The organism is uncultured Algibacter sp., from assembly GCF_947487575.1.
Lineage (GTDB): Bacteria > Bacteroidota > Bacteroidia > Flavobacteriales > Flavobacteriaceae > Algibacter_B.
Map to the genome: position 1 here is coordinate 1 of NZ_CANKXG010000011.1, position 57671 is coordinate 57671.

A 57671-nucleotide genomic window follows, 5' to 3' on the forward strand; every position below is an offset into this window, starting at 1 on the left:
CTTTACGTACCCAGTGTTTTCCGATGTTTTCATTACACTAATGTTTTAGTGTATCGCTATTTCAGGACGGGACAAATTTTACATATAAAAAAACCACGCTGCTTAGCGTGGTTTTTTATTCATGGAAATTAATTAATAATGGATATCTATATAAAACTATTTATGTCTGTTTTAAAACTGGTGTAAATATATATCTATTAGGTAGCTGCTCAAAGTCGCTTTTAAGCCTTTTAGACTATAAGACGAAATACTCGTTTAAAAACTTCTTCAATTGCATCTTAACGATTTTGGTGTTTTTAATCGATAAATTTAGTCTACAATAACAAACTCAACTCGTCTGTTTGCTTGTAAATCTTCATTGGAACAATTGGTTTTGCAATCTATTAATGGTTTCGTTTCTCCATAACCTTTTGAAGCTAGGCGATCTTTTGAAATTCCATTTTTAATTAAATACTTTACAGCAGAAGCGGCACGTTTATTTGATAGATTTAAGTTATAAGAGTTTCTACCTTTGTTATCAGTGTGCGCGTTAATAGCTAATTTCATTTCAGGATGCTCTTTTAAAACTTTCATTATTTTATTTAAGGAAATAAAAGATTCTTCTTTGACATTGTATCTATTAAAATCAAAATAGATGTTTTCTAAAACAATGCGCATTTCATTTTCAACTTCAGCAATTATTGGTTCAGTTGTAATTAACTCAATGTCTTTTTTGTAAGTAGTCTCACTTCCTCTGTTAGTGAAAAATTCAACAGAAGCATCTTTAAATCCGTCTTTAAAAGTTGAAATACTATATGTTTCAAAAGGTATTACAGAAAAACTATAAGTTCCATCTTCCTTAGTTACAGTTCTAGAAATTTCAATTTCATCTTCATCTTTTAAAACAACTACAGTGTTCGGAAGTTTAATTTGCGTTTCTAAATCTAGCACTTTACCTTTAATATGTTGCAGAATTTCATCGTTTGTAGCGGTATAAATATCGTATCCACCTTTACCGTTAGGTCTGTTGGAGGATATATAGCCTTTGTTTTTAGCAGCTAAAAAATAGGCAAGTTCATCATAAACAGTGTTTATCGTATTGCCCATATTTCTAGGCTTCTTATATTCTTTTTTAGAATTTTTAATTACAAAAAGGTCAAACCCTCCAATGTTATCATGTCCTTTTGATGCAAAGTAAAAATATTTATCATCTAAAGAAAGTGATGGGTATTTCTCGTCATAAGAGGTGTTTATGGTTTTTCCTAAATTTTTTGGACTGCCTAAAGTTCCATCCGATTTAATATCGGAAACATATAAATCATAACCTCCAAACGAATCATCAAAATTTGCAGAAAAATATAATTTGTCTCCAGCATGATTTACAAAAGGAGTTTCTATTGAAACGTTATTTTTGTTAATATCCAAAAGTTCATTGTTAATCCAATTACCATGAGAGTCAGCTTCTAATACTGCTTTGTAGAGTTTAAATTCAAGAGAATTTTCTTTACTGCTTCTAGTATAATACACAGTTGTTTCGTTAGGAGAAAATGCTAACTGATCTTCACTAGCATTTGTGTTTAATATTCTACTAAATAAATAAGGCGAACTTAAAGCTCCATTTTTATCGATATCTAAACAAAATAATTCTTTATAGGCTTCTCTTGTATTAGGGTCTATTTTTGCTAAACCTCCTAATTTTTTTGAGGAGACCATAATTAGTTTATCTCTAAAAAACCCAGAGCCAATTTCAGAAAATGGTGTATTAACGCCAGCATCTAAAAGTTCAAAAGTATATCCGTTGGCACCAATAGTTGTTGTTTTTTTGGATGAAACCGTATGTAAATTAAACGAAGAGTTATTTACTGCTAATAAATTTGAAGGGCCTTGACTTATTATAACATTAGAAATAAGAAAAACTAAAAAACATAATTTTGTTTTCATTGCTGAGAGGAGTTGGATTAATTTGTATAAATATAACCTCGATGCAAAGTGTATTAAAAATTTCTTAGACCAAGTAGCGGTTAAATTTGTTAATCTGTTGTTTTATAGTTGTTTCTGACAAAAAAATCAAGAATTCAGTTTTAACAAATCATCTAGGTAGTTACGTGTATTTGAAAGTCGTGGTACTTTATGTTGACCTCCTAATTTATCATTTTGCTTAAGCCAATCATGAAACAGTTGGGTGCGAGCAATATTAATTTTTGGTTTATTAAGCGTTATATTATTGTAGCGTTTCGCTTCGTAATCTGAATTTAGTGCTTTTAATGCGTTGTCAAACAATTCATTAAAGTAATTTATGTCCTTTGGGGGTGTTTTAAACTCAATTAACCACTCATGGGCTCCTTTTTCTTTGCCTTGCATAAATATTGGAGCAGCAGTGAAGTCAACAATTTCAGCTTTAGTGCGTTTACATACTTTTTTAAGAGCATCTTCAGCATTTTCAATAATTAATTCTTCTCCAAATACATTAATATGGTGTTTGGTTCTCCCCGAAATTTTTATTCTATAAGGGTTTAAAGATGTAAACCTAACGGTGTCACCAATTTTATATCGCCATAATCCAGCATTTGTAGTAATAATAACGGCATAGTTCTGATTCAATCTCACCTCACTAAGTGGAATAGCCTTTTCTGCTGAAGTGGCATATATATCCATAGGAATAAATTCGTAAAAAATCCCATAATCCAGCATTAGTAGTAACTCTGATGAATTATTTTGGTCTTGAATTGCAAAGAAACCTTCTGATGCATTATAGGATTCATAATATTTAAAACCTTTTTTTGGAAGTATTTTTTTATACTGGTCTTTGTAAGGTGTAAAACTTACCCCGCCATGAAAGTACGCTTCCAAATTTGGCCAAACGTCATGTAAATTTTGTTTCCCAGTAGTTTCTAAAACATTATTTAACAAGACTAGCATCCAAGAGGGTACACCTGCTAAACTAGTTACGTTTTCGTTAATAGTTTCATCAACAATAGCCTGCATTTTATGTTCCCAATCACTCATTAATGAGACTTTGCTACTAGGTGTGCTACTGAACTCTGCCCAAAATGGCATATTGTCAATTAAAATAGCAGATAAATCGCCGAAAACTGTCCCGTTTTCTCTATATAATTCTTTACTTCCGCCAAGGCGCAAACTCTTACCGTTAAATAATTGAGAGCCTTCATTATTGTTTAAATACATACACAATAAATCTTTACTTGCAGCATAATGACAGTCTTCAAGTGACTCTTCGCTAACAGGAATAAATTTACTTTTTGCACTTGTTGTTCCACTAGATTTGGCAAACCATTTTATGGGAGTTGGCCAAAAAATATTACTTTCTCCTCGTCTAGAACGCTCAATAGTATCTTGCCAACCTTCATAATTTTTTATAGGAATGCGTTCGGCAAAGGTTTTGTAATCTTTTACAGAAGCGAAATCATATTGTTTGCCAAGCTCAGTATTTTTAGCAAAATCTATTAAGCTTAGAAGTAGCTCGTTTTGCACTTCATTAGGGTATTTTAAAAACAATTCTATTTGATGAAATCGCTTCTTTAGAAACCATGATGCAATAGAATTTACTAAGGGAATTGACATATTTATTCTATCTTTATTTTTTAAAAATAATACTTTTTTTTATGACCTACCAAGGTGTTTTAACAAAAATGGTAACAGAATTTGAAAGTCCTATTCAATACTATCTAGTTTTTGAAAATGATTTTTTAAATATGAATCAATTATTAAATAAAAATGTAACTATTCAATTTGTAAAATATCAATGTTTAAACTGCGGATTAGACAAGCCAATATATAGACAAGGTTTTGATAAACAGTGTTTTTATGATACGGCACGGGCTGGAGATTGGATTATGCGCCCAGAGTTAAGTACTGCTCATTTAAACATTGAAGACCGAGATTTAGAATATGAAAAAAAAGCGCAACTCCAACCACACATTGTGTATTTGGCTAATTCTAGTAATGTAAAAGTGGGAGTGACTAGAAAAAGTCAAGTACCAACACGTTGGATAGACCAAGGTGCTCATGAAGCTATTGAAATTGTTGAGGTTCCAAATAGATATTTAGCAGGTATTACAGAGGTTGCTTTAAAAGGCCATGTAGCTGATAAAACCAATTGGCGCAAAATGTTGAAAAATGATATTGAAGATGAGAGTTTAGTAGAATGGAGAGAACGTCTTAAAACCTATATTCCAGAAGAAGCATCAGAGTATTTTATTGAAAATAATACAGAAACCAATTTAGAATTTCCAGTAAATAAATATCCTGAAAAGCCAAAGAGCCTTAATATTAAAAAGGAGCAATCTTACACGGGTAAATTAGTTGGCGTAAAAGGGCAGTATCTTATTTTTGAAGATGAAACCGTTTTTAATGTTCGTGCTAATGAAGGTTTGGTTGTAAATATTTCAATAAACTAGAGAATGTAAAGTTTTACAGCTTGAGCAAAACTTATTACAATTAACAAAACACCAGTTGCTTTATTAACTACTAAAGAAATATTTTGTACTTTGTTTTTTATAATAACACTTAGTTTACTATAAAAATAAAGTGTTAGTACTTTACCTAAATAAACGCCTAAGAAAAATAAAAATAATACCGAAGCTGAAGATTTTAAAGACAGCATAATATCATTGTTATTTAATACTCCAAAAGCAATAACCCAATAAATCAAAACGGGAGGATTTACAATACCTAATAAAAACCCAGTAGCATATTTTGATTGGGTTAATTTTCCTTTTTTTGACTTAGTCTCAGATTGTTTCTTAAAAAGCAGATAAGAACCAGCTAAAAAAAGAATAGCTACAATTACCAGTTGTACCCATAAATTGTCATTAAAAAAATCTTTAATTACTTGATTACAATCTAAAGCATAATAGGATAGCATAACTTCAGCAATACCTGCTGTTATTGCAATTTTAAAAGCCTGTTTCGCATTTTGTTTTAATGTGGTGTTGATAACCGCGATGTTTGAAGCTCCTAGAGGTAAGGCGCTTAGTATAGCTGCAAATACTCCAATTAAAAGATAAATTATAATCATAACCCTTTTGTTGCAAAAGCGTTCGATTACTTACAAATAAAATCCCATTTACATTAAAATGTAAATGGGATAGTTATATGAATTAACAAGAAAGGTTTATATGTCTTCTTGGTCTCTTAAATTTTGAATATAAGCAGCTTTTTGAACTTCACGACGTCTTTTAACAGATGGTTTAGTGAAAAATTGACCTTCTCTTAAATTTTGCATTACTTTAATATTTCTATGCTTTCTTTTGTAGCGTTTTAAAGCTCTCTCGATGTTTTCACCATCTTTAACTATAATCTTTAACATATATATTGTATTATTTCGTTTTACTATTTTCCTTAAAAAGGGATGCAAAGTTCTAATTTTTTATTAGGAAAACCTAATTAATTGTGTCTTGTTTCTTCTTTTTATTTCCTAATAGTCCGCCAAGTATATTTTTTACAGCATTTTTAGTTGTATTTGTATTGCTGGAATCCTTGCTATCATTACTTTCAAGTATGTCTTCTAAGACATTTTTAACGGTGTTAGCTTGTTCCTGTTTTACAGAATCGTTTTTGGTTTTGTTACTTCCAAGAACATCACCAATTAAGTCTTTTACTTTGTTTGTACCTTGATTAAGCAGTTTTTGTTTTTCAATTTCAATAAGTTGTTTTGTTAAGTTGGAAATACCACTTGTTAAATCGGTTTTTACGGTTGGATTTGTATAGTTTCCACCAATATTTGCAGTTACTGGAATGCTGATATTACTGGCTTCACTATCATTTATTTTACCTATAAGTCTGTTAACCTCGCTACCTAAATATTTTGCTGGTACATTAAAAACAGCACTATAATCTAAAGTTTTATCGAAGCCATGAGCGCCAGAAACAGTTATGGAAATATCTTCATATTTTAAATCGAAAGGTTTTACGCTTACTTTTCCGTTAGCAAAGGCTAATTGTGTTTTTACATCTTTTAAATCGAGTTTATCAAAATCTATAAAACTTAAAGCGCCTTTAAGTTTGTTGAATAATTCACCTTTATTTGTATTTACTTTTGTGGTTAATAATTCTGCTAAAGCATTACCAGAAACGGTGCTTAAATCTGGAGAGAATTCTTTATCTAATTCCCCTGAAAGGTTAATGTTTGTATTTAGTTTTCCATCAAATAGTTTGGCTATAGGAGCTAAATTTTGGAGTAGTTCTAAATCTTTAAACGACTTAGAGATGTTGAATCCATCTGCGCCTAAATTTAAATTAAAAGTTGGAGTATTTTCCTTAGTTGAAACATCTCCAGAAATTGCTAGAGCACCATCAAAAATGTTGGATTTCATGTTTTGAAGTGTAACTTGTTGGTCTTTTATAATGAGTTTACCTGTTACTTCTTTTAAATTTAAATTGTCATAAATTACTGTTTTAGCATCAGCATTAATAGTACAATCTAAAAAAGCAGGAATTTTTAAAGATTCCGAATCGCTAGTAGTTTTCTTTTCTGAGGAGGCTTCATCTTCAGTCATAAAATCACTCACTTTAAACAAATTGGAATCCACATTAAAGTTTCCTTTTAAGGTGTTATCGCTTAATAGAAATCCTAATAAATTATTAATGGTTCCTGTGGCTTCAAAGTCACTGTCGCCTGTTTTGGCTTTAAAATTATTGAGTGAAACGGTTCCTGGATTAAAGGTGATGTTGGCACTGGAAATATGAATGGGATTCACAATATCTTCTGAAGAGAACACAAAATCTGTAATGCTCGCTGAACCATTATTTTTAATGCGATTGTAAGCATTGGTTTCAATAGCGTTCATATCAAAAGCAGTATTTAATTTTCCTTTTAAAATACCAGTAAGTGCATTATCTAATTCTATAGGATAAGCCTTTGTTATGTTTGCTAAATTTAAAGCACCATCAATATTAGCATTTACTAACATGTTTTTTGTGATGTCTTTTAAGGTTGCGGACGATTTAAAAACATCATCATCAATTTTAAAATTTAATGTTTTTATATTAATATAAGTGTCATCTACTTTTCCTGTAGTATTTTTTATTTCGGTATTAATAACGATGTTGCTAACACGTTTTGGTAAATCTGGATACTTAAATGATGCATTGTTTGAAGTAATGCTAATATCTAAATTAGGAATAGTTTCATCAGAACTTAATCCTTTTATAACCCCGTGTACTTTAAAATCGCCTGTGGTTTGAACATTTTCAATATTTTTAGAATATGCTTTTGGAATAACTGCTAAGAAATTTTTAAAATCAGATTCTGGATTTTTAAACGAAATGTTAATGTCTTGTCCATTTTCAAGTTGTTGCACATAGCCTTGAAATTCTAGTGGTAAATCATTAATAAAGCCTTTGTTTTTTTTGAAAGTGTATTTACTGTTGTTTAAATCCAAGCCAATTAAAGCATCTAATTTTATTGGATTATTACTTAAATAACTGGTGCTATCTAATGTAAAGCTTACGTTTCCTTTGCTTTTTGTGTTTAATTCTGAGGCTTCAGCAGAAAAAGTTCCATGACCTTCATGATTTAATTCTGTGACATGAATTATCATTTTTGAAACATCATCAATATGGGTTAAGGCACTATTATTTATTTGGTAGTCATTAATACTAAATGCAAAACCATTTGGTTTCTTTTCCGCGGAAGCGTCATTAGTGTATTCTTTTGTTATATCGTAATTTTTATTTCCAAATTTATCGGTTTTTAAAGTTAAAAGCGCTTCATCTACATGTATTGAATTTATAACAATGGGAGTTTCCTCTGTTGTTTTAAATAATTCTTTAACAGACATGGTAAACGAAATGTCTTTAACTGTTGCAAAAGTTTCGTCTTTAAATGGCTCAAAATTGGTAACTACTAAATCGTTTACATTTACATGTGCTTGCGGAAAGCTTGTTAATAGGCTTAAAGAGACATCGCTAAATTCAACTTGCGCATTTAGGTTTTGGTTAATAAATCGTTTTACCAGATCCTTAATTTTCCCTTGGAAAGCAAATGGTATTGCTATTAAAAGAGCAATTATTATAAGTAAAGTAATTCCAATAATTTTTAAAGCTTTTTTCATAAGGATATTTTGGTATTCCTGCGAAAACAGAAATGGTATTTGACGAAACTAACTAAAATAATATACGCAGAAAAAGTGTTAATGGTTGAAAAAGAAATCTTATCATTTTGTTAAGATTTGTAAACTTATAATAAATTAATCTCTTCATTAATTTTTAAACTGAAGCGTTTTCTAAATAAATACACGCCCAAATATAAAAAAGGTGTATCGCAAGCAGCTACTGCTATCTTAAATAAAAAACCACTTATTAGAAGTCCCTGAAAACTACTCCAAGGTAAAACCTCAAAAAAACAGAGCAAGAATACTACTGAAAAAGTATCAACAAATTGGGATAACCAAGTTGAGAAATTATTTCGAAGCCATAAATGTTTTCCTTTAGTTAGTTGTTTCCAAAAATGATAAATACGAATATCTATAAATTGTGCAAATAAATAAGCAAACATACTAGCTCCAACTGCTAAAATTGTGCGCCCGAAAACATTAGAAAACACATCATCTTTTATTGGTGAACTTGATAGAGCGGGAACTGCATTAGCTATTAAAATAATTAATACAGAAAAAAGCGATGCGAAAATTCCAACTACCACGACATCATTTGCGCGTTTTTTACCGTAAATTTCACTAATTAAATCTGTGATTAAAAACGTAATGGGATAAGGCAGAATGCCAACAGAAATTTCAAAAAGTTTGCTGCCAAAAATTTCAATATCAAAAGGATGCCAATAAAAGAATTTCTGAAAAATAAGATTTGAAACTACCAATGATGTAATGAATAAGCCTCCTAAAAGGATGTAAATGCGTTGGGCAGCAAGTTTGTTTTTTATGGTCATTTACAATTGTGGATAAATAGCTTCTGTAAATATAAAGGAAACCATTTACTTTTTATTATTTTGCTTCTCGATGTTAAAACCAAAAACATATCATATTGCCCTGGGTAGCAATAAAGACGATAAGTTTAGAAACTTGCAGGCTGCTGTCAATGCCATTTATGTGCGTGTTGGTAATGTGAAACTGATTTCTAAAGTTTATAAATCGCCAGCATTTGGTTTTGAAAGTGATGATTTTTTTAATTGTTGTTTGGTTTTAGAGAGTTATTTAAAACCTCAAAAGGTTTTAGATATATTATTGGAAATTGAAACCTCCTTAGGAAGAATCAGAACAACGCAGAATACTTATGAAGCCCGAACAATAGATTTGGATATTGTTTTTGCTGAAGATGACATTATAAATACAAAAACACTACAAGTACCGCATCCAGAAATGAGCAAACGTAAGTTTGTTTTGTTGCCGCTTAACGATATTGCATCAAAAGTGAAGCATCCAAAATCAGATAAAGAAGTATCTGTTTTGTTAGATGAATGCAATGATGAATCGGTTTTAGAGCCTATTAAAATTTGGCTAAAAAACCCGAGCAAGCAGTATAATTTTTCAAAATATAATTACATTGCTATTGAAGGTAACATTGGTGCAGGAAAAACGAGTTTGGCTGCAAAAATGGCGTACGATTTTAATGCCAAATTGATTTTAGAACGCTTTGCAGATAATCCGTTTTTACCAAAGTTTTATGAAGATGCTAACAGGTATGCATTTACATTAGAAATGTCTTTTCTGGCAGACCGCTACCAACAATTTTCTGATGATTTATCGCAACTCGATTTGTTTAAAGATTTTATTGTGAGTGATTACGACGTATTTAAATCGCTTATTTTTTCTAAAATCACATTGAATGACGACGAGTTTAGTTTGTACCGAAAGTTATTCTACTTAATGTATAAAGATATTGCGAAGCCTGAGTTATATGTTTATTTATACCAAAATACTGAGCGTTTGCAACAAAATATAAAAAAACGCGGACGCGATTATGAGCAAAATATCGCTGACGATTATCTAGAAAAAATTAATACGGGCTATTTAGACTTCTTAAAAACTCAAAAAGATTTTAAAGTAAAAATTATTGATGTTTCTGATAGGGATTTCGTAGAGAATCGTAAGGATTATTTATGGGTTTTGAGTGAGATTTGCGGGTGTTGATTTGTTGTTGCACTAATATCTTGGCATTTAAGTCGTTTTAATGCTAATACTACAATATACTTATTTGAAACCATTAATTCAGGATGGTACAGGATAGAGTAGCTTGTTTAGTTTTTTAGTTTTACACAAAAATACATTATATGTTATGAAAAAATCAAAATTCACCTACAAACTATTATCAATTACTTCTTTAATCGCCTTTGTAGCCTTATTTTCTTGTACAAAAGATGGGCTTGGGTTCTCTGAAGACGTTATCGTATTTGAATACGCCCCAGACTCAGACCCTAATCCGAATCCAGACCCTGTAGCTATAGTTGAGGATGAAGACACAGGTAGTGATTTATCATGTACTGCCGAAGGAGCAAATGCTACTAGGACATCAAGTGATTTGCCAAACGCTGTTAATGTTGGAACTATTGATGACCGAAGCTGTTACGCAAATTACAAAGAAGTTGAAATTGATGGACTTACTTGGGGAATATACAATATAACAGCTGGCTCCAATAATCAGGATGCAGCAAATACCTTACAACCTCGAATAGAACGCTCATTACCTATAGCGGACTCTAATGTAGGATCATCTGTAAAATTTACAGGAGACTTTAGAATTCTTGAAGTAGCTGATGCAGGCTCTTTTGGTCAAGATGGTACATATATAGCACAAGCTAAAGGGCAACACACCGGTGGTGGAGGTTCTCCTGACCCCGCTATTTGTTTATATAGAGCACATCCTATTTACGGTACAGGTAGCAATGCAGACAAGCAAGTAGCTTTCGATATTTATGCTGAGCGTATATTAGAACGTGGCGGGTCAGGAAGCGGGAGAGAAGTAGTTCTACTAAAAAGAGTTAATAAAAATGAAATAACTTCTTTTGTGTTAGAGGTAGGTTTTAAAGTAGATCCAAGCGATTCTTCAAAAAAAATACACTATTGTAATGCCATAATTGGTGGTGAAGCATTTAATTGGAATATTCCTTCACCCGAAAGAGGGACGCAATCGAAAATTAGATATGGTGCATACCGAGTTAGAGGTGGGAGAGCACAGATTAGATGGGCAAATACTTCGCATGATAGAGTTTAAAACTAATTTAATTTGAACTTGAATGAATTAGAGAAGCTTATACTCTGTATATGTAAAACAAACAAGGCTACCTGATAAGGCAGCCTTGTTTGTTTAGGGGACATACACACACAAGCGAATATTTAGGGTAATTGATATAATATGGTGATAATTTGACTTTTAGTGGGTCTCTCCAAATAATATGTCGCTAGGTGTTTCACATAATTAATTTTTAAATTAAACGGAGGTTTTAATAAATCAACTCCACTATTCTGTTTTAACCTAATACCTTGCCCAGAAATAATATCTTTATTCGGAATAAAATCACCTAAAGGGATATGTTCAGTTAGGGTAATATATTTGTAATCGTGAAGTTTTTTAAGGATGCTTTTAATTTCTGCGTTTGATAAATGTTGTAATACTTGTCTAAGAATAATGCAATCTGCAGGAGGTAATTCATCTTTTATAATATCTAGGCAATAAAATTCTAAATTATCACTTTTAAAAAGAGTCTTATTTCTATTAATAAGTGTGTCAACAATATCTATAGCGATATATTTTTTGGTATATGGAGTAAGATGCTTTCCGATATTAAAATCGCCACAGCCTAAATCGCAAACTACTAAAGGTTGTTTAAAAGAATCTAAAAATGAAATAGTTTTTTCTAGATATGGGTTTATAATTTCAAGATGATGAGAGCCATCACCAGAATAAAAATCAAAATCTTTTCCACCCCAAAGTTTCATGTCATAAATTTGATTCATTACAGCTTTGATTGGCCAAGATTGCTTTTTTTTAGTCATTTTTGAGTTTACTAAAAATATCCCAAACTACTACGCCACAACTCACAGATATATTTAAAGAGTGCTTAGTGCCAAACTGCGGTATCTCAATAATCATGTCACTTGTCGAAACCACATTTTGGTCAATACCTTTTACTTCGTTGCCAAAAACTAGAGCATATTTTGTGTTCGATTCAATCTCAAAATCGTTTAGCATTGTAGCGTTTTCAGTTTGTTCAATCGCGCAAATTTGTATGTTATCTGCTTTTAGTTTTTTAACTAAATCTATAGTATTTTCAGTATATTCCCAGTCAACGGTATCTGTACTTCCTAAGGCTGTTTTATGAATATCTTTATGTGGCGGTGTTGCTGTTATTCCACAGAGGTAAATTTTTTCAATCAAAAATGCATCACTAGTTCTAAAAATAGATCCAATATTATTTAAGCTACGAATATTATCGAGAACTATTATAATTGGAGTCTTTTTTGCTTCTTTAAATCCTTCAATGCTTAATCTATCTAATTCGCTATTTTTAAGTTTGCGCATGGCTTTATTGTTGAAATCTCGTTCTAATTGTAGATAACTTCTAAAAAATCAAGCTAAAAAAACATGAAATTAATAGTACATTGCATGCTACAATTTTGTCAAAAGTAACACATATAAATCACTTCTCCATTGGCTGAAAAAGTAAAAAAAGTAACGCCGTTAATGAAACAATATAATGCCATTAAGGTTAAATACCCTGATGCGTTGTTATTATTTCGTGTAGGTGATTTTTACGAAACCTTTGGGAGTGATGCTGTTAAAACTGCTGGTATTTTGGGTATTATTTTAACAAAGCGGGGTGCAGGTAGTGAAAGTGAAACTGAGTTGGCTGGATTTCCACACCATTCATTAAATACTTATTTGCCAAAATTGGTAAAGGCAGGTGAGCGTGTTGCTATTTGCGACCAATTGGAAGATCCAAAACAAACTAAAACCATTGTGAAACGAGGTGTTACTGAGTTGGTAACTCCAGGTGTGGCTTTAAATGATGAGGTTTTAATGTCAAAATCGAATAACTTTTTATGTTCGGTTTATTTTGATAAAAAATATATTGGGGTATCGTTTTTAGATATTTCTACAGGGGAGTTTTTAACGTCTCAAGGAAATGCAGAGTATATTGATAAATTGCTTCAAAACTTTGGACCAAGTGAAGTATTGGTTTCTAAACAGAAGCGCGCACTTTTTAATGATACTTTTGGCGACGATTTTCATACGTTTTTTTTAGAAGATTGGGTGTATCAAACCGATTATGCTTATGAAACTTTAACGAAACATTTTGATACAAAAACATTAAAAGGTTTTGGTATTGAAGATTTATATGAAGGTATTATTGCTTCAGGTTCCATTCTGCATTATTTAGGCGAAACGCAGCATCATAAATTACAGCATATCGCATCTATTTCTAGAATCGCAGAAGATGATTATGTGTGGATGGATAAGTTTACCATCAGAAATTTAGAACTTTATAATTCTACAAATAACAATGCTGTTACACTTTTAAATGTGATTGACAAAACCATTTCGCCAATGGGTGGGCGGTTGTTAAAGCGTTGGCTAGCATTGCCTTTAAAAAACGTTGAAAAAATAAAACAGCGTCATGAAGTGGTTAGTTTCTTAACCAAAGAAAACACCATACTTAAAAAGATTCAAAATCATATTAAACATATTGGCGATTTAGAGCGTTTAATTTCTAAAACAGCCACAGGAAAGGTTAATCCACGCGAAGTTATTCAGCTTAAAAACTCATTGGAAGCCATTGTTCCTATAAAGTCTTTAGCTTCGAATTGTGATAACGAATCACTTAAAATCATTGGAGATACACTTCAAAGTTGTAATGTGCTTCGTGAAAAAATAAAGGAAACTCTAAATGAAGAAGCACCTGTAAATGTTTTAAAGGGGAGTAGTATTGCCGCTGGTTTTTCTTCAGAATTGGATGAATTAAGAGGTTTGTCAAAATCAGGAAAAGATTACCTCGATAATATGTTAGAGCGTGAAAGTGAGCGTACAGGGATTACTTCACTAAAAATAGCGTCCAATAATGTTTTTGGGTATTATATTGAAGTTAGAAACACGCACAAAGATAAAGTTCCTGAAGAGTGGATTAGAAAGCAAACTCTAGTAAATGCTGAACGTTATATTACTGAAGAACTTAAAGAATACGAGGCTAAAATTTTAGGAGCCGAAGAACGTATTCTAGCCATAGAGCAACAATTATTTTCAGAATTAGTAAGCTGGTTAAATCAATATATAAAACCAGTACAGCAAAATGCTTATTTAGTTGGGCAATTAGATTGCCTGTGCGGGTTTGCACAATTAGCAAAGGATAATAAATATATATATCCAACAATCGATGATTCTTTTGATTTAGAAATTAAAGATGGGCGTCATCCAGTTATTGAAAAGCAATTACCTATTGGCGAAGCGTATATTGCTAATGATGTTTTTTTAGATAGAACAGGTCAGCAAATTATTATGATTACTGGGCCAAATATGTCTGGTAAGTCTGCTATATTACGTCAAACAGCCTTAATTGTATTGTTGGCACAAATAGGAAGTTTTGTACCTGCTAAAGAAGCTAGAATTGGACTGGTTGATAAAATTTTCACAAGAGTAGGTGCAAGCGATAATATCTCGATGGGAGAATCTACCTTTATGGTGGAAATGAATGAAACAGCTTCTATTTTGAATAATATATCTGATAGAAGTTTAGTATTACTTGATGAGATAGGGCGAGGAACTAGTACCTATGATGGCATATCTATAGCATGGGCGATAAGTGAATATTTACACGAACATCCAGCAAAACCAAAAACATTATTTGCAACCCATTACCATGAGTTGAATGAGATGAGTGAAACGTTTGGACGCATAAAAAACTTTAATGTTTCTGTAAAAGAACTCAAAAACAATGTGTTGTTCTTAAGAAAACTAGTAGAAGGCGGAAGTGCACACAGTTTTGGTATTCATGTGGCTAAAATGGCGGGAATGCCACAACAAGTTTTACATCGAGCAAATAAAATTTTAAAGAAATTAGAGCAATCGCATTCTAGTGAAGAGCTTACGGATAAAGTAAAAACTTTAAATGATGATTTACAATTGAGTTTTTTCAATCTTGATGATCCGCTTCTTGAAAATATCAAAGATGAAATATTACATATTGATATTGATACACTTACGCCAGTAGAAGCGCTTATGAAATTGAATGAAATTAAGCGTATGTTGGTTAAGAAAAAGCAAGCGTAAAATTATTTTTATTTATTTTAATAAAAGGCTTTGCAATTCCTAGAAATATTTTAAATTTGCATCCGCAATCGAAGGGTTGTACGTTCATTAAAAACTGCGAAAGTAGCTCAGGGGTAGAGCATCACCTTGCCAAGGTGGGGGTCGCGGGTTCAAATCCCGTCTTTCGCTCTGAGACTTTCTTAAAATATACCAATTGATATGTTTACATATCTAATTTGCTGAAGTGGTGGAATTGGTAGACACGTTGGACTTAAAATCCAATGTCCATTAGGACGTACGGGTTCAAGTCCCGTCTTCAGTACAGATGAAAAGCCGAAACGAAAGTTTCGGCTTTTTTGGTTTAAGAAAATTTTTATTTGTTTGAAAAGTTCATATGCGACTCCACACTTTCAATTTTGTTATCACTAAATAATTTTAATGGAGTTTGTTTTCTCAGTATCTGATGTTTCAATTTTCTTTTTTTCTGTTAGCTATTTTATTTGATGTGAAACCTTATTTCTCTTAGCAATAGACTTATTTGTATTAGTAATAGACCTATTTGTTTTAGTAATAGAATGAAATCTTTTTTAGTTTTATAGAAATTATAAATGTTTTTTTATTTACAATTTTCACAAAACTTATTTGATAACAGAAAATCTACCAATCGATGGAAAGTGTATAGATAGAATTATATAATAGAGAAAAAGTGCTAAAACATTCTGAAGCATTTTATGATAATTTAGAAGAACACAAAAAGAAAATAGCATCAGAAAATGACGTTTCGGTTTAGAAAAGGATTTTAAAATTTTAATATAGTTGCTCACGTTGCAAGTAGTCATAATAAGTTAAACAAAACAAAACTATGTTTCAAAAACTAATACTAATTTTAAGTGCCATTATAATCTGTACAAGCTGCAATTCAAAGGAAAATAAAGTGAAAACAAATAAAAATTTGAAAGCTGAAATTGAATATAAAATAGCATCAGATTTAGGTGAAGGTGCCATTTGGAACTATCAAACCCAAGAATTATATTGGATTGATATTGAAAAGAAAACTCTAAATATCTATAATCCAGAAAAGAAAGCGAATCGTATTATAAACATGTCTTCTAGAATTGGTACCGTGGTACCAATAGATACAAATGAAGTATTGTCTGCCCTTGAAGATGGTGTTTACAAAACGAACTTAAAAACAGGTCGTTCAAAGTTGTTTGTAGACATGAGCGATGAACTTAAAGATAGTAGACTAAACGATGGAAAGTGTGACCCTAGCGGACGTTTTTGGGTAGGCTCCATGCACTTAAAGCAAAAAGAAGGGCACGCAAAACTTTTCAATATAAATAACAAAAGTGAACTACAAATGAAAATTGATAGCGTTACAATTTCTAATGGTATTGTTTGGACTTCTGATAAAACAAAAATGTATTATATCGATACACCAACATCTGAAATTAAAGGCTATGAATATGATAATAAAACTGGACAAATTTCTAATGGTAAAGTGGTAGTGAAAATACCTGAAGCTTTAGGGTTTCCTGATGGGATGACTATTGATGAAAACAATATGCTTTGGGTAGCGATGTGGAATGGTAATGCAGTTATTCAATTTAACCCTAACACAGGAAACGTAATTCAAAAAGTTGAAGTACCAGCGCATAACATTACATCTTGTGCTTTTGGCGGTAAAGATTTAAATATGCTGTATATTACTTCGGCAAGAGTAGACATGACCGAAGAAGAATTGGAAAAATATCCGCTTTCTGGTTCAGTATTTAAAGTTAATTTAGGAGTTAAAGGCGTTAAAAGCTCATTTTATAAAGCACATTAGAAAAATTTAGAATCATGAAATATTACTATACATTAATTGTCATTTTATGCTTTTTTAGTTGTTCAAAAAAAGAACAAACTCAAAATACAGCATCAGGAAACAATGCTCAAAAATATGAGGAAGTCATTAATGAATTACTTTCAAAAATGACTCTTGAAGAAAAAATTGGACAAACTAATTTAAGAGGGACATCAAGTAGGGCTAAAACTTTGTCGGATGAATTAAAACAAGATGTGAGAGATGGTAAAGTTGGAGCATTATTAAATGTAATGCGTACAGAATTTGTTGATGAATTACAAAAGGTTGCAGTTGAAGAAAGCCCTAATAAAATTCCATTAATTTTTGCCAGAGATGTGATTCATGGTTTTAAAACCATGTTCCCTATTCCACTAGGAATGGCTGCGTCTTGGGATGCAGATGTTGCAAAAACATCATCTAGAATTGCAGCTATTGAGTCAAGCCAAGTAGGTGTTCGATGGACGTTTGCGCCCATGCTAGATATAGCAAAAGATAGCCGATGGGGAAGAATTGCTGAATCCCCAGGTGAAGATCCGTATTTAGCATCCATTTTAGGAAAAGCCTATGTAGAAGGTTTTCAAGGTGATTCATTAAATAATGCAACAAGTATAGCGGCTTGCGCCAAACATTATATTGGTTATGGAGCTGCAATAGGTGGGAGAGATTACAATACTACTGTCATACCAAACTCGTTATTACGTAATGTGTATTTGCCGCCTTTTGAGGCAGCTTTAAGAGCTGGTTCTGCAACGGTAATGACCGCTTTTAATGAAATAAATGGCGTGCCTGCAACTGGAAATAAATACTTGTTGAAAGATGTTTTAAGAGATGAATTGCATTTTGATGGCCTTGTGGTTAGTGATTGGGATTCTGTAATAGAAATGATTGCTCATGGGTTTGCAACAGATGAGAAACACGCAGGTGAGTTGGCTGCCAATGCAGGTTTAGACATGGAAATGACTAGTAAAGCTTATGAGCATCATTTAAAAAATTTAATAAATGAAGGCAAGGTTTCAGAAGCACAGTTAAATGAATTTGTAAGAAACATTTTAAGAGTAAAATTTCGATTAGGACTTTTTGAAACTCCATACATTGATAAATCTAATGAAGTTAATTTTTATACAAAGGAACATTTATCTGAAGCAAAAAAAGCAGCTATTAAAAGTACAGTCTTGTTAAAAAACACGAAGGTTTTACCGATTTCAAAGCAAACAAAAATAGCCTTAATTGGTCCTATGGCTCATGCACCTTTGGATCAAATGGGAACATGGGCGTTTGATGGCGAAAAGGAACATACAGTAACACCTTTTGAGGCTTTTAAAACGGCACAAGTCAATTTTAAATATGTATCTGGTTTAACGCATAGTAGAGATCAATCCAACACGCAGTTTAAAAAAGCAATAACAACTGCTAAAGAAGCAGAGGTTGTTGTGTTTATAGCAGGTGAAGAAGCTATTTTATCTGGGGAAGCCCACAGTAGATCTAATATAGATTTACCCGGAGCTCAAGAAGATTTAATAAAAGCACTGGCTAAAACTGGGAAACCTATTGTTTTGGTAATTATGGCAGGTCGCCCAATAACCATCACTAATATTATAGATGATGTAGATGCGGTTTTAATGTCTTGGCACCCCGGAACAATGGGAGGCGAAGCGCTACACGACATCCTTTTTGGTATAATTGAACCTCAAGGAAGGTTACCAGTTTCATGGCCAAAAACTGCTGGACAATTACCTTATTTTTATAATCATAAAAATACAGGAAGACCAGCAAATAAAGAAGATTATGTGGCTATGTATGATATTCCTATTGGTGCGTGGCAAAGTTCGTTAGGTAATGATTCTCACTATTTAGATATTGGATATACACCGCATTTTCCGTTTGGTTTTGGTTTAGGCTACACCACGTTTAGTTATGATGCTATTAAGGTTTCAAAAGACACTATTAATTTTAACGAAGATATTATTGTAAAAGCCACTGTTTCTAATACAGGAAAACGGGTAGGTAAAGAAGTGGTTCAATTATATATTCGTGATGTTGTTGGTAGTATTACTAGACCTGTAAAAGAGTTGAAGCGATTTGAGCATGTAGTATTAGAGGCTGGAGAAACCAAAGATGTAACCTTTACATTATCATCAAAAGATTTTATATTTACAAATAACGCGTCTGTTAGAGCAGCAGAAGCAGGAGATTTTGATGTTTGGGTAGGGCCGCATGCTGCATCAGGATTAAAAAAATCATTTTATCTCCAGAAAAAATAGCTATGGTTATAGTTGTAATGGGGGTAAGTGGTTCTGGAAAAACAACCATAAGCAAAAAATTATCTGAAAGAATAGAAGTCCCTTATTTTGATGCGGATGATTTTCATCCAGAATCAAATATCGATAAAATGGCAAGCGGTAAGGCTTTAAATGATGAAGATAGAAGGCCTTGGCTAGAAGAATTAGCTGAAAATATAAGTGTGTGGGCAAATGAAAAAGGTGCTGTTTTGGCATGTTCAGCATTAAAAGAAAGTTATAGAGTATTGCTGTCATTAAAATATAAATCTATTATTTGGGTATATTTATCTGGCCATAAAGCCTTGATTAAAGATAGAATTGAAAAGCGACAAGGGCATTTTATGTCTTCAGATTTATTAAATGCACAGTTTAGAGATTTGGAAATACCAAACAAAGCTGTTGTAATAAATATATCTAAATCGCCTGAAGATATTATAAACACTATTATTTCAAAATTAAAAGATGAGTAAATCATTTATAGGCGTTATTGGGTTAGGCGTTATGGGCAGCAGTTTAAGCTTAAATATTGCCGAAAAAGGCTTTCCATTGTCTGTGTTTAATAGGGCTATTCCAGGAGAAGCTTATATCCTCAAAAATTTTATGATGAATTTGGATGAAGGTATGCAGGTTGAAGGCTTTTCAGATTTCAAGAATTTTATAGATTCTTTAGAGCGCCCAAGAAAAATTTTAATAATGATAAAAGCTGGCGAAGCAATAGATTACGTTATAGAAGAATTATTACCGCTTTTATCTGAAAATGATATTTTAATAGATGGAGGTAATTCACATTATTTAGATACCAATAGAAGAACTACCTATTTGAATAAAAAAGGTATAAGCTTTGTGGGTTGTGGTGTTTCTGGTGGCGAAGAAGGTGCAAGAAAAGGCCCTTCAATAATGCCTGGGTGTTCAAAAAAAGCTTACGCAAATATAGCTCCAATTTTGGAGGCTATAGCAGCAAAAGATACTCGGGGTAAAAGTTGTTGTACACATATTAGTGAAGCTGGTTCAGGACATTTTGTAAAAATGGTTCATAATGGTATTGAATATGCCGAAATGCAACTATTGGCTGAGGCTTATACGTTATTAAAGGTTACTAAAACGAATGCCGCTATTGCTAAAATATTTAAAGCATGGCATAAAACAGATCTCTCAAGTTATCTATTGGAAATAACTATTGCTATTCTTCAAAAGGAAAAAGATGGTATTTATGTTTTGGATACTATTTTGGATAAAGCAGGAAATAAAGGCACAGGTTCATGGTCTACAAAAGCGTCTTTTGATTTAGGTACAGTAAATACAATGATGTCGTCTGCGGTTTTTGCGAGATACATTTCTGCTTTTAAAAGTAAAAGACATGAACTTTCTATAAGCGTAGCGCCAAATGTAAACCAAGCTGAAGCTATTGATATTTCTGTTTTGGAAAAAGCTTATCGATTTGCAAGACTTATTAATCATCATCAAGGTTTTGAATTGATGCAACAAGCTTCAAAAGCATATCATTGGGATTTAAACCTATCGGAAATTGCTCGTATTTGGACTAATGGATGTATTATTCGTTCTGAATTTATGGAGAAATCAATTACTGTTTTTAAGAAATATGAAAGTTATTTAGAAGATGAAAATAGTTTGAATCTATTAAAATCCGCTGAAGCTGCAATCAAGCAAAGTATTTCTGATAGTTTATCAAGTCGTATTGCTTTCGATACGTTTTGGTCTGCCTATAATTATTGGGTTTCCATGACCACTAAAAATTTGCCAGCCAATTTAATACAGGCGCAACGCGATTATTTTGGAGCACACACCTATCAAAAAATAAATGCCCCTGAAAATCAATTTTTTCACACTAAATGGTATTAATGATGATAGATTTTTCACTTTTAGGAGCTGTTTTATTAAGTGTTGTTTTTCTTATTGTACTTATTTTAAGGTTTAAAATTCAAGCCTTTTTAGCATTATTAATGGCTAGTATTTTGGTAGGTGTTTTATCTGGCATGGATCCGCTAGCTATTGTGAAAACTGTTCAAAAAGGTATGGGTAATACGCTGGGTTTTGTTGCAGTTGTTGTAGGTTTAGGTGGTGTTTTTGGTGCAATTTTAGAACATTCTGGTGGAGCAGAATCTCTAGCAAATAAATTATTAGCTAAATTTGGAGTAAAACATTCATCTTGGGCATTAGTACTAACTGGGTTTATAGTTGCTATACCTGTATTTTTTGAAGTGGCTTTTATCATTTTAGTACCTATGATTTATGCGCTTCAAAAGAAAACAAAAAAATCAATTTTACTATATGGTATTCCTTTATTGGCAGGTTTAGCCATTACGCATACTTTTATTCCACCAACACCTGGGCCTGTGGCTGTGGCCGATATTTTAAAAGCAGATTTAGGTTGGGTTATTTTATTCGGATTTATTGCTGGTATTCCTACTGCAATTTTATGCGGCCCTGTTTTAGGAAAATTTATTTCAAAACGTATTACTACTTCTGGTATTCCTATTCAAGAAGTAGCAGCTGTTACTAAACATAAAAGTCTCCCATCAGTAGGTGTTATCATAAGCATTATCGCTATTCCTATTGTCCTCATTTTATTGAATACAACACTTAATAGCCCGCTAGTTAATGAAAAGGTAATTCCAATATCTGTTTTAAAATGGTTGGGTATGATAGGGCATCCTTTTTCAGCATTAATAATTGCGAATATTATTGCTTGGTATGTTTTAGGTATACGCAGAGGATTTACAAAAGCACAATTGTTAGATATCAGCTCAAAATCCATGGCGCCAGCTGGGATTATCATTTTAATAACTGGTGCGGGTGGCGTGTTTAAACAAATGCTTATAAATACTGGAGCTGGAGAAATGTTAGCCAATTATTTTGCAGATAAAGGGGTTAGTATTTTGTTATTTGCGTTTATATCTGCAGCTATAGTTAGAATTTTACAAGGGTCGGCAACGGTTGCTATGATTACTGCCGCAGGACTTACAGCGCCTCTTTTGGTAGAGTCTATATCTGAGCCTCAAAAAGCACTACTTGTTATAGCTGTGGCTTCGGGTGCAAGTATCATGTCTCATGTAAATGATAGTGGTTTCTGGTTGGTTGGTAAATATCTGGGTTTAACCGAAAAGCAAACTTTTAAAAGTTGGACGCTCATGACGACACTATTAGCTCTCATTGGGTTTAGTTGTGCCTCTTTATTGTCTTTGTTTTTTTAAGGGGTTTAGGTTTTAATTTTATGATTTATAACAATTATGATATATGTTCATTTGCGAAGACTATAAGTATAGTCATAAAAAAAACCACCTATAAGGTGGTTTTAATTTTTTAAAAACTAGTCTAAATTAGTGACCTTCTTTTAATTTTTCAGCTTCTTTTTTAACAGCATCTGCAGCTTTATCGGCAGTTTCGCTTGCAGCGTCTACAGCAGAATCAACTGCATTACCAGCAGCATCTGCGGCTGAATCCACAGCGTCGCTTGCGGCATCAGCAGCTTTTTCAACAGCATCGCCAGCAGCATCTACTGCATCACCAGCAGCATCAGTGGCGTTTTCAGCAGCGTTCTCAACAGCTTCTTCAACTGAGTCTGCTTTTTTTGTGTCTCTACATGATGTGAAGCTTAAACTTAAAGCTAATAACAAGATTGAACTTAATAATAATTTTTTCATCGGTTTTTGTTTTAGTGTTAACTATTAATAGATGTGTAATTTAATGACTTTTTACTGAAAATAAGAACTTTATAAAAAATCTTCATTAAAAACACTTTATATACGTAAATAATCAAGTATTTGGATTACGGCTCCCTTGTTTTTATCTATATATACTCTGTTATTAATTCCTGAAGCCAATCTTTTTTTAGAGTTGTGAATTAATTCATTTAAAATACTATTAAACTCTTTTTGATTAGAAATAGAAAACATACCTCCATTATTAATTAGGGCTTGGGCTTCTGGAAATTTGCCATGATTATTGCCTATAATTATAGGAATGCTGAATACTGCTGGTTCTAGGGTGTTGTGCAGTCCAGTATTACCTAATGCACCTCCTACATAAGCAATATCTGCATAACTATATATTTTTGAAAGAAGACCAATAGTGTCTATTATAAAGACTTTGAATTCAGTTAAAACGGTATCATTTTTCTTAGAAAATAATATAGATTTTGAAGTAATCTTATCTTGTATCTGTTTTATTCGATGTGGTTTAATATCGTGGGGAACAATAATAAATTTCACATTTCTGGGGGCTTCGGAATTTATATAATTTATAAGCAGCGTTTCTCCTTGAGGCCATGTGCTACCTGCAACTATACATAGGTTTTTGTTTTTAAATTTTTCAATAAAATCTAAATTGTTATTATTTTTTAATTGATTGTGAACTCTATCAAATCGAGTGTCTCCACTAACGGTAACTGAATTGTAGTTTAATGATTGCAGTAACGTTTTAGATGTTTCGTTTTGTGTAAAAATGTGCTCAAAAGCAAAAAGAGCTTGTTTAAGTTGTTTTCCGTAGAATTTAAAATATGATTGATTTTTTCTAAATGAAGCAGATATTAATATGGCACGTAATTTTCTAAGCTTTAATTCATTTAAGAAATTTGGCCAAATATCGTATTTAACAAATATTGTAAGCTGCGGATTTACAATATCTAAAAACCGTTTAGCATTGTTTCTAGTATCTAAAGGTAGATAGATAACAACATCGGCAATAGGCGTGTTTTTTTTAATTTCATATCCAGAAGGTGAAAAAAAACTAAGAATGATTTTGTGATTTTTGTAATGGTCTCTAAGTTTTGTAAATACAGGAAGACCTTGTTCAAATTCACCTAATGAGGCACAATGAAACCAAATTGTTTTATCACCTACATTTAATTTGTTTTGTAAAAGTTGGAATGTGTATTTTCTACCTTGCACACCTTTTTTAAGCTTAATATTAAATAATGCTCCAAATTTTAGAGCAAAAGAGGTAAGATATATTCCTATGTTATAAATAAAATGCAATATTATTTCTTTTAATGCTAAAATACATTTCTTTAAAATAAATTCATTGGTTAGCGTTAATCATTTTTGTAATTTTACTATCTGTTAATCCGCAAAATATTAGCGTTAATAACTGTTTTTATTTATGATTTTAAATATAAACACATTTTTTTTAGATGAAAAAAATTCAAATGGTTGACCTTAAAGGTCAGTACGGCAATATAAAAGATATTGTTAATTCTTCTATTCAAGAGGTAATAGAAAACACAGCATTTATAAACGGACCCAAAGTTCATGAGTTTCAAAAAAACCTTGAGTCTTATTTAGAGGTTAAGCATGTAATTCCGTGTGCAAATGGAACAGATGCATTGCAAATAGCGATGATGGGTTTAGGATTAAAGCCTGGAGATGAAGTTATTACTGCTGATTTTACTTTTGCAGCTACAGTTGAGGTTATTGCTTTATTGCAACTTACGCCTGTGTTGGTAGATGTTAATGAAGATGATTTTAATATTAATATTAATGCCATAAAAAAGGCAATTACGCCCAAAACAAAAGCCATTGTTCCAGTTCATTTATTTGGACAATGTGCTAATATGGAGGAGATTATGAAACTTGCTAAAGCTCATGATTTATTTGTTATTGAAGATAATGCTCAAGCTATAGGAGCAAATTACACATACAGTAATGGTACTAAAGTGAAAGCTGGAACCATTGGAAATGTGGGAGCTACTTCTTTTTTTCCATCTAAAAACTTAGGTTGTTATGGCGATGGAGGTGCTATCTTTACAAATGATGACAATTTAGCACATACCATTAGAGGAATAGTTAACCATGGTATGTATGAACGATACCATCATGATGTTGTAGGCGTAAACTCTAGATTAGATAGTATTCAAGCAGTAGTTTTGGATGCAAAACTTCCACTTTTGGATACTTATAATAAAGCAAGGCAAATAGCAGCAAGAAAATACAATTTAGCTTTTAAAGATCTAGAAAGTATAACAATACCAAAAACTGTAAACGGTTGTGATGGTATTTGTGATACTTGTGATTGTCATGTATTTCATCAATATACATTAAGATTAAATGGTGTTAACAGAGATGCATTAGTAAAATATTTAAATGATAAGGGAATTCCCTGTGGTGTGTATTATCCAATTCCATTACATAAACAAAAAGCCTATTTGGATAAAAGATATAATGAATCTGATTTTGAAGTTACTAATCAATTAGTAAAAGATGTTATTTCATTACCAATGCATACAGAATTAGATGACCAACAAATAGAGTTTATCACATCAACAATTATAAAATTTATAAATGAATAAAATATTAGTTACAGGAGGATTGGGATTTATTGGTTCTCATACAGTAGTTGAACTTCAAAATGAAGGCTATGAGGTTGTTATTATTGACGATTTATCAAATTCTTCTGAAAAAGTTTTAGATGGTATTACTGCTATTACTGGTAAAACACCAATTTTTGAAAAATTAGATTTAAAAGATAAAGCTGGTGTTGAAGCTTTTTTTGCTAAACACAATGGTGTAAAAGGTGTTATTCATTTTGCAGCTAGTAAAGCTGTTGGAGAGAGTGTAAAAGAACCATTGTTATATTATGAAAACAATATTTCAACTTTGGTTTATATTCTTAAAGAATTGAAGAAATTACCATCTGCAGCTTTTATTTTTAGTTCGTCTTGCACAGTTTACGGACAAGCTGATGAATTACCAATTACTGAGAGTGCTCCAGTAAAACAGGCTGAATCTCCTTACGGAAACACGAAACAAATTGGTGAAGAGATTATCCAAGATACTTGTAAAGTAGTACCGACTTTAAAAGCTATAGCATTACGTTATTTCAATCCAATTGGCGCACACGAGTCAGTTGAAATTGGAGAACTACCAATTGGTGTTCCTCAAAACTTAGTGCCATTTATTACACAAACGGCTATAGGGTTACGTGAAGAGTTGTCTGTGTTTGGAGATGATTATCCTACACCTGATGGAACATGTATTCGAGATTATATTCATGTTGTAGATTTAGCTAAAGCCCACGTTATAGCTCTTGGTAGATTATTAAAAGGTAAAAATAAGGCTAACTATGAAACGTTTAATTTAGGAACAGGTAAAGGGAGTTCTGTTCTTGAAGTAGTTCAATCTTTTGAAAAAGTTTCTGGAAAGAAATTGAACTATAAGATTGTTGATAGAAGAGAAGGTGATATTATTTCTGCTTATGCTGATACTAATAAAGCTAATGATGAATTAGGATGGAAAACTAAACTATCTCTTGATGATGCTATGAGTTCTGCGTGGAAGTGGGAGCAAAAAGTAAGATTAGAATAGTAATAAACCATAGATATAAAAAAGGTCGCTATTTATAGCGACCTTTTTTATTTTATAAACTTTAGACTAATATTTAATTAGACTCACTAGTTTTCTTCTTCTTAAAACTCATAAATACAAGTATAATCATACCTGTAGTAACTGATAAGTCTGCAAGATTAAAAATGCCAGTTCTAAAAACGCCTCCTAAATCTATGAACAAGAAATCGGTTACTTTTCCAAAGGCTATCCTATCAAAAACATTTGCAATACCTCCACCAATAATACTAGCAAAGGCGAAAAGCGACCAATTGTCTAAAGATTTATCTTTAAAAATATGACGAAGCACAAAGCCTAAAACTAGAATTGGTAAAATGAGTAATAAAATGATTCTGAGGGTAGGATTTAAATCGCTCCCCATACCTAGAAAAGCACCAGTGTTTTCAATATTCATCATTATAAAGGCATCACCAATTAAGGGAATACGCTCTCCTGGGTTGATTTCTGTTCTAAGTGTAATGTTATCTCTAACAATAACTTTAGAAATTTGATCAACCGCAATAGTCAAAATAATAACTAATATGATGAATATGGAGCGTTTATTAAGTTTCATTAACTATTAGTTTCAAAAGTTGCAGAAGCAGTTTCAGATACTCTGTTAATTTTTTTTACCAAACCTTGTAATACTTTACCAGGACCAACTTCTGTAAATAAGGTAGCACCATCAGCAATCATTTGTTGTACAGATTGCGTCCAGCGTACTGGAGCGGTTAATTGAGATATAAGGTTTGCTTTTATTGCCGCTTCATCAATTACTGCATTGGCAGTAACGTTTTGATAAATTGGGCAGTTTGGTTTGCTAAATGTTGTGTTTTCTATTGCAGCAGCTAATTCTTCACGAGCAGGCTCCATTAAAGGCGAATGGAATGCGCCTCCAACTGGTAAAACTAAAGCTCTACGTGCGCCTTCTTCTTTTAAAGATTCGCAAGCTTTGTTGATAGCTTCAACTTCACCAGAAATCACTAATTGTCCTGGGCAATTATAATTTGCTGCAACTACAATACCTTTAGTTGTTGCACATATTTTTTCAACAATATCATCATCAAGTCCTAAAACAGCAGCCATTGTGCTTGGTTGAATTTCGCAAGCCTTTTGCATTGCTGTAGCACGTTGAGATACTAATTTTAAACCATCTTCAAAAGTTAAAGCGCCGTTTGCCACTAAAGCAGATAACTCTCCAAGAGAATGTCCTGCAACCATATCTGGTTGAAAGCTATCTCCTAAAGTTTTTGCTAAAATTACTGAATGTAAAAATATAGCAGGTTGGGTTACTTTAGTTTGTTTTAAGTCTTCAGCAGAACCTTCAAACATCGTATCTGTGATGTTGAAACCTAGTATATCATTAGCTTGTTCGAATAAATCTTGTGCTAACGGTGAGTTTTCATATAGGTCTAAACCCATTCCAGAGAATTGAGCGCCTTGACCAGGAAAAACGTATGCTTTCATATTTAGTTAGTTTTTTTGTGTCGCAAAAATAACAATAAAACTTTAGATGGAGTGATTCTGTTTTTTGAAAGTTCGAGGTTTGCGTTAGGGATTGCAGTGGAAAGCCCGCAGCCCGATCCCGATAGCTATCGGGAGAGGTGCGAGGACTTGGAACGTAAAGCCCGACTTTTTGCGATCCTGCAAGGTTTTTAAAACCTAGCAGGTATGAGTAAAAAGTAACGCCCAAATAAAACTATAAAGCACCAATAGCCGCTTCCGCACAACGCTCGCCATCCATAGCTGCAGATACGATGCCGCCTGCGTAACCGCCACCTTCACCGCAGGGATATAAATTGGAAATTTGTGGATGCTGTAATTGCTCGTTTCTAGGGATGGAAACGGGTGATGAGGTTCTGGATTCTACACCAACAATGTTAGCTTCCTCGGTGTAATAGCCTTTCATTTTTCTGCCAAAAGCTTCAAAGCCTTTTCTGAGTCTGCCTCCAATAAATTTTGGTAATAAGGAGTGCAAAGGCGCAGATTTAAGTCCGGGTTGATAGGAAGTGTCGTTTAATTCTGGCGACAATCTACCTTCAACAAAATCGGTTAATCGTTGTGCTGGGGCTACTTGACTTCGACCTCCAGAGGTGAATGCTAAACGCTCTAAATTCTTTTGATATTCTAGACCTTTTAAGGCGCCGAATTTCTCGTATTTGGGTAAATCGGTATCCACATTAATTTCGACAACAATACCCGAATTGGCATACAAATTATTTCGTTTTGAAGGTGACATCCCATTTACAACTACTTCTCCATTGGCTGTTGCAGCTGGCACAATAAACCCACCAGGGCACATGCAAAACGAGTACACACCGCGGTCTTTTACTTGTTGCACCAAACCGTAAGAAGCTGCAGGAAGTAATTCGTGGCGCTTGCCAGAACAGTGGTACTGAATGGAGTCTATAATATGTTGCGGATGCTCTACACGAACGCCCATGGCAAAGGATTTAGCCTCAATTGCAATGTCTTTTTTATTAAGCAGATAAAAAATATCTCGTGCCGAGTGTCCTGTTGCTAAAATGACATTTTCAACAGGTAATTCTTTACCATTTTTAAGTTGAATACCCTTTATTTTATTATCCTTTAAAATAAAATCTGTAACACGGGTTTCAAAATGAATTTCACCACCATATTTAAGAATGGTTTCGCGGATATTCTGAACCACTTTTGGGAGTTTATTGGTTCCTATGTGCGGGTGTGCATCAACCAAAATCTGGTCGGTTGCGCCATGATATACTAAGTTTTCAAAAATGCGACGGACATCGCCACGTTTTAAACTTCTGGTATACAGCTTGCCATCACTATAAGTTCCTGCGCCACCTTCTCCAAAACAATAATTAGAATCTTCGTTTACAAAATGGTCTTGATTTATGGCTTTTAAATCTCTCCGACGGTCTTGTACATTTTTTCCACGCTCTAAAACAATGGGTTTAAAACCAAGTTCTATACAGCGTAAAGCGGCATACATTCCTGCAGGACCAAAGCCGATAATATGAATGGGTTTTGCTTTAGAAACGTCTTTATATTCAAAGGTATATGCTGAGTTTTCCGGAACAGGCTCTTTAATATAAACCGTTAGCTTATAATTTAAAATAATTTTAGGTTTCCTAGCATCAATAGACTTTCTAAGAACTTTTACTCCAGTAATATCTTTTCTGTCAATATCTAGTTTAATAGCAGATTTTAAAACTAAAATATCAGGCTGTCCTTCCTCTTTAAGTGTAATACGAAGTTGTATTTCTTTTAACATTTGGTAAATTACTTAAAATTTAAATCAAGAATTTAGAAAAAGAAATTGCGAAAAATTTCACTAACTAATTTAAAGACGAATTACTTCCTTTCATAAGTCAAAAACGAAAACTCGTAGTCATGAGCATCATCTTTTTTATGAAACACATTTGCAGTTTCTTTCCAAACCGAAGTATCCACTTCAGGGAAATACGTATCCGCATCAAAATCATGATGCACACGCGTTAATTCAATTCTATCTGCAATAGCCATAGCTTGCTTATAAATCTGGCCACCACCAATAATAAACGGTTGCGAATCACTTTTAGACGCATCAATGGCATCTTCCAAACTATGCACAATTATAACACCATCAGGCGCTTTGTAGTCTTTCTGTCTTGTTATAACAACGTGCGTTCTATTAGGCAACGGCTTCGGGAAACTTTCAAAAGTTTTACGCCCCATGATAATATGGTGCCCGTTGGTAAGCGATTTAAAACGTTTCAAATCATCACTTAAATGCCATATTAACTTATTACCTAAACCAATCGCATTATTTTCAGCCGCAGCAACAATTATTGTTAGTTCTGATTTAGTGCTTATAGAATTAGTGTTTTTTTCATTATAAACTTCGCTTTGCGCTATAAGTTTTTCTTCCTTTTCAAAACCCGATTTAAGTTTATCAATACGCTGTTGTTGTTTGGTAACTAATTTCTCAAGCTGTTCTTTCTCCCAAGCTTTTCCCATAAATTTATGCGTTACAAACACATTAAAAAGATGATATATAAATAGGGATAACCAAATCAGAATCGCAAACACAAACCAATCAATACCAAAAAGTTTAAAATCTTTACCAATCCCTAAAACCGTATTAGCAATAATTAAAAATATGGCGCCAATTAAAAAAAGAACAAAATGTGCATACAAACGTTTTTTTTGTTTAATACGTTTCTGAGCATTTTCAATAAGCTCTAATTGGTCTTTATCTATCTGTGGTGTGGGTTTCTTTTTTCCGAACATACTAGTAAAATAATGAGTGTAAAGTTAATCCTTTTTAATAAAAGTAAGCGTAATATAAAAATACTTGAGAATTAACCATTAACGAAAAGGTTTTCGTTTTTAAACAGACTGATAATCAGTTAAAAACAGGCTTTTAGAGTTGATAATAATATAAATATTCTGCCAATTTTTTACCTACTCTATTTTTTTGCAGAACACAAATTGTCAAATTAATAATTTTAAAAAAGTAAAGAGACTTAAATAGTTACGGGTTATAATTTGTTTTTAAATTTGTACCGTTATTAAACGTTAAAGTAAAAAATTAAATTATATAATTATGGCTATTAAAAAACAATTTTTAAAAAGTAAACCAGTTTGTAAAGTAACTTTTACTTTACCTGCTGCCGATGCTAAAAAAGTCTCTGTTGTTGGGTCTTTCAACGAATGGAATACTAAAAAAGCACCACTTAAAAAATTAAAAAACGGAACTTTTAAAGGTACTGTAGATTTAGAATCTGGGGCATCTCACGAGTTTAAGTATGTTGTAGATGGTGTATACGTAAACGACGATGCTGCCGATGCTTATGCATGGAACGATTATGCAGGTGCAGAAAACGGTGTTATAAACCTATAATTACTGTTTAGTAATCATATTGAAAGCACCTCGTTTGGGGTGCTTTTTTGTTTAACTTTCTGGGCGTTACCACAAGGGTCGGGCTTTTCGTTGCAAGTCCTCGCACCTCCTGTGTCGGGCTGTGGGCTTTTCTCTGCAATCCCTAACGCAATATCTGCTAAGGTTAGTATTCTTGGTCTAAAGGTCAAGTTTATTAAACAGCAACAACCCCTTTAATATGTGGATGTGGATTATAATCAACCAAAGTAAAATCTTCAAAATCAAAGTCAAAAATATCTTTAATTTCAGGATTAAGAATCATTTTTGGTAACGGACGAATATCTCTTGAAAGTTGTAATTCCAATTGCTCGTAATGGTTACTATAAATATGTGCATCGCCAAAGGTGTGAATAAACTCTCCAGCTTCATAACCACATACTTGCGCCATCATCATGGTGAATAAAGCATACGATGCAATATTAAAAGGTACACCTAAAAAGATGTCAGCACTACGCTGATAAAGCTGACAAGATAATTTACCATTAGCTACGTAAAACTGAAAAAATGCATGGCATGGTGGTAATGCCGCTTTTCCATTCGCCACATTCTCACTAAAACTTTTTGAAGTATCAGGTAAAACCGAAGGATTCCAAGCAGAAACTAGCATACGACGGCTATTCGGGTTATTCTTTAAGGCCTGTATAACCTCTTTAATTTGGTCAATTTCATCGCCATTCCAATTACGCCATTGGTAGCCATAAACAGGGCCTAAATCACCATTTTCATCTGCCCATTCATTCCAAATACGCACACCATTTTCTGTAAGATATTTAGTGTTTGTGTCACCTTTTAAAAACCAAAGTAACTCATAAACAATAGATTTTAAATGAAGCTTCTTAGTAGTAACCATAGGGAAACCCTCGCTTAAATCAAATCGCATTTGGTGTCCAAAAACACTTTTTGTTCCCGTGCCTGTGCGGTCTCCTTTTTCATTTCCGTTTTCTAAAACGTGATTTACTAGGTCGTGATATTGTTTCATAGCTTTTCCCACGAAAGTGAGAATCTCATTAAATTAAACTTGATTTTATTATAATAAAATGTCCAAGATGAGATACTTCGACTGCGCTCAGTATGACAAAATGTACACTATAAAAATAGATAAATCATCAAACTTAAAGGTCTGTTTTTTCAACAAAGTATTACAAAGTTATTAACGAAAGTATTTTGTATTTAGTTTTCCCTTTAGGAGAATTAAAGGGGCTTTTATCCAATTATCATTCCAGCAATAGTAGCCGAAATTAAAGATGCAATAGTACCGCCAATCAAGGCTTTTATTCCAAATTTAGAAAGCGTTTTACGTTGCCCAGGAGCCAACGAACCAATACCTCCAATTTGAATTCCAATTGACGCAAAATTTGCAAACCCACAAAGCATGTATGTTGCCATTACAACTGATTTTTGATAATTTAAATGTAAAGCATTCGATACGTTTTTTAACTCCACCAATTGCATATATCCAATAAATTCGCTTGCAGCTAATTTAATCCCAATTAGTTGCCCCATCATCATCGTGTCTTCTTTAGAGACACCAATTAACCACATTAAAGGCGCAAAAATAGTTCCTAAAATTGACTCTAGTGAAAGATTTGTGTAAGGGCTATTTTCAGCTACCCATTCATTAATTCCACCAATACTTCCTAGTTTTAGTAACCCATAGTTTATCATTGCTATGAAAGCAACAAATACTAATAACATGGCAGCTACATTTACAGCCAATTTTAAGCCTTCAGTAGTACCGTTGGCTATTGCATCCAAAATATTTGAACCTATTTTTTCTTGTGAAACTTCAACGTTTGTATCAACTTCTTCGGTTTGAGGATATAATATCTTTGAAATCACTATAGCTCCAGGGGCAGCCATTACAGAGGCTGCCAATAAATGGCTTGCAAAGAATTCTCTTAAAACAATGTTATCTCCTCCTAAAAACTGAATATATACAGCTAAAACTCCTCCAGCTACAGTTGCCATTCCTCCAATCATGACCAAAAGCATTTCGGATTTATTCATTTTTTCCAAATACGCTTTAATCATTAAAGGTGCTTCAGTTTGTCCTAAAAATATATTGCCTGCAACACTTAAACTTTCTGCCCCAGAAATGCCTAATATTTTCGTAAGTAACCATGCTAAAGCTTTAACAACTTTTTGAATAATACCTAAATAAAATAGAACAGAAGTTAATGCAGAAAAGAAAATAATAGTTGGCAATATAGAAACAGCAAAATTTACTAAAGGGCTTTCAATACTTCCAGAGACAAAAGAGCTAAAAAGGAATTCAGTGCCAGCTTCAGTAAACGTCAGAACTTTATTAAAAGCTTTTCCTAAGTATTTAAAAATTGCTTTTATAAATGGGACTTTTAAAACCCCAATAGCAATTAGAAGTTGAAATACTAATCCAATACCAATAATTTTCCAATCAATAGCTTTTCTGTTACTACTAAAAAGGAAGGCTACAAAAATTAAAGTAATCATTCCAAGAACACCACGCCATAAACTATTTATGGAGAAGCCTTGGCTTGGGGTAATGGTTTTATTCGTTTTTTTTACTACTGAAACCTTAGAAGTGGTCGAGGTTTCTGGTTTTGAAAAATTGATATTTGTTGAATCTATTAAAATCGTTTCTGTTTGCGAAATAGTTTCAATAGATTCAGTAGGAACTGTTTTTTCTAAATCTTGCGCTATAATTGTTGAAGTAAAACAAAAAGTTATAGCAACAAAGAGCAAAAACAGCTTTCTCATAATAAAAAATAAGAGTTATTCTCGTTTTGATATTTCATCACGAATGTGAGCTGCTTTCTCATAATTTTCATTTGTAACAGCTTCTTCAAGCATCGTCTGAAGTTCTTCTAAAGTTTTTCCTTTGTAGTTTTCACGAGGTTCATTAGGCTCTAATTCATTAGCAACTAATTCATCCATTAAAATACTGTCTTGAGCTTCATCATCTTCATCTTCCTTTTTTGGGTTTACTTTTAAGTAAATCCCCGCTTTATCAAGAATGTTTTTATATGTAAATATCGGTGCTTGAAAACGAAGGGCTAAGGCAATAGCATCACTTGTTCTAGCATCTATAATTTCTTCAATTTTATCGCGTTCGCAAATTAAACTAGAATAGAAAACACCATCTACAAGTTTGTGAATAATCACTTGTTTTACAACAACATCAAAACGGTCTGCAAAATTTTTAAACAAATCGTGGGTTAATGGTCTTGGTGGGCTAATTTCTTTCTCTAATGCTATAGCAATAGATTGTGCTTCGAAAGCGCCAATAACTATTGGGAGTTTACGGTCTCCATCTACTTCATTCAATATTAGGGCATAAGCGCCATTTTGGGTTTGGCTGTATGAAATGCCTTTTATATTTAATCTTACTAAACTCATAATTTATAAAAACGCAAAGAACTGCTTAAATTAGAACTTTACCAACTGCATGTGGTATATTAAGTCAAAATGCTAATTTAAGCAGTTCTAAAGTACTACACAAAAATTATTGTTGTGCTTTAAATGCTTTTAATTTTTCTATTAATTCTGGAACTACTTGAAAAGCGTCTCCAACAACCCCGTAATCAGCAGCTTTAAAGAAAGGTGCTTCAGGATCTGTATTGATTACTACTTTCACTTTTGAAGCGTTAATACCAGCTAAATGTTGAATGGCGCCAGAAATTCCAATGGCTATATATAAGTTTGAAGCTACAGGTTTTCCTGTTTGTCCTACGTGTTCACCATGAGGTCTCCATCCTAAGTCTGAAACTGGTTTAGAGCAGGCAGTTGCTGCTCCTAAAACATCTGCAAGTTCTTCAATCATACCCCAGTTTTCTGGACCTTTTAATCCACGACCAGCAGAAACTACTATTTCAGCATCGGCAATGGTTACTTTATCTGTGGCTTTATCTACTGATTTAACAGTAACTCCTAAATCTGGAATTGAAGGTGAGAAGTCTTCCGCGGAAGCGCTAACACTATTTTCAACCAAACCAAACGCATTGTTAGAAACACCAACAATTTTAACATCAGTATTAATTTGAGTTGTTTCAAATGCTTTATTGGTAAAAGCTGTTCGTTTTACTGTAAACGGGCTTGTGCTAGATGGTGCTTCAACAACATTTGAAGCATAACCAGCATTTAACCCAACGGCCAATAAGGGTGCTAAATATTTACTATCTGCGGTAGAACTAACGATAACAACTTGCGTGTTTTCTTTTTCTGCAGCTTGTTTAATGGCAGATGCATAAGCATTCGCATTAAAGTTATCCAGTTGCGAATTTGATATATTTAAAACTTTATCAACACCATAATTACCTAAAGCAGAGGTATCATTAACATTTATAGAAACTGCTGTGACAGTTGTTCCTAATTGATTAGCAACCGCTTTTGCATAAGAAGCTACCTCAAAAGCTGCTTTTTTGAAAGCACCTTGTTCTGATTCTGTATATACTAAAACTGACATATTTTTTATTTTTAAATCACTTTCGCTTCATTGTGAAGCAAGTTTACTAATTCATCTAAATTATCTGGAGATACCAATGTAACCGCGCCTTTTGGAGTAGGCTTTTCAAAAGAAACCGAAGTTGTTTCAGGATTTGCATTTACAGGTTCAAGGACATTTAATGGTTTTTTACGAGCCATCATAATACCACGCATATTTGGGATTCGTAAATCACTTTCTTCAACTAAACCTTTTTGTCCACCTATTACTAATGGAAGCGATGTCGTAACAGTTTCTTTACCACCATCAATTTCTCTAGTAGCTTTAGCTGAATTGCCATCAACTTCAAGTTCAATGCAGTTATTTACAAAATTGGCATTTATTAAACCAGCAATCATTCCTGGGACCATGCCGCCATTATAATCAATAGATTCTCTACCAGCAATAACTAAATTGTAACCACCAGAATTTATAACGTTTGCTAATTGTTTAGCAACTGAAAATCCATCTGTAGCAATTGTGTTTACTCTAATAGCTTCATCTGCTCCAATGGCTAATGCTTTTCTTAGCGTAGGCTCTGTTTCAGGGCCACCAACATTAACTACAGTTACTGAAGCACCTTGTTTTTCTTTAAACCACATAGCACGTGTTAAACCAAATTCATCATTAGGGTTGATAACAAACTGTACGCCATTGGTGTCGAATGTAGTGTTATCATCACTAAAATTAATCTTTGATGTGGTGTCTGGTACGTGACTTATACACACTAATATTTTCATGATTTTATGTATTAAAATGTCTTATTTTTTTGAATTTACGAAGTTAATTATTTTATTCTGAATATTTACTATGCATGCATAGTAAATTTTAAAAAAATCTTATAAAAAGGTATCTCATTTATTGTTATTTTTGCAGTTCTAAAAATAAATTTTAAATGAAGACAATTCAATTTAGAGAGGCTATTTGCGAAGCGATGAGTGAAGAAATGCGCAGAGACGAAAGCGTATACTTAATGGGTGAAGAAGTGGCAGAGTACAATGGTGCCTACAAAGCATCAAAAGGGATGTTAGATGAGTTTGGTGCAAAACGAGTAATTGATACCCCAATTGCTGAACTTGGTTTTGCTGGTATAGCTATAGGTTCTACAATGACAGGTAACAGACCAATTGTTGAGTACATGACCTTTAACTTCTCTTTAGTAGGAATTGATCAAATTATTAATAATGCTGCTAAAATCAGACAAATGTCTGGTGGACAATTTAAATGCCCAATTGTTTTTCGTGGGCCAACAGGTTCTGCGGGTCAGTTAGGAGCAACGCATTCACAAGCTTTTGAAAATTGGTTTGCTAACACTCCAGGATTAAAAGTAGTGGTGCCATCAAATCCTTATGATGCTAAAGGGTTATTAAAAGCTGCTATTCGTGATGACGATCCAGTTATTTTCATGGAAAGTGAGCAAATGTATGGTGATAAAGGTGAAGTGCCAGAAGGCGAATATATTATTCCAATTGGTGTTGCTGAGCTTAAGCGAGAAGGTACTGATGTAACGATTGTGTCTTTTGGAAAAATAATTAAAGAGGCTTATAAAGCTGCTGATGAATTAGAGAAAGAAGGTATTTCTTGTGAGATTATAGATTTACGTACTGTGCGTCCTTTAGATAGAAAAGCAATATTGGAATCTGTGAAGAAAACAAATAGATTAGTAGTTTTAGAAGAAGCTTGGCCGTTTGGAAATGTAGCAACAGAAATTACGTATTTAGTACAATCGGAAGCATTCGATTATTTAGATGCGCCAGTTGTGAAAATTAATACAGCTGATACTCCTGCGCCATATTCGCCAACATTATTGGCTGAGTGGTTGCCAGATTACACAGAGGTAATTAAAGCTGTAAAAAAAGTACTTTATAAATAAAACAACATTTTTAAGTTATTTAAACTTCATTAGCATTAATTGTTAATGAAGTTTTTTTATGAATTTAATCAACTTAATTAGTTTTATATTATTGTTTGAATAGGATGATTCTAAATTCATAACAATATCAATTTAAAAAAAAAGAACCACCTTTTTAAGGCAGTCCTTTAAATATTTAAAAAGCTTTAAGGTTTACAACCCAAAAGCAGTTTTTACTTTATCAACATAATCCAATTTCTCCCAAGTAAATAATTCTACATCAAGAGTTGTAGTTTTGCCGTTTGGTTGAGAAAATGTTTTAGTTACTGTTTCGTTTTTACGCCCCATGTGTCCGTAAGCAGCAGTTTCACTGTACATTGGCGAACGTAATTTTAAACGTTCTTCAATAGCAAAAGGTCGCATATCAAAAATTTCAGTTACTTTTTCAGCAATTTCTCCATCGGTTAAATTAAATGGACATGTGCCGTACGTATCAACAAAAATTCCCATAGGTTCAACTACCCCAATAGCATAACTTACTTGAACTAAAATTTCATCAGCAACACCTGCGGCAACTAAGTTTTTAGCAATATGGCGAGTCGCATAAGCAGCACTTCTATCTACTTTACTTGGGTCTTTTCCAGAAAATGCACCACCTCCGTGAGCACCTTTTCCACCGTAAGTATCAACTATGATTTTTCGTCCTGTTAAACCTGTATCTCCATGAGGTCCCCCTATTACAAATTTCCCAGTTGGGTTAATGTGATAGGTAATATCGTTGTTAAATAATTTCTGAATAGCCTCAGGAAGTTTAGCGACTACTCTAGGTATTAAAATAGCAACTATATCTTTTCTGATTTTTGCAAGCATAGCATCATCTTCATCAAAATCATCATGCTGTGTAGAAACAACAATGGCATCAATACGTTGCGGAATATTATCATCGCTATATTCAATGGTAACTTGACTTTTAGAATCTGGTCTTAAGTAGTTAATATCTTTATTTTCACGTCTTAATTCAGCAAGTTCAATTAAAATACGATGAGATAAATCTAATGCTAAAGGCATAAAGTTTTCTGTTTCGTTGGTTGCATAACCAAACATCATTCCTTGGTCTCCGGCCCCTTGTTCTTCTTTACTGCCTCTATCTACACCTTGATTGATGTCTTCAGATTGTTCATGAATTGCAGATAGAACTCCACATGAATTGCCATCAAACATATATTCGCCTTTGGTGTAACCAATTTTGTTTATGGTGTCCCTTGCTATTTTTTGAACATCTAAATACGTATTCGATTTTACCTCACCAGCAAGTATAACTTGTCCAGTTGTTACTAAAGTTTCACAAGCTACTTTCGATTCAGTATCAAACGCTAAAAAATTATCAATTAATGCATCACTAATTTGGTCTGCTACTTTGTCTGGGTGTCCTTCAGATACACTTTCTGAAGTGAATAAATAAGCCATTTCTTTTATTTTATAGTAAGATTTGACGAGAACGTCGAAGGAAGTTTACACTGCCTTTAGCATTTTTACTTGTGCTGAACTCGTTTCAGTGTCTTATGAATTTTAGTTCAATACAAAGAGGTTGCAATCAGTCAAATCCTTCCTCTATTAATTGTTTCAACAAAAGTAAAAAAATAAAAGAATATGTACATCAAATTTTATTTTTTTTGACAATAAGTTGGCTGTTAAATTTTAATTACAAATATTTGTAGTAATTTAAGATGAAAAACCAATTTTTAAATACCATTTCTATTATTGTCATTGTGATTATTTCACAACGATAAGGTAGGGTGTTTAAAAGTAAAGATAGATTTTAAGAGCCTTCCAGAAAACGGAAGGTTTTTTTATGGATTTTTTTTGTGTATTGAACATCATAAAAAAATAAGTCTAAATAATTGATAGTTAGTTTTTTAATTAAGTTTTTGTAGTCGTGAATTTAACCTGAAAAGGGTAAGTATTTATTCGTATAAGAACCTAATAAATTAATTTCGATAACTTGTTGAATACAATTTGAAGAATTTTTGTTAAAAATCTTAAATTATTTAGAATACTAAAATTAAATAAGGTTAAACGTAAGGTTATCTGTAATAAAAATGAAGGAACTTAATAAACATAGTAAAAGACTAACACAAGACGAATCTCAGCCAGCATCTCAAGCCATGTTGTATGCAGCAGGATTGACTGATGAAGATATGAGTAAAGCTCAAGTAGGTATTGCTAGTACTGGATACGATGGTAATCCATGTAATATGCATTTAAATGGTTTGAAAGATGAGGTTAAGATTGAATGTAATATAGCTGGGTTAGTTGGTTTAGGGTTTAATACTATTGGTGTTAGTGATGGTATCTCTATGGGAACTTCTGGCATGAATTATTCTTTGGCATCTCGTGATATTATTGCAGATTCTATAGAAACAGTAATGCAAGCTCAAAGTTACGATGCTCTTGTTTCAGTTGTGGGTTGTGATAAAAATATGCCTGGAGCTGTTATTGCAATGTTACGCTTAAACCGTCCATCAATTATGATGTATGGTGGCTCTACGGCCTCAGGTAATTACAAAGGGAAAAAATTAAATATTGTATCGGCTTTTGAAGCATTAGGACAAAAAGTGGCTGGAGAAATAGACGAAGAAGAATATAAAGAAATTATTAAAAGAGCTATACCAGGAGCTGGTGCCTGCGGCGGTATGTATACTGCAAATACTATGGCTTCTGCAATAGAATGTATGGGTTTTGCATTGCCATATAACTCATCAATACCTGCTCAAAATCCTAACAAATTGTCAGAAAGTGAAAGAACAGCAAGAGCTATAAAAAATCTTTTAGAATTAGATTTGAAACCTCAAGATATCATTTCAAAAAAATCTATAGAGAATGCTATCACTGTTGTAAATGCCTTAGGAGGTTCTACAAATGCAGTATTACACTTTTTAGCCATTGCACATGCTGCGGATATTGAATTTACTTTAGAAGATTTTCAACGTGTTAGTGATAGAACACCCTTAATAGGCGATTTGAAACCTAGTGGAAAATATTTAATGGAAGACGTTCATAGTATTGGAGGGATTCCTGCAATTATGAAATATTTATTAGAAAACGGTTATTTACATGGAGAATGTATGACGGTTACTGGTAAAACTTTAGCTGAAAACTTAGCAGATGTTGAAGCTATTGAGTTTGAAGAACAAGATATTGTTTATCAAAAAGAGAATGCTTTAAAATCTTCAGGAAACTTACAGATTCTTTACGGAAACTTAGCAACTGAAGGAGCGGTAGCAAAAATATCAGGAAATGAGGGGCTTTTGTTTGAAGGGAAAGCTGTGGTATATGATGGGGAACAAGCCGCAAATACAGGAATTTCAAATGGAGAAGTAGAAAGAGGTGATGTTGTCGTCATTCGTTATGTAGGCCCTAAAGGAGGTCCAGGAATGCCAGAAATGTTAAAACCAACCTCATTAATTATGGGTGCTGGTTTAGGGAAATCTGTTGCATTAATTACAGATGGTCGTTTTTCAGGAGGTACACACGGATTTGTAGTAGGTCATATCACGCCAGAAGCACAATCAGGCGGAACAATTGGACTCTTAAAAACAGGAGATAAAATTAGAATTAGTGCTGAGGATAATACGATTAATGTTTTGCTTTCTGATGAAGAATTAGCAGAAAGAAAAGCACAGTGGGAACAACCACCATTAAAACATAAAAAAGGAATATTATATAAATATGCAAAATCAGTAGCATCAGCTTCAAAAGGTTGTGTAACGGATGCATAATAAATTGTTATTTCTGCGCAAGCAGAAGTCTCATAGTTAAATGTTGAGAACATGAAAACACAAACAATTAACAAAAAACAAGAAGTGGCAGAAAAGACAGAACGTATAACAGGTAGCGAAGCTATAGTAAAAAGCTTGATAGCAGAGGGTGTTGATATTCTTTACGGATATCCAGGAGGTGCTATTATGCCTGTTTATGATGAGTTATACAAATTTCAAGATAAAATTCATCATGTTTTAACACGTCATGAACAAGGCGCTGCACACGCTGCGCAAGGTTATGCACGTATATCTGGTAAAGTTGGTGTTGCTATGGCAACTTCAGGACCAGGAGCAACGAATTTAATTACAGGAATTGCAGATGCACAAATAGATTCTACACCGTTAGTATGTATTACTGGTCAAGTGTTTTCTCATTTATTAGGTAGTGATGCGTTTCAAGAAACTGATATTGTTGGTATTTCTACGCCAGTTACTAAATGGAATTGTCAAGTTACTAAAGCAGAAGATATTCCGGGTGCTATTGCAAAAGCATTTTATATTGCTAAAAGTGGAAGACCAGGGCCTGTGTTAGTTGATATTACTAAAGATGCTCAGATTACTGAATTTGATTTTAGATATGAAAAATGTGATGGCGTAAGGAGCTATAATCCTGTCCCAAAAACAAGTCAAGAGGCTGTTAACGCTGCTGCTGAATTGATTAATAACGCTAAAAAACCAATGATTGTTTGGGGGCAAGGTGTTATTTTGGGTCAAGCTGAAGAAGAACTTAAAACGGTTATTGAAAAAGCGGGAATTCCTGCTGCGTGGACTATTTTAGGTGCTTCAGCATTACCAACATCACATCCATTAAACATTGGTATGGTTGGTATGCACGGTAATTATGCGCCAAATAAATTGACAAACGAATGTGATGTGTTAATTGCAATCGGGATGCGTTTTGATGACCGTGTAACGGGGAGTTTAGACACGTATGCAAAACAAGCTAAAATTATTCATTTTGATATTGACCCTGCGGAAATTGATAAAAATGTAAAAACAGATGTTGCTGTTTTAGGGAATTCTAAAGAAAGTCTAGCCATGCTTGCTGATGCTTTAAATAAAAATTCTCATGAGTCTTGGTTGCAAGAATTCAAAGATTTATATGCTATTGAATTTGAAAAAGTAATAAAAGGAGATCTCCATCCTACGAAAGAAGGGTTGACTATGGGGGAGGTATTGAAGCAAATAAATATTGAAAGTAAAGGTAATGCTGCAATTGTTTCAGATGTTGGGCAACATCAAATGATAGCTTGTAGATATGCTGATTTTAATGTTTCAAAAAGTAATATTACTTCAGGAGGTTTGGGTACCATGGGATTTGCACTTCCTGCGGCTATCGGAGCTAAAATGGCAGCGCCAGAACGCGAGGTTGTAGCAATTATTGGTGATGGTGGCTACCAAATGAATATCCAAGAATTAGGTACTATTTTTCAACAAAAGACCGCTGTAAAAATTGTGGTGCTTAATAATGAATTCTTAGGCATGGTACGCCAATGGCAACAATTGTTTTTTGATAAGCGTTATGCATCTACTGAAATGACAAACCCAAATTTTGTAGCTATTGCTGAAGGGTATTACATTAAAGCAAGAAAAGTAACAAAACGTGATGAATTAGAAGAGGCTGTTAAGGAAATGATGGCTTCAAAAGAATCATATTTCTTAGAGGTTTGTGTGGAGAAAGAAGATAATGTATTTCCAATGATTCCCTCGGGAGCGTCGGTTTCAGATGTTAGATTAAGTTAAGATTAAAGAAATGAACGAAGACATAAAATCATTCACTATATCAATATATACCGAAAACAATATCGGATTATTGAATCGTATATCTGCTATTTTTCAGCGCAGACATATTAATATTGAAAGTTTAACAACATCGCAATCTGAAATTGATGGTGTAAATCGTTTTGTAATTGTAGTGAATATTACCGAGACAAATGCGACTAAGATTGTTAAACAAATTGAAAAGCAGGTTGAAACGATTAGAGCATATTATCACACTGAAGACGAGACTATTTTTACGGAGTCTTGTATGTTCAAAATTAAATCTGATTTGTTGTTTAATGAACCTCAAATTCAAAACATAATTAAAGAAAGTTATGCGAGAATAGTAACCGTAAATAAAGAATTTTTTGTACTTGAAAAATCTGGTAGAAGAAACGAAATTGAGTCTTTACGTAGAGATTTAAATGTATTTGGTATTATGCAATTTGTACGTTCTGGAAGAATTGCAGTAACAAAAGATGAAATGAAAGTAACTGAATTGCTAAAAGCATTCAATAACCAATAATAATTACAATTAAATATAACAATGGGAAATTATTTTAACACATTATCGCTAAGAGATAAATTAAATCAATTATCGAAGTGTAGATTTATGGACGCTTCAGAATTTACAGATGGCGTAAACGCATTAAAAGGTAAAAAAATAGTTATCGTAGGGTGTGGGGCTCAAGGTTTAAACCAAGGGTTAAATATGAGAGATTCTGGTTTAGATATTTCTTATGCTTTACGTGATGCTGCTATTGCTGAAAAGCGTCAGTCTTTTATTAATGCTACAGAAAATGGATTTAATGTTGGTACTTACCAAGAGTTAATTCCAACTGCAGATTTAGTGTTAAACTTAACACCAGATAAACAACATACAAGTGTTGTAAAAGCTGTAATGCCATTAATGAAAAAAGGAGCAACTTTATCTTATTCTCATGGGTTTAATATTGTTGAAGAAGGTACACAAGTACGTGAAGACCTTACTGTAATTATGGTAGCTCCAAAATGTCCAGGAACAGAAGTTCGTGAGGAATATAAAAGAGGTTTTGGTGTGCCAACATTAATTGCAGTACACGAAGAAAATGACCCAGAAGCAAAAGGTTGGGCACAAGCAAAAGCTTATGCAGTAGCAACTGGTGGTGATAAGGCAGGTGTTTTAGCATCGTCTTTTATTGCTGAAGTGAAGTCTGATTTAATGGGAGAGCAAACTATTCTTTGTGGGTTATTACAAACAGGTTCAATCCTTTGTTTTGATAAAATGGTTGAAGAGGGTATTGATGCAGGTTATGCTTCTAAATTAATTCAATACGGATGGGAAACTGTAACAGAAGGTCTTAAATATGGTGGTGTAACTAACATGATGGATCGTCTTTCTAACCCAGCAAAAATTAAAGCGTTTGAATTATCTGAAGAATTAAAAGATATTATGCGTCCGTTATTCCAAAAACATATGGATGATATTATTGAAGGTCGTTTCTCTGCTGGTATGATGGCAGATTGGGCTAATGATGATAAAGATCTATTAGGATGGAGAGCAGCAACTGCTGAAACTGCATTTGAAAAAACACCAGCTGGAAACGTTGAAATTTCTGAGCAAGAATATTATGATAATGGTGTATTAATGGTTGCTATGGTAAGAGCAGGAGTAGAATTAGCTTTTGAAGCTATGACTGATTCAGGAATTATCGATGCCTCTGCATACTACGAATCATTACACGAAACACCTCTTATTGCAAACACCATTGCAAGAAAGAAGTTGTACGAAATGAATAGTGTGATTTCTGATACGGCAGAGTACGGATGTTACTTATTCGACCATGCATGTAAACCGTTATTAACAGATTTTATGAAAAATATCAAAACAGATGTTATCGGTAAGCCTTACGCTGTAGATAACGGTAACGGTGTTGATAATGCAAAACTTATTGAAGTAAATGCAGCTTTAAGAAATCATCCAGTTGAAAAAGTAGGTGAGTTTTTAAGATCTTCTATGACGGCTATGAAGCCAATAGTATAACAAGTACTACTAAACTAAACTATATTTTTAAAAACCTGTCGGATGATATCATTTTGACAGGTTTTTTATTACAACAAATTGTAACTTGCATTAAAGATTGAATATTAAATTATAAAAAAATGAATCAGGAGAAACAGACTTACTTTCCTACTATAGAAAATGTAAAAATAGCTGCAAAAGCTATTAGAAAAGTCTCAACTGTAACACCTTTAGGTCATAGTTTAAGATATTCAAAACAGTATGACTCTAATATCTTTTTAAAACGTGAAGATTTACAGCAAGTTCGCTCTTATAAAATTAGAGGAGCATATAATAAAATAAGTTCGCTAAGTACTGAACAATCTAAAAAAGGAGTGGTCTGTGCAAGTGCAGGAAACCATGCGCAAGGTGTGGCTTTGTCTTGTAAGCTATTAAAAATAAAAGGCACTATTTATATGCCTGCTCCAACACCAAATCAAAAGGTAGAACAAGTTAAAATGTTTGGAGAAGATTTTATAGAAATTAAATTAGAAGGTGATACGTTTGATGACTCTTATTATGCAGCAATAGCGGAATGTAATGGGTTAAAAAAAACATTTATTCACCCATTTAATGATGAAAAAGTTATTGAAGGACAAGCTACTATCGGTTTAGAAATTTTAGAACAATTTGATGCGTCCATTGATTATGTTTTTATTGCAGTTGGAGGAGGAGGTTTAGCAGCAGGATTATCAACTGTGTTTAAAGCATTGTCCCCAAATACGAAAATTATTGGTGTTGAGCCAGAAGGGGCACCTTCCATGAGTGAATCCATAAAAAATGACAAGAATACAGAGTTAAAATCAATTGAGAAATTTATTGATGGTGCTGCCGTAAAACGTGTTGGCGATTTAAACTTTGCTATATGCAAAGAGAATCTTGATGATATGATTACAGTGCCAGAAGGTAAAGTATGTGAAACTATTTTAGAGCTTTACAATAAAGATGCTATTGTAGTTGAACCAGCAGGAGCTTTGAGTATTTCGGTTTTAGACTTTTATGCTGAAAAAATAAAAGATAAAAATGTTGTTTGTGTTGTTAGTGGAAGCAATAATGATATTACAAGAACTCCTGAAATTAAAGAACGCGCATTATTATATGCAAATTTGAAACATTATTTTATTATAAATTTCCCACAAAGAGCGGGTGCGTTAAAAGAATTTGTGGTTGATATTTTAGGAGAGAATGATGATATTACTTATTTTCAATATGCTAAAAAAACAAATCGTGAAAACGGTTCTGCAGTAGTAGGAGTTCAGCTAAAATCAGCTTCTGATTTAGAACCTTTAATTAAAAAAATGAAGCAAAATGATTTTTATGGAGATTATTTAAATGATAAACCAGATTTGTTTCAGTTTTTGGTGTAAATCGATTAACTTTATAATTGAAAATCAATATGTATATGAAAGTAATCAAAATTATAGTTTTAGCAATCTTTTCAGTAGCTTTATTAAGTTGTGGAGGAAAAGAAGAAAAGAAAAAAGAAGGATTTAGGTATGATAAGAAATCTGAGGTTTCTAAAACTGTTGAAAATAATCTTAACGATATTGTAATTACAGGCAATGATGCTATGCAATTCAATAAAAAAGAAATTAAAGTTAAGGCTGGTAAAAAAGTAAAAATCACATTAAAGCACATTGGTAAGATGGATAAAAATGTGATGGGACATAATTTTGTTTTGCTAAAGCAAGGTGTGAATCTAGTGGCTTTTGGAAATAAAGCAGCATCAGCAAGGAAAAGTGAATATGTTCCTGAAGGCTCAAAAGATGTTATTGCGTATACAAAACTTATTGGTGGAGGAGAAACCGCTGTTATTGAGTTTGATGCTCCTGAGGTTGGGACTTACGAGTTTTTATGTAGTTTTCCTGGGCATTATGGTATGATGAAGGGGATGTTTATTGTAGAATAAACTTTAATTTAAATCAAGGATTTCAATATTCTTAAATTCTACTGGATGACTTTCGCTTTGTAGTGAAATATAACCGCTTTTTAATGGTTGATATTCTTTAGATTTCCAAAGGGCTTTATTGTGGTCTACAGTACCACCAAAATGTGGTTTTGAATACCGTAATACTTCTTTGCCGTTTATAAAATGTTTGATTATAGAATCGTGTCTAACTTCAATTTCTACATGAACCCATTGCTCACCATGATAAGTATTAGATGATGATTGAATAATATGTTCAGTCACTAAAGTGTCATTGTATTTCACATGTGTTCCAGGAGTACACAAATTGCCTGTTGGTCGCTTATTAATACCGTTTCCGCCTAAAAGCTGCACTTCTATGGATACAGGAAAATTTTGTTTTAAACCCATGCCTTTTGGGTCTTCACAATGAATCATAATACCACTATTTCTTGAAGCCCATGGTCTGCCACCCGAAATTTGTTCTCCAGTAAAACGGTAATCCATCTTAAAACGATAATTACTGTATTGATTTTTATAAAAAATATGCCCAAAGGTATTATTAAAAGAGTCATAGGCTTTATATGAAACTTTCATTACACCATCTTCAACTAAAAATGTGTTTTTGTAATTATCTCCTAATGCATATCCTCTTATTTTTGGAGTCCAGCCATCCAGATTTTTCCCATTGAATAGTTTAATCCATTTTTCTTTTTGAGAACAAGAATATAATGTTGTTACAACAAGGCAAAGCACAAAAGTTTTCATAAAAGCATTTACCATCTTTGAAAAGACCAAGTGTGACCATTTGGAACATTTTCTAATGGAATACATCCTAATTGTTGCCCAGGAACAGGGTCGTAATTTAAAACGTCTTCACCTATTTTTTCTGAAGTAAAGTAACCTAACAAAGTATATCTTCTTACTGCTATTAAAAATTTGTAGAGCATGTAGTGGTCTTTTTCTAAATCTGGTAGGGTTTCTAAATACTTACTTTGTTGTTGTAAAATGGTTGTAGTAGCTTTTTTAGAAAGTTTAAATAAAGATGTTAAAAGTGTTTCAAACTGTGCTTTTTTGCCTTTTTTAGCTTCTAAATCAAATGTAGTTTTAAATAATTTGGAAAATACTAAAGCTCCTTTTTTAAATAGATTCTGATTTGCTTTTTGTTCAATCTCGTTATAGATCATATCAATAAACTGAGGTACATTCACATCTAAAGCTCCAGGAGTATCGGTAGTTGGTAGAATAATATCAGTTAAGTGGGTTACCATATATTTTTCTTCAGAAGATAAAAAAAGTGGTTTCCAATCTTTATTTGTAGCACTGCAAGACGATACTATATTTAGAATAGTAGGCGTTGCAACTGCGTACCCTAATCCAATACTTAACTGTTTTAATGCGGTTCTTCTATCCATATTTTAGGATGTTTTTTTGTTTTTTTTAAACTCAGCTGCTGCATAATTTGCAGCTCTAGCAGTAATAGCCATATAGGTTAAAGATGGGTTTTGACATGCAGAAGATGTCATACACGATCCATCGGTTACATAAACATTTGGTACAGCGTGTATTTGGTTGTATTTGTTTAATACTGATGTTTTTGGGTCGCGCCCCATTCTGGCAGCACCCATTTCGTGTATACCTATTCCTGGTGTACTTTCGTTATTATGCCCTTTTACATCTTTAAAACCTGCAGCTTTAAGCATGGCAACGGCTTGTTGTTCAATATCTTCTTTTATTCTAAATTCGTTTTCTCTAAAGGTTACATGAAAATCTACAGTTGGTAAGCCCCAATCGTCTAGTTTGTCGTAATTTAATTCAATTCGGTTATCATGGTAAGGTAAACACTCACCAAAGCCAGTCATACCTATTTGCCATTGCCCCGGTTTCATTAAACTATCTTTCAAGTCTGCACCAAAACTAAGTTCTCCCATACCGCTTTTCCAATCGGTTCTACTTGCTCTTCCTTGATAGCCGTAACCTCTTAAGAACCCTTTTTGTTTTGTTTTTTCATCTAAATTTCTAAAGCGAGGAATGTAAAAGCCGTTGGGTCTTTGGCCTTTATAATAAACATCTTCAAAACCGTCCATTTTAGCCGAAGCACCAGAGCGTGTGGTGTGGTCCATAATATTGTGCCCTAATTCTCCACTATCATTACCCAAACCGTTTGGAAAACGTTCTGATTTAGATTGCATTAAAATACTAGCACTACCAATGGTGGAGGCACAACTAAAAATTATGGAAGCTTTAAAAAATATTTTTTCGTGTGTTTCTGCATCAATAATGCGCACACCTAATGCTACCCCTTTTTTATCATCATAAACTATTTCATAAGCAATAGAGTTGGGTCTCAAATGCATATTGCCTGTACGTTCTGCAGCAGGAAGTGTTGAAGAGTTACTGCTAAAATATCCACCAAATGGGCATCCTCTAACACATCTATTTCTAAATTGACAATTGGAACGTCCCTCATGTACGGCATCACCTGTTTTGTGAGCTGTTCGTCCTATGGTTAGTAAACGGTCATCAAAATTTTCTTTTAATTTTTTTTGAAAATCAAGCTCCACACAATTTAGCTCCATGGGTTTTGTTAATTTACCATCAGGCAATTGTGAAAGTCCTAAATTTTGCCCCGATACACCAATAAAAGTTTCTACTTTGTCATACCAAGGCGAAATATCTTTGTAGCGTATAGGCCAATCTACACCATGACCATCTTTTTTATTGGCTTCAAAATCCAAATCGCTTAATCTATAAGATTGTCTTGCCCACATGAGCGATCGCCCACCTACGTGATACCCTCTTATCCAACTAAAAGGTTTGGGCTCATTATACGGATGTTTAAAATCGTCTACAAACCAATGTTGACTTGTAGGTGCTAATATATAAGACTTGTTTTGTTTGGGTTGTTTTTTAACATCTTCAGGATTTTTTATACCTCTGTGTTTTAAATCCCAAGGGTCTTGATGCATAGTAGGATAATCTTCAATATGTTTTACCATGCGCCCCCGATCTAAAACAAGCGTTTTTAGTCCGTTTTCACAAAGCTCTTTAGCTGCCCAACCTCCACTTATGCCTGTGCCAATTACAATGGCGTCATAGGCGGTAGGGTATTCGGTTATCTTATCTTCAATCATTTAAATATTTAAGTCTTTTTAAGAGTAAATTGATAATTAAATCTTGCAAAATTTAAGGAATTTATAATTAAATTCTTAATTATTAGAAAATTAATTAATTTGCATGAATTAAAAGTTTATTTTTCTACTGAATAAAACAGATCATGATATGTTCGATTCAAAAGCATTCAATAAACTACTAACGAATCAATTTATGAAAAGACGCGATTTTGTAAAACAAACATCTAAAGCAAGTTTAGGAATAGCTGCATTAGGCATGTATGCTTGTAAAAATGCAACAAAACAACAGGCACAAGAAGCTATTATTGAGGATAAAAAAGAAGCGGATTTGTTTTTCAAAATATCACTGGCGCAATGGTCGTTGCATAATGCTTTGTTTGATAAGAAGATGAATAATCTTGATTTTGCTGCTGCTTCCAGAGGTTTTGGGTGTGAAGGTTTAGAGTATGTAAATGCTTTTTTTAAAGATAAAGCGACAGACAAGGCGTATTTAAAAGAGATGAATAATAGGGCAGATGCTGAAGGGCAACAAAACGTGTTAATTATGATTGATGGTGAAGGTAAGTTAGCGCATGCTGATACAAAAGCACGATTACAGGCCATTGAAAACCATCATAAATGGGTAGATGCGGCTCACTTTTTAGGTTGTCATGCCATTCGTGTTAATTTAGCGGGAGGGGTTAATAAGGTAGATGCTGCAAAAGCTGCAGTTGATTCTTTAGAACAACTCTCAGCGTATGCAAAAGATTCTAATATTAATATTTTAGTTGAAAACCACGGTGGCTTTTCTTCAAATGGTGAATGGATGTCTGGCGTGTTTTCAAATGTGAAAAGTGAAAATTGTGGCACCTTGCCAGATTTTGGAAATTTCTGTATCACTAAAGATAAAGACCGTAATTGTTTAGAGGCTTACGATAGGTATAAAGGTATGGAAGCATTGCTCCCTTTTGCTAAAGCGGTAAGCGCAAAGTCTTATGATTTTGATGCTAACGGTAACGAAACCACTATAGATTTTATGAAAGTGATGAACATGGTAAAGGACGTAAATTATACAGGATTTGTAGGTGTTGAATATGAAGGTAAGCGTTTACCCGAAGATGAAGGTATAAAAGCAACCAGAGATTTATTGCTTAAAGTGGGGAAACAACTGTCTTAAAAATAAAACCAACCAAACCAAATAAATTATGGAACATGTTAATAAGAATAGACTGTTTTTAGCAAGTTGTTTAGCCTTAATTACTACAGCAATGACGTTTGCCATTCGAGCACGATTGGAAACCGTTTTTGGTCCCGAAGGCGTTGGTTTAACTTTAGAGCAAATTGGTTATGCTTTTGCACCAGCATTTTTTGGATTTACAATAGCCATGATTATTGGTGGACCGTTAGTAGATTTATTAGGTATTAAAAAAATAACGTGGATGGCGTTTATAACGCATGCTGTTGGTATTGTGTTAACGTTGATGGCAGATTCCATGACGTCACTATTTATTGCAACACTTTTTATAGGCATTGGTAATGGTTTTGTGGAGGCTGCTTTAAACCCCATGGTAGCATCAATGTATCCTGAGGAAAAAACTAAAATGCTAAATCGGTTTCATGTATGGTTTCCTGGAGGTATCGTAATTGGTGCATTGGTGGGTTGGCTTGTTATGGATGTTTTAGGGTTAAGTTGGCAAGTTATGGTAGGCACTTTGTTTGTGCCTTTAGCAATTTATGGATTTTTGTTTTTAGGGCAAACTATTCCGGTAACAGAGCGTGTGCAGTTGGGTATTAGTAATAAAAAAATGTTTTCCAGTGTTTTAAAGCCTTTGTTTTTATTCATGGTGGCTTGTATGTTTTTAACTGCAGCATCAGAATTGGGAACTACACAACGTATAGAATCTTTGTTGAAAGCATCGGTAGCTAAACCTTTGTTAGTGTTAGCATTTATTAATGGTATTATGGCTTTGGGGCGTTTATTTGCAGGTAAGGTTGTGCATAAATTAAGTCCTTCTGGAATGTTGTTATATTCTGCAATATTTACGTTTGCAGGCTTGTGGTTGCTCACCATATCTAGTGGTGGAATGACGTTTGTTGCGGCCGCAGTTTTTGCGGTAGGTGTTACCTTTTTCTGGCCAACAATGCTTGGTTTTGTAGCAGAGTATTTACCAGAAACTGGTGCTTTGGGACTTTCCATTATGGGAGGTGCAGGTATGTTTTCAGTATCAATTGTGCTCCCTGTAATGGGTAATTTAATGGATAATGCAAGTGCTGCGGAAGCGTTACGAACCATGTCTATCTTACCTGCAATACTTATTGTAGCGTTTTTAGGATTACATATGTATATGAAAAAAAGAAATAAAGTAGAAGCTTAAATAGAATATGAGTAGGAAATTAAGAATGGGAATGGTTGGCGGTGGCGCTGGCTCATTTATAGGCGATGTACATAGAAAGGCTGCGGCTATTGATGGGGTGATTGAATTGGTATGTGGTGCATTTAGTAGTACTGCAGAAAAGTCTATTACATCTGGCATAGCACTTGGCTTAGACGAAAGCCGATGTTATGGTACGTTTGAAGACATGATGCAAAAGGAAAAAGCATTGCCTGAGGATTTGAGAATGGATTTTGTGGCTATTGTAACGCCTAATCATATGCACTTTCCACCAGCAAAAATGGCTTTAGAGCATGGGTTTCATGTTGTTTCAGATAAACCTGTAACTTTAACTTTAGAAGAAGCCGAAGCACTGGAAAAGATTGTTGGAAAAAGTGGAAAGCTATTTGCGCTTACACATAATTACACTGGCAATTCTATGGTAAAACAAGCCAAAGCTATGGTAGCAAAAGGCGAACTTGGAACCATTAGAAAAATACAAGCGCAGTATTTACAAGGGTGGTTATCTACACCTTTGGAGAAAACAGAGCAAAAGCAAGCGGCTTGGAGAGTAGACCCCAAACGTTCTGGTATTGGTGGTGCTTTAGGCGATATTGGTACGCATGCCGAAAACCTAATTGAATACATTACTGGATTAAAAATAGAGGAAATTGCGGCCGATTTAGGTCGATTTGGCGAAGGTCGTGTTTTGGACGACGATGGCAATATGTTGATACGTATGGAAAATGGTGCGAAAGGCACAATGTCTATTTCGCAAATTGCTTTAGGTGAAGAAAATAATTTAGGTATTAAAGTGTACGGTACAAAAGGCAGCTTGGAATGGTATCAAGAAAATCCGAATGAATTGATTACGCGTTGGCTGGAAGCACCCAAAAAAATATACACGCCAAACGGCAATGGTTTGCATGATGAAGCTTTGGCGGTTTCTAGAATTCCTGCGGGACACCCCGAAGGGTATTTAGAGGCTTTTGCTACTATTTATAAAAATTTTGCAACACATGTTAATGCTGTTTACGAAGGAAAATCTATTGATACACCAGATTATCCTACGATTGCTGATGGTGTTCGTGGGATGAAATTTATTTACGCTGCTGTAGAAAGTGATACCAATAATGCAGCTTGGACAAAAATTTAACCTATATCTAGACCTGTCAGGTTTTAAAAACCTGACAGGTCTTTTTTGAATTAAAGGTATTTGATAATAAGTTAACTAGCGGATAAAATAAAAATTGGCAAATACACCCGCGTTAGGGATTGCAGTGGAAAGCCCACAGCCCGACGTAGGAGGTGCGAGGACTTGCAACGTAAAGCCCGACCCTTGTGGTAACGCCCAAATAAAAAATAATTGAGTTCTCAATTCCACCCTTCTGGGGAGGTTAGGAGGGGCTTATAAACAATATTTTATGAAAACTATAAAAGGACCAGCAGTATTTTTAGCGCAATTTGCAGGAAGTGAAGCGCCGTTTAACAGTTTGGATGGCATGTGCAAATGGGCTTCAGATTTAGGATATAAAGGCATACAAATACCAACTTGGGAAACGGGATTAATTGACATTGAGAAGGCCGCGGATAGCCAAACGTATTGTGATGAGTTGAAAGGAAAAGTGGCGTCGTACGGCTTGGAAATCACAGAATTATCGACACACTTGCAAGGGCAATTGGTGGCTGTAAACCCTGCGTATAACACCATGTTTGATGGGTTTGCACCAGAAGCCGTAAGAGGCAACCCAAAAGCTAGAACGGAATGGGCGATAGATTTTGTAAAAAAATCTGGAACAGCAAGCGCGCGTTTGGGGTTAAAGGCACATGCTACGTTTTCGGGAGCGTTAATGTGGCATACCGTGTACCCATGGCCGCAGCGTCCTAACGGATTGGTAGAGATGGGTTTTAAGGAATTGGCGGCGCGTTGGCTACCTATTTTAAATCATTTTGATACGCAGGGTGTGGATGTGTGTTATGAAATTCATCCGGGGGAAGATTTGCACGATGGGATATCGTATGAACGTTTTTTAGAGGCTACGGGACATCATAACCGTTGTAATATTTTGTACGACCCGAGTCATTTTGTGCTACAGCAGTTAGATTATTTGGCGTTTATAGATATTTATCATGAGCGTATTCGTGCGTTTCATGTAAAGGATGCTGAGTTTAATCCAACGGGTAAGCAAGGTGTTTATGGTGGTTATGCCGATTGGAAAGATCGTGCTGGGCGTTTTAGAAGTTTGGGCGATGGACAGGTAGATTTTGGCGGTATTTTTTCAAAACTGACTAAATACGGGTTAGATTTATGGGCGGTTATGGAATGGGAATGCTGCATAAAATCTTCGGAGCAAGGCGCAAGAGAAGGCGCACCATTTATTCAAAAACATATTATTGAAGCGGCAACGCGTAGTTTTGATGATTTTGCTGGTGGTGCTATTGATGCCGATTATTTGAAAGGTATTTTGGGAATTTAGGAGCAATTAAATGAAAATAGTAAACTGTAAATCAACTATGTTAAAATCAACATTTTATTTATTATTGGGATTTGTCTTTTTTGCAAGTATATCCTGCCAGTCTAAAGACGAAAAAATTAAAGTTTTAATTGTTGATGGACAAAATAATCACGTAGTGTGGCCTAAATCAACAATAATGATGAAGCAATATTTGGAAGAAACTGGTGTGTTTCAAGTTGATATTTCTAGGACTCAATTCTTGAATAAAAGTGAAACGTTTAGTGAATGGTTAGCATTAGCTGATGTTCCTAAAGGTGTTGAAGGTAAACCGAAAACGGATCCAGGTTTTAATCCAGATTTTTCAAAATATGATGTTGTTATTTCTAATTTTGGCTGGCAGGCAGCATCTTGGTCTGAGAAAACAAAGGCGGAATTTGAGACTTATGTGAATAATGGTGGCGGTTTTGTTAGTGTCCATGCTGCTGATAATAGTTTCCCAGAATGGAAAGCATATAATAAAATGATTGCTATTGGTGGTTGGGGAAATAGAAATGAAAAAGATGGGCCTTATTTATACGTGGATAAAGATAATATGCCTAAAAGAGATTATACTGAAGGGGCTGCAGGTAGCCATGGTCCCAAAGAACCATTTCTTGTGACTACTTACAATAAAGAACATCCGATTACAAAAGGTATGCCTGATTCATGGATGCACACCAGTGATGAATGTTATGCGTTTTTAAGAGGACCTGCTGAGAATGTAACTATTTTGGCTACAGCGTTATCAAGTAAAAAAGCACCAGAGTTAGAACAAAAAGAACCCGTAGTCATGGCCATAGATTATGGTAAAGGCAGAGTTTTTCACACAACTCTTGGTCACGATACAACATCATTTGAATGTGTTGGTTTTATAACGCTTTTAAGACGAGGCGTTGAATGGGCAGCTACAGGGCAAGTTGTTAATAATGAGATGCCTGAAGATTTTCCTACTGCTCAAAAAACAGCTTCTAGGTCTTTTAAAGTACAGAAATGATTATAGGAACGGCCATTTTAATTAACTTTCAAAGTAAAATTTGCTAAAAATCCGTTATAAAATTAAGTTTTTTGAAACAAAAGCATGAAATAATAGAAATTTCTATAATTGTTGTTAAAAACTCTATGATTTTTAACCATTTAAAAAAATAATATCTTAGTTTTACACTGTGAAAAATTTAAAAAATAAAATACGTTGTTCTACTCCCGGTTTGCCCGTGCGCAATCGCCGTCGCTTCTAATGCTCCAATATTAGTAAAAACCAAACGTAATTTTAATTTTTCAAAAAGTGTCTAAAAATTTTCTCATAGTATTTCAAAATAAAGTTAATTCGATAATTAACAACAGTTCTATTATGCGCCGTAAATTTCCACGTCGCCCGTAAGGGTATGTATCAATTTATTGAATTAGGTGAGTCCAGTTCAGCTTTAAAAACAGATAGTAATTGACATTAATAAAGACAAGGAAATGAAGGTTGTAATAGCCGATAAATCACACATTAAATATGCAGATGTAATTTGTGAAACCATTGAAGCCTCAGCTCAAATTAGAGGTACGGGTATCGCAAAACGTACACCTGAATATGTAGCATCCAAAATGGAAAATGGAAATGCTGTTATTGCTATTGAAAATAGTAAATTTGCAGGGTTTTGTTATATAGAAAAGTGGGGTCATGGTAAGTTTGTTGCCAACTCTGGTTTAATAGTACATCCGGATTTTAGAGGAAGAGGACTTGCTAAAAAAATTAAGCATAAAGTATTTGAGCATTCTAGAAATAAGTTTCCAGATGCTAAGGTGTTTAGTATTACTACGGGCCCAGCTGTTATGAAAATGAATAGTGATTTAGGTTATAAACCTGTACCGTTTTCTGAGTTAACAGACGATTCAACTTTTTGGGATGGTTGTCAAACTTGTAAAAATTACGATGTTTTAACACGCACAAACAGAAAAATGTGTTTATGTACAGGTATGTTGTACGACCCTAAAAGTAAAAAAGAAGATATAAAGCCAATAAAAGAAAGCGTGTTTATGCGTTTAAAGAAAATCAAGCAAGCTTTGTTTTTAAAAAAAGATAAAAAATAATAAAATGAAAAAATTAGTAATAGCCTATAGCGGTGGATTAGATACTTCATATTGTGCGGTAAGTTTATCGAAGGAATATGATGTACATGCAGTAAGTGTAAATACAGGTGGATTTACAGATGAAGAAATAAAGCATATAGAAAGTAACGCTTATAAAATGGGAGTTTCAACATATAAAAATATTGATGCGGTAGCCACATTTTACCAAAAAG

The 57671-nt window shown here is 33.6% G+C and carries 49 protein-coding genes and 2 tRNA genes (1 of these 51 running past the window's edge); 28 read left to right on the forward strand and 23 right to left on the reverse strand.

All coding sequences use genetic code 11. The features are described 5' to 3' along the window. Window positions 1–309: 309 nt before the first annotated feature. Window positions 310–1920, reverse strand: coding sequence for an OmpA family protein (locus tag Q0870_RS12670; RefSeq protein WP_298555900.1), 1611 nt, complete (start codon window positions 1918–1920; stop codon window positions 310–312). A gap of 126 nt (window positions 1921–2046) precedes the next feature. Then, complete coding sequence (locus Q0870_RS12675; RefSeq protein WP_298555901.1) at window positions 2047–3561, reverse strand: GH3 auxin-responsive promoter family protein; 1515 nt, start codon at window positions 3559–3561, stop codon at window positions 2047–2049. 41 nt (window positions 3562–3602) lie between these two features. Between Q0870_RS12675 and Q0870_RS12680 the strand changes: the two genes are divergently transcribed. After that, window positions 3603–4397, forward strand: coding sequence for a DUF2797 domain-containing protein (locus Q0870_RS12680; protein ID WP_298555902.1), 795 nt, complete (start codon window positions 3603–3605; stop codon window positions 4395–4397). Here the strand turns inward: Q0870_RS12680 and Q0870_RS12685 are convergent. From Q0870_RS12685 to Q0870_RS12700, 4 genes are all read right to left on the reverse strand, one after another. Further along, window positions 4394–5017: a LysE family transporter gene (locus Q0870_RS12685; RefSeq protein WP_298555903.1), complete on the reverse strand. Its 624-nt coding sequence runs from the start codon at window positions 5015–5017 to the stop codon at window positions 4394–4396. The two genes, Q0870_RS12680 and Q0870_RS12685, sit on opposite strands and share 4 nt — an antisense overlap. 96 nt (window positions 5018–5113) lie before the next feature. Continuing rightward, window positions 5114–5308, reverse strand: a complete 195-nt coding sequence (gene rpsU, locus Q0870_RS12690; RefSeq protein ID WP_147765495.1) for a 30S ribosomal protein S21 — start codon at window positions 5306–5308, stop codon at window positions 5114–5116. Between the two features lie 73 nt (window positions 5309–5381). Next, window positions 5382–8054 (reverse strand): AsmA family protein, encoded by a 2673-nt coding sequence (locus Q0870_RS12695; RefSeq protein ID WP_298555904.1) that lies wholly within the window; start codon window positions 8052–8054, stop codon window positions 5382–5384. A 125-nt stretch (window positions 8055–8179) separates the two neighbouring features. Next, on the reverse strand, window positions 8180–8884 hold the full coding sequence (locus Q0870_RS12700; protein ID WP_298555905.1) for a queuosine precursor transporter: 705 nt from the start codon (window positions 8882–8884) through the stop codon (window positions 8180–8182). 70 nt (window positions 8885–8954) lie between these two features. Here Q0870_RS12700 and folK point away from each other — a divergent pair, with 70 nt between their 5' ends. Together folK and Q0870_RS12710 are read left to right on the forward strand one after the other, a co-directional pair. Then, window positions 8955–10085 (forward strand): 2-amino-4-hydroxy-6-hydroxymethyldihydropteridine diphosphokinase, encoded by a 1131-nt coding sequence (folK, locus tag Q0870_RS12705; RefSeq protein ID WP_298555906.1) that lies wholly within the window; start codon window positions 8955–8957, stop codon window positions 10083–10085. A 145-nt stretch (window positions 10086–10230) separates the two neighbouring features. After that, on the forward strand, window positions 10231–11166 hold the full coding sequence (locus tag Q0870_RS12710; protein ID WP_298555907.1) for a hypothetical protein: 936 nt from the start codon (window positions 10231–10233) through the stop codon (window positions 11164–11166). Between the two features lie 122 nt (window positions 11167–11288). Here Q0870_RS12710 and Q0870_RS12715 read toward each other — a convergent pair whose 3' ends face one another. Together Q0870_RS12715 and Q0870_RS12720 are read right to left on the reverse strand one after the other, a co-directional pair. Continuing rightward, window positions 11289–11948, reverse strand: a complete 660-nt coding sequence (locus tag Q0870_RS12715) for a class I SAM-dependent methyltransferase (protein WP_298555909.1) — start codon at window positions 11946–11948, stop codon at window positions 11289–11291. Next, window positions 11941–12474, reverse strand: a complete 534-nt coding sequence (locus tag Q0870_RS12720) for an RNA methyltransferase (protein ID WP_298555911.1) — start codon at window positions 12472–12474, stop codon at window positions 11941–11943. Before Q0870_RS12720 ends, Q0870_RS12715 begins: the two co-directional genes overlap by 8 nt. A gap of 129 nt (window positions 12475–12603) precedes the next feature. Here Q0870_RS12720 and mutS point away from each other — a divergent pair, with 129 nt between their 5' ends. The 8 genes from mutS (at window position 12604) to Q0870_RS12760 (ending at window position 22532) form a co-directional block, all read left to right on the forward strand. After that, window positions 12604–15216: a DNA mismatch repair protein MutS gene (gene mutS, locus Q0870_RS12725; RefSeq protein ID WP_298555913.1), complete on the forward strand. Its 2613-nt coding sequence runs from the start codon at window positions 12604–12606 to the stop codon at window positions 15214–15216. A gap of 96 nt (window positions 15217–15312) precedes the next feature. Continuing rightward, window positions 15313–15384: transfer RNA gene (locus Q0870_RS12730), tRNA-Gly, on the forward strand. Between the two features lie 49 nt (window positions 15385–15433). Further along, a tRNA-Leu gene (locus Q0870_RS12735) sits at window positions 15434–15517 on the forward strand. Window positions 15518–16129: 612 nt separating this feature from the next. Beyond that, entirely contained in the window at window positions 16130–17023 is an 894-nt protein-coding gene (locus Q0870_RS12740) for an SMP-30/gluconolactonase/LRE family protein (protein WP_298555915.1), read from the forward strand. Window positions 17024–17037: 14 nt separating this feature from the next. Continuing rightward, complete coding sequence (locus Q0870_RS12745) at window positions 17038–19302, forward strand: glycoside hydrolase family 3 N-terminal domain-containing protein (RefSeq protein ID WP_298555917.1); 2265 nt, start codon at window positions 17038–17040, stop codon at window positions 19300–19302. A gap of 2 nt (window positions 19303–19304) precedes the next feature. Beyond that, window positions 19305–19790 (forward strand): gluconokinase, GntK/IdnK-type, encoded by a 486-nt coding sequence (locus Q0870_RS12750; protein ID WP_298555919.1) that lies wholly within the window; start codon window positions 19305–19307, stop codon window positions 19788–19790. Continuing rightward, window positions 19783–21180 (forward strand): NADP-dependent phosphogluconate dehydrogenase, encoded by a 1398-nt coding sequence (gndA, locus tag Q0870_RS12755; protein ID WP_298555921.1) that lies wholly within the window; start codon window positions 19783–19785, stop codon window positions 21178–21180. Before Q0870_RS12750 ends, gndA begins: the two co-directional genes overlap by 8 nt. A gap of 2 nt (window positions 21181–21182) precedes the next feature. Further along, window positions 21183–22532, forward strand: coding sequence for a gluconate:H+ symporter (locus tag Q0870_RS12760; RefSeq protein ID WP_298556091.1), 1350 nt, complete (start codon window positions 21183–21185; stop codon window positions 22530–22532). A 126-nt stretch (window positions 22533–22658) separates the two neighbouring features. On the opposite strand, the gene Q0870_RS12765 is transcribed toward Q0870_RS12760, so the two are convergent. Together Q0870_RS12765 and Q0870_RS12770 are read right to left on the reverse strand one after the other, a co-directional pair. After that, window positions 22659–22982: a hypothetical protein gene (locus tag Q0870_RS12765; RefSeq protein ID WP_298555922.1), complete on the reverse strand. Its 324-nt coding sequence runs from the start codon at window positions 22980–22982 to the stop codon at window positions 22659–22661. Window positions 22983–23078: 96 nt separating this feature from the next. Further along, complete coding sequence (locus Q0870_RS12770) at window positions 23079–24314, reverse strand: glycosyltransferase N-terminal domain-containing protein (RefSeq protein ID WP_298555923.1); 1236 nt, start codon at window positions 24312–24314, stop codon at window positions 23079–23081. A 155-nt stretch (window positions 24315–24469) separates the two neighbouring features. On the opposite strand from Q0870_RS12770, the gene Q0870_RS12775 reads away from it, so the two are divergent. Beyond that, the gene (locus Q0870_RS12775) at window positions 24470–25624 is read left to right on the forward strand and encodes a DegT/DnrJ/EryC1/StrS family aminotransferase (RefSeq protein ID WP_298555924.1); all 1155 of its coding nucleotides are present in this window, start codon (window positions 24470–24472) and stop codon (window positions 25622–25624) included. Next, entirely contained in the window at window positions 25617–26639 is a 1023-nt protein-coding gene (gene galE, locus Q0870_RS12780) for a UDP-glucose 4-epimerase GalE (protein ID WP_298555925.1), read from the forward strand. Before Q0870_RS12775 ends, galE begins: the two co-directional genes overlap by 8 nt. A gap of 73 nt (window positions 26640–26712) precedes the next feature. On the opposite strand, the gene lspA is transcribed toward galE, so the two are convergent. From lspA to Q0870_RS12800, 4 genes are all read right to left on the reverse strand, one after another. Continuing rightward, window positions 26713–27231, reverse strand: coding sequence for a signal peptidase II (lspA, locus tag Q0870_RS12785; RefSeq protein WP_298555926.1), 519 nt, complete (start codon window positions 27229–27231; stop codon window positions 26713–26715). Then, window positions 27231–28124 carry an ACP S-malonyltransferase gene (gene fabD / locus Q0870_RS12790; RefSeq protein WP_298555929.1) on the reverse strand — a complete coding sequence of 298 codons (894 nt, stop codon included), beginning with the start codon at window positions 28122–28124 and terminating at the stop codon, window positions 27231–27233. Before fabD ends, lspA begins: the two co-directional genes overlap by 1 nt. Window positions 28125–28356: 232 nt before the next feature. Next, on the reverse strand, window positions 28357–29913 hold the full coding sequence (locus Q0870_RS12795) for an FAD-dependent protein (RefSeq protein WP_298555931.1): 1557 nt from the start codon (window positions 29911–29913) through the stop codon (window positions 28357–28359). 80 nt (window positions 29914–29993) lie between these two features. Continuing rightward, window positions 29994–30911: a dihydrofolate reductase gene (locus tag Q0870_RS12800; RefSeq protein ID WP_298555932.1), complete on the reverse strand. Its 918-nt coding sequence runs from the start codon at window positions 30909–30911 to the stop codon at window positions 29994–29996. Window positions 30912–31227: 316 nt separating this feature from the next. Between Q0870_RS12800 and Q0870_RS12805 the strand changes: the two genes are divergently transcribed. Next, window positions 31228–31524 carry an isoamylase early set domain-containing protein gene (locus Q0870_RS12805; protein ID WP_298555934.1) on the forward strand — a complete coding sequence of 99 codons (297 nt, stop codon included), beginning with the start codon at window positions 31228–31230 and terminating at the stop codon, window positions 31522–31524. Window positions 31525–31717: 193 nt separating this feature from the next. Here Q0870_RS12805 and Q0870_RS12810 read toward each other — a convergent pair whose 3' ends face one another. The 5 genes from Q0870_RS12810 to Q0870_RS12830 form a co-directional block, all read right to left on the reverse strand. After that, entirely contained in the window at window positions 31718–32542 is an 825-nt protein-coding gene (locus tag Q0870_RS12810; RefSeq protein WP_298555935.1) for a thymidylate synthase, read from the reverse strand. 224 nt (window positions 32543–32766) lie between these two features. Further along, window positions 32767–34299, reverse strand: coding sequence for a nucleoside transporter C-terminal domain-containing protein (locus Q0870_RS12815; protein WP_298555937.1), 1533 nt, complete (start codon window positions 34297–34299; stop codon window positions 32767–32769). 15 nt (window positions 34300–34314) lie between these two features. After that, window positions 34315–34938 carry a bifunctional nuclease family protein gene (locus Q0870_RS12820; RefSeq protein WP_298555938.1) on the reverse strand — a complete coding sequence of 208 codons (624 nt, stop codon included), beginning with the start codon at window positions 34936–34938 and terminating at the stop codon, window positions 34315–34317. 106 nt (window positions 34939–35044) lie between these two features. Continuing rightward, the gene (locus tag Q0870_RS12825) at window positions 35045–36004 is read right to left on the reverse strand and encodes an electron transfer flavoprotein subunit alpha/FixB family protein (protein ID WP_298555939.1); all 960 of its coding nucleotides are present in this window, start codon (window positions 36002–36004) and stop codon (window positions 35045–35047) included. 11 nt (window positions 36005–36015) lie between these two features. Continuing rightward, window positions 36016–36762: an electron transfer flavoprotein subunit beta/FixA family protein gene (locus Q0870_RS12830; protein WP_298555940.1), complete on the reverse strand. Its 747-nt coding sequence runs from the start codon at window positions 36760–36762 to the stop codon at window positions 36016–36018. 155 nt (window positions 36763–36917) lie between these two features. On the opposite strand from Q0870_RS12830, the gene Q0870_RS12835 reads away from it, so the two are divergent. After that, a complete protein-coding gene (locus Q0870_RS12835) occupies window positions 36918–37895 on the forward strand; it encodes a pyruvate dehydrogenase complex E1 component subunit beta (RefSeq protein ID WP_298555941.1) in 978 nt (325 codons plus the stop codon). Between the two features lie 192 nt (window positions 37896–38087). Here Q0870_RS12835 and metK read toward each other — a convergent pair whose 3' ends face one another. Continuing rightward, the gene (metK, locus tag Q0870_RS12840) at window positions 38088–39341 is read right to left on the reverse strand and encodes a methionine adenosyltransferase (protein ID WP_298555942.1); all 1254 of its coding nucleotides are present in this window, start codon (window positions 39339–39341) and stop codon (window positions 38088–38090) included. Window positions 39342–39973: 632 nt separating this feature from the next. Here metK and ilvD point away from each other — a divergent pair. The 6 genes from ilvD to azu all read left to right on the forward strand — a co-directional run bounded on the left by ilvD (window position 39974) and on the right by azu (window position 47406). Then, the gene (ilvD, locus tag Q0870_RS12845) at window positions 39974–41653 is read left to right on the forward strand and encodes a dihydroxy-acid dehydratase (protein ID WP_298555944.1); all 1680 of its coding nucleotides are present in this window, start codon (window positions 39974–39976) and stop codon (window positions 41651–41653) included. Between the two features lie 51 nt (window positions 41654–41704). After that, window positions 41705–43438, forward strand: coding sequence for a biosynthetic-type acetolactate synthase large subunit (gene ilvB, locus Q0870_RS12850; RefSeq protein ID WP_298555945.1), 1734 nt, complete (start codon window positions 41705–41707; stop codon window positions 43436–43438). Window positions 43439–43448: 10 nt separating this feature from the next. Next, entirely contained in the window at window positions 43449–43982 is a 534-nt protein-coding gene (ilvN, locus tag Q0870_RS12855) for an acetolactate synthase small subunit (protein ID WP_298555947.1), read from the forward strand. Window positions 43983–44003: 21 nt separating this feature from the next. Next, window positions 44004–45479 (forward strand): ketol-acid reductoisomerase, encoded by a 1476-nt coding sequence (ilvC, locus tag Q0870_RS12860; RefSeq protein WP_298555949.1) that lies wholly within the window; start codon window positions 44004–44006, stop codon window positions 45477–45479. A gap of 119 nt (window positions 45480–45598) precedes the next feature. Beyond that, window positions 45599–46864: a threonine ammonia-lyase IlvA gene (gene ilvA, locus Q0870_RS12865; protein ID WP_298555950.1), complete on the forward strand. Its 1266-nt coding sequence runs from the start codon at window positions 45599–45601 to the stop codon at window positions 46862–46864. A 35-nt stretch (window positions 46865–46899) separates the two neighbouring features. After that, on the forward strand, window positions 46900–47406 hold the full coding sequence (gene azu, locus Q0870_RS12870) for an azurin (RefSeq protein WP_298555952.1): 507 nt from the start codon (window positions 46900–46902) through the stop codon (window positions 47404–47406). 3 nt (window positions 47407–47409) lie between these two features. Here azu and Q0870_RS12875 read toward each other — a convergent pair whose 3' ends face one another. The 3 genes from Q0870_RS12875 to Q0870_RS12885 are packed head-to-tail and all read right to left on the reverse strand — an operon-like array spanning window position 47410 to window position 50537. After that, entirely contained in the window at window positions 47410–48171 is a 762-nt protein-coding gene (locus Q0870_RS12875; protein WP_298555954.1) for a DUF1080 domain-containing protein, read from the reverse strand. Between the two features lie 8 nt (window positions 48172–48179). Next, complete coding sequence (locus Q0870_RS12880; RefSeq protein WP_298555956.1) at window positions 48180–48818, reverse strand: gluconate 2-dehydrogenase subunit 3 family protein; 639 nt, start codon at window positions 48816–48818, stop codon at window positions 48180–48182. Window positions 48819–48821: 3 nt separating this feature from the next. Next, window positions 48822–50537 (reverse strand): GMC family oxidoreductase, encoded by a 1716-nt coding sequence (locus tag Q0870_RS12885; RefSeq protein ID WP_298555958.1) that lies wholly within the window; start codon window positions 50535–50537, stop codon window positions 48822–48824. 193 nt (window positions 50538–50730) lie between these two features. Between Q0870_RS12885 and Q0870_RS12890 the strand changes: the two genes are divergently transcribed. The 7 genes from Q0870_RS12890 to Q0870_RS12920 form a co-directional block, all read left to right on the forward strand. Further along, window positions 50731–51693, forward strand: a complete 963-nt coding sequence (locus Q0870_RS12890) for a TIM barrel protein (protein WP_298555960.1) — start codon at window positions 50731–50733, stop codon at window positions 51691–51693. A 28-nt stretch (window positions 51694–51721) separates the two neighbouring features. Beyond that, complete coding sequence (locus tag Q0870_RS12895) at window positions 51722–52891, forward strand: MFS transporter (protein ID WP_298555962.1); 1170 nt, start codon at window positions 51722–51724, stop codon at window positions 52889–52891. A gap of 7 nt (window positions 52892–52898) precedes the next feature. After that, the gene (locus Q0870_RS12900; RefSeq protein ID WP_298555963.1) at window positions 52899–54044 is read left to right on the forward strand and encodes a Gfo/Idh/MocA family oxidoreductase; all 1146 of its coding nucleotides are present in this window, start codon (window positions 52899–52901) and stop codon (window positions 54042–54044) included. A gap of 268 nt (window positions 54045–54312) precedes the next feature. After that, the gene (locus Q0870_RS12905; protein ID WP_298555965.1) at window positions 54313–55365 is read left to right on the forward strand and encodes a sugar phosphate isomerase/epimerase; all 1053 of its coding nucleotides are present in this window, start codon (window positions 54313–54315) and stop codon (window positions 55363–55365) included. A gap of 37 nt (window positions 55366–55402) precedes the next feature. Further along, window positions 55403–56377 carry a ThuA domain-containing protein gene (locus tag Q0870_RS12910; RefSeq protein ID WP_298555967.1) on the forward strand — a complete coding sequence of 325 codons (975 nt, stop codon included), beginning with the start codon at window positions 55403–55405 and terminating at the stop codon, window positions 56375–56377. A 467-nt stretch (window positions 56378–56844) separates the two neighbouring features. Further along, entirely contained in the window at window positions 56845–57459 is a 615-nt protein-coding gene (locus Q0870_RS12915; RefSeq protein ID WP_298555968.1) for a GNAT family N-acetyltransferase, read from the forward strand. 4 nt (window positions 57460–57463) lie between these two features. Beyond that, window positions 57464–57671: the start of an argininosuccinate synthase domain-containing protein gene (locus Q0870_RS12920; protein WP_298555970.1), read on the forward strand. The gene runs 968 nt beyond the window's last position; the window shows 208 of its 1176 coding nt (coding positions 1–208); the start codon lies at window positions 57464–57466; its stop codon lies off the right edge, out of view.

Coding starts and splice junctions, on each gene's coding strand:
- Q0870_RS12810 (WP_298555935.1), bottom strand. CDS start 32,542: ATGAAACAATATCACGACCTAGTAAATCACGTTTTAGAAAACGGAAAT.
- Q0870_RS12890 (WP_298555960.1), top strand. CDS start 50,731: ATGAAAAGACGCGATTTTGTAAAACAAACATCTAAAGCAAGTTTAGGA.
- Q0870_RS12825 (WP_298555939.1), bottom strand. CDS start 36,004: ATGTCAGTTTTAGTATATACAGAATCAGAACAAGGTGCTTTCAAAAAA.
- metK (WP_298555942.1), bottom strand. CDS start 39,341: ATGGCTTATTTATTCACTTCAGAAAGTGTATCTGAAGGACACCCAGAC.
- lspA (WP_298555926.1), bottom strand. CDS start 27,231: ATGAAACTTAATAAACGCTCCATATTCATCATATTAGTTATTATTTTG.
- ilvA (WP_298555950.1), top strand. CDS start 45,599: ATGAATCAGGAGAAACAGACTTACTTTCCTACTATAGAAAATGTAAAA.
- Q0870_RS12750 (WP_298555919.1), top strand. CDS start 19,305: ATGGTTATAGTTGTAATGGGGGTAAGTGGTTCTGGAAAAACAACCATA.
- Q0870_RS12765 (WP_298555922.1), bottom strand. CDS start 22,982: ATGAAAAAATTATTATTAAGTTCAATCTTGTTATTAGCTTTAAGTTTA.
- Q0870_RS12885 (WP_298555958.1), bottom strand. CDS start 50,537: ATGATTGAAGATAAGATAACCGAATACCCTACCGCCTATGACGCCATT.
- folK (WP_298555906.1), top strand. CDS start 8,955: ATGTTAAAACCAAAAACATATCATATTGCCCTGGGTAGCAATAAAGAC.
- ilvN (WP_298555947.1), top strand. CDS start 43,449: ATGAACGAAGACATAAAATCATTCACTATATCAATATATACCGAAAAC.
- Q0870_RS12915 (WP_298555968.1), top strand. CDS start 56,845: ATGAAGGTTGTAATAGCCGATAAATCACACATTAAATATGCAGATGTA.
- Q0870_RS12675 (WP_298555901.1), bottom strand. CDS start 3,561: ATGTCAATTCCCTTAGTAAATTCTATTGCATCATGGTTTCTAAAGAAG.
- Q0870_RS12715 (WP_298555909.1), bottom strand. CDS start 11,948: ATGACTAAAAAAAAGCAATCTTGGCCAATCAAAGCTGTAATGAATCAA.
- Q0870_RS12720 (WP_298555911.1), bottom strand. CDS start 12,474: ATGCGCAAACTTAAAAATAGCGAATTAGATAGATTAAGCATTGAAGGA.
- Q0870_RS12680 (WP_298555902.1), top strand. CDS start 3,603: ATGACCTACCAAGGTGTTTTAACAAAAATGGTAACAGAATTTGAAAGT.
- Q0870_RS12820 (WP_298555938.1), bottom strand. CDS start 34,938: ATGAGTTTAGTAAGATTAAATATAAAAGGCATTTCATACAGCCAAACC.
- Q0870_RS12775 (WP_298555924.1), top strand. CDS start 24,470: ATGAAAAAAATTCAAATGGTTGACCTTAAAGGTCAGTACGGCAATATA.
- Q0870_RS12760 (WP_298556091.1), top strand. CDS start 21,183: ATGATAGATTTTTCACTTTTAGGAGCTGTTTTATTAAGTGTTGTTTTT.
- Q0870_RS12795 (WP_298555931.1), bottom strand. CDS start 29,913: ATGTTAAAAGAAATACAACTTCGTATTACACTTAAAGAGGAAGGACAG.
- Q0870_RS12695 (WP_298555904.1), bottom strand. CDS start 8,054: ATGAAAAAAGCTTTAAAAATTATTGGAATTACTTTACTTATAATAATT.
- ilvD (WP_298555944.1), top strand. CDS start 39,974: ATGAAGGAACTTAATAAACATAGTAAAAGACTAACACAAGACGAATCT.
- fabD (WP_298555929.1), bottom strand. CDS start 28,124: ATGAAAGCATACGTTTTTCCTGGTCAAGGCGCTCAATTCTCTGGAATG.
- Q0870_RS12880 (WP_298555956.1), bottom strand. CDS start 48,818: ATGGATAGAAGAACCGCATTAAAACAGTTAAGTATTGGATTAGGGTAC.
- Q0870_RS12800 (WP_298555932.1), bottom strand. CDS start 30,911: ATGTTCGGAAAAAAGAAACCCACACCACAGATAGATAAAGACCAATTA.
- Q0870_RS12710 (WP_298555907.1), top strand. CDS start 10,231: ATGAAAAAATCAAAATTCACCTACAAACTATTATCAATTACTTCTTTA.
- Q0870_RS12670 (WP_298555900.1), bottom strand. CDS start 1,920: ATGAAAACAAAATTATGTTTTTTAGTTTTTCTTATTTCTAATGTTATA.
- Q0870_RS12685 (WP_298555903.1), bottom strand. CDS start 5,017: ATGATTATAATTTATCTTTTAATTGGAGTATTTGCAGCTATACTAAGC.
- Q0870_RS12835 (WP_298555941.1), top strand. CDS start 36,918: ATGAAGACAATTCAATTTAGAGAGGCTATTTGCGAAGCGATGAGTGAA.
- Q0870_RS12805 (WP_298555934.1), top strand. CDS start 31,228: ATGGCTATTAAAAAACAATTTTTAAAAAGTAAACCAGTTTGTAAAGTA.
- Q0870_RS12815 (WP_298555937.1), bottom strand. CDS start 34,299: ATGAGAAAGCTGTTTTTGCTCTTTGTTGCTATAACTTTTTGTTTTACT.
- Q0870_RS12910 (WP_298555967.1), top strand. CDS start 55,403: ATGTTAAAATCAACATTTTATTTATTATTGGGATTTGTCTTTTTTGCA.
- Q0870_RS12700 (WP_298555905.1), bottom strand. CDS start 8,884: ATGACCATAAAAAACAAACTTGCTGCCCAACGCATTTACATCCTTTTA.
- Q0870_RS12875 (WP_298555954.1), bottom strand. CDS start 48,171: ATGAAAACTTTTGTGCTTTGCCTTGTTGTAACAACATTATATTCTTGT.
- Q0870_RS12830 (WP_298555940.1), bottom strand. CDS start 36,762: ATGAAAATATTAGTGTGTATAAGTCACGTACCAGACACCACATCAAAG.
- Q0870_RS12900 (WP_298555963.1), top strand. CDS start 52,899: ATGAGTAGGAAATTAAGAATGGGAATGGTTGGCGGTGGCGCTGGCTCA.
- azu (WP_298555952.1), top strand. CDS start 46,900: ATGAAAGTAATCAAAATTATAGTTTTAGCAATCTTTTCAGTAGCTTTA.
- ilvC (WP_298555949.1), top strand. CDS start 44,004: ATGGGAAATTATTTTAACACATTATCGCTAAGAGATAAATTAAATCAA.
- gndA (WP_298555921.1), top strand. CDS start 19,783: ATGAGTAAATCATTTATAGGCGTTATTGGGTTAGGCGTTATGGGCAGC.
- Q0870_RS12895 (WP_298555962.1), top strand. CDS start 51,722: ATGGAACATGTTAATAAGAATAGACTGTTTTTAGCAAGTTGTTTAGCC.
- Q0870_RS12905 (WP_298555965.1), top strand. CDS start 54,313: ATGAAAACTATAAAAGGACCAGCAGTATTTTTAGCGCAATTTGCAGGA.
- Q0870_RS12745 (WP_298555917.1), top strand. CDS start 17,038: ATGAAATATTACTATACATTAATTGTCATTTTATGCTTTTTTAGTTGT.
- rpsU (WP_147765495.1), bottom strand. CDS start 5,308: ATGTTAAAGATTATAGTTAAAGATGGTGAAAACATCGAGAGAGCTTTA.
- galE (WP_298555925.1), top strand. CDS start 25,617: ATGAATAAAATATTAGTTACAGGAGGATTGGGATTTATTGGTTCTCAT.
- ilvB (WP_298555945.1), top strand. CDS start 41,705: ATGAAAACACAAACAATTAACAAAAAACAAGAAGTGGCAGAAAAGACA.